Origin of the sequence: Desulfofundulus sp. TPOSR, from assembly GCF_011393055.1 — a bacterium.
Classification (GTDB): Bacteria; Bacillota; Desulfotomaculia; order Desulfotomaculales; family Desulfovirgulaceae; genus Desulfofundulus; species Desulfofundulus kuznetsovii.
The window spans coordinates 858184-915854 of the sequence record NZ_JAAOEF010000003.1 but is presented as its reverse complement, the minus strand read 5'-3'; the positions used below and the strand labels follow the sequence as shown (position 1 = coordinate 915854).

The window sequence follows — 57671 nt, the reverse complement described above, 5'->3', positions numbered from 1 at the left end:
TCATTGAACCGATGAGAATACCCATGTATTCATTGCCAATACCATAAAAACGAGCGCCGACAATGGGGTCATATCCCATGATGGCTGTTTTTTGCAGTGGTCCTCCCAGTACGGCATCCAGTAAAATCAACCCGCCATTGGCAAAGCAAAGGAAGATAAAGGGATCCAGCCGCCACCTGCGGTGCATAAAAACCGTTAACGTGGTAACCAGAACGGTCAGCGTTAATATTTCCAGAACAATCACCCCGGCCGTGGGCTGGGGCAGTAAAGGCAGGAGCAAATAGGCCAGGGGTACTACCATAACCGAGAGCAGAAAGGGCTCCAGCACCTGGCCCAACCTGGTGCGCCGCCAGAAAATACAGTAAAGGGATACCAAAAGCAGGATGAGCTGATAAAAGATATACCCCTTTTGTATGTTCGGGCGGATGTTGTACGTCAGACTGAGCTGGTTTAGCATACGCTCCAAAAGACCTATTTGACCCTTTTCCGGGGTCGTTACCCGCATGGGCTGGCCGGTCATTTCCCCGGGTACCCCTATTCTTAGAAAGTGCAAAACCGTCGGGGCGATGTCGGTGTTCATCACCACACCCGCCCTTTTGGTGGTGGGGGAAGATAGTATACCGGGAGTAACCCCCGCCCCAACGGCCATGATGGGAGTCAGGTAATTTGAACTGCCGGAAACACCTTTCCCGGGTGTGGGGGAAAGGATTAGCAGGAGGTCCCGGTGCGGATCTAGCCGGCAAGCCAGTTCACCAATAAATTGATCCACCCTTTCCAGGGTTAACCGGCGCTGTTTTTCCATTACTTTATCCAAAACATCGCCGTGCATTTCCTCCAGCCGCGAGAGATCCCCCAGTTCAAGAACGGCCAGGGATACCTCCGGTGGGAGCCGGTCAAAGGCATGCAACAGCTTTTCGTAATCGGTACGCAGCCCTCCAGGGAAGGAAGGATCACTGGCCAACATCGCCGTACCCACATTACCGTAATCAACCACACCTTTTTCGTCCATGGCGATGTTCAGTGCCTGCCGCCGCAATCCCTGGGGAACATCAGCATTTCCTAAAACAGCGGTTTTTAAGCCCGCTTTATGCAGGGCAGAGCCCAGAGCGCCCGGTATAGCTGGATAGGGCAGTTGCTGGTTTTGCCTGTGGATGCGTACAATACCCAGCTGGACCAAAGCGCCGGGCTTCACAGCCATGCCCGTGCGCCGGTAGAACTCCTCGGCGGCGGTACCCTTTTCAAATCTCTCCTGGGCGTTGAAGCCCAGAGATGCCGTGCCGTAAGCGGTAACATGTACCCCGGCTCCAATAGTAGCATAGGTATTCTCCGGAGTTAAGGCCCCTGCCGTATTGCCGTTCATCAGTCCCAGGGCACCCTGTTGCTCCAACTTTTGCAGGTGGGGCAAATGTTTTAAATCGGACAGGCCCAACCGATCCACAACAACCATGACTACCCTGCCCCCCCGGGGTGCAGGTATAAAAGGTTTACCTTGTTTATCTTTGGACGGCAGGGCGGCCTGCAGTGCCGGTTCAATGCCGGCCTGCAGGGGGGTCTGGAAAAAGGCCATGAAAAAGATGAGGGCGGTAATAATGATTGACCGCCTGGTTTTCATAGTTTCGTCACCTTTATTTGATTTATTTGTGTGTCTATGTTTCAGCATTGGTTTATTTCCGGAGGCATTTTATCATCCGTTGTCTTTAGGGAGCAGGCAGGTAAAAAACCCTCTCTTGAAAGCGCACTTTTATACTCCTCCTCAATTTTACGCACCATGGCCTCAACAGTAAAGTGTTCCATAACCCTCTGCCTTCCCTTTTGGCCCATTTCTTCCGCCTTTCTCCGTTCCGAAAGCAGTCGGACCAGGGCCCGGGCAAGGGCCTGGGGGTTCCGGGGCGGTACTAGAAACCCGGTTTCCCCGTCTATCACCGCTTCGGGCAAGCCACCCACCCGGGTAGCTACCACCGGTTTTCCCGCGGCCATGGCCTCAAGGATGGTCAGGGGTAAACCTTCAGTGATAGAAGGCAGGACAAAAATATCCATAGCGGCTAAAATCCGGGGAATATCCCTTCGCTCCCCGGTGAAAAAAAGCCGCCCGCTGAGCCCCAGGGCCCTCCCTTGCTGTTCCAGGGCCTCGCGTAAAGGGCCGTCCCCTACGACCACGAAATTCACCTGGTAGTCCCGGCAAAGGATGGCCGCGGCTTGCAGGAAGTAAGATACCCCTTTTTGTGGGGCCAGGCGGGCGATGGTACCTACCAGCTGGCCGAGGGGAGGCAGGCCCAGGGAACGCAGTACCGCCAGCCGGTCAACTTCGCAGCGGAAAGGAGCCGGATCTATGCCGTTATGTACGGTGACCACCCGGTCCGGGGGCAGTCCTTCTTTTATTAAAAGCTCCTGCCTCAGGGCTTCCGAGACGGTTAAAATGCGGTGGGTGAAGCGGGCCAGGAGTCGCTCCCCTAAGGCAAAGGCGGTTTTTTTCCAGGACGGCCAGAATTCATAGAAAATGGAGTTGTGGGCCGTCAGAAAGACAACCGGGGTACGGGCCACCCTTGCGGCCACCCGTGCTACCAGCCCTGCTTTGGAGCTATGGGCATGCAAAATGGTGATTTTCTCAGCCGTCAGAGTATCCACCAGGATGCGCATGACATGCCAGTCTGAACGGGGAGAAAGTTCACCCGCAAGAGGTATGGGAATTACCTTTACCCCCAGATCCGCAATTTCCTGAGCCATATTTCCAGGCGGACAGGCTACCACAGGCTCAAAAAAATTCTTATCTCCCAGGGATAAAAGGGAAAGCAGGTGATTTTTCATACCACCCCTGGCCGGACGGATAACATGCAGTACCTTGAATTTGGACACACTTGTTCTCTCCCGGACTTTTACCATGTATTTTACCAGCATTCACCATTGTTATTCGCCGTTATTTTGTATTCGCTACGGCAACGGAATTTACCTTCTGCAAATTAAAAGCACGGTTTTTGAACCGTGCTCGCAACAGGACCTTTAGGGTTTAATACCGAGGCAAGCCGTAGTGCGCCTCTTGCGTCAAGAAACGCTATGCCTGCCTAAAGCGGTTGACTGAACTTGACCTGCCGGTCAGCAAACAGGTTTGTAGAGGTACGGCCTAATATTCTGAAATGGCATTGGTGGGGCAGCTTTCTACGGCCTCGTGGGTCTGATCCTCCAACTCCGGGGGTACTTCGTCTACAATGGCATGGGCTTTATCTTCATCGTTCCAGTCAAATACTTCAGGACAGGTGTCCACGCAGGTGCCGCAGCTGATACAAAGATCCTGGTCCACTTCAACGCGCATGACCATCGCCTCCCTTATTGGTTTTTGCCGAAGCACTATTATTCTTTGTCCCGGTATAGCAAAATTATGCTTTTTCTGAAGGCTTAAGTGTTACGGCAAAGGAATTTGCAAAAGGTCCCCCGGATAAATGCAATCGGGGTTGGTCAGGCCGTTGAGCCGGATGATTTCCTCTACCGATGTATTATAACGGCGGGCCAGCTCCCAAAGGGTTTCCCCGGGGCGTACCCGGTGCAGGAAAAAAGAAGAACCGCCGCTCATCCAGATTACCAGAACCCGTCCCTCCCGGTTGCCCACCACCAGGCGGCCGTTAGCGGTTAAGGTAAGATCATTAACCGGAACTTCTACCGTTATAGTCTGCTCGGGTGACGGGGAGACCACCGGCACGGGGTAGATAAAGATATGCCCTTCGGGGGTTCCCGCTACCAGCACCTCCCGGTCGGCCAACCTCCCCACGGCCAGGGCTGATATGGCTCTTCCCAGGTCATCAGTGGTGAGTACGGTAGAAAGGGTTTCCCCCACTGCCACTATCCGGACCCGCCCGTCATCGCCGCCCCAGACCATATCCTCCCCGGGGGCACCTGTTAATCTCCCGGATACCATGGCCGTCAAGCCGGCGGGCAGTCGTTCCAGCAAGGGCCCGGCCACAAAGCCCCTCTCCGTATAGGAAAAAGTAACGATGCCCCAATTGCCTGCTTCCAGGAAAGCGACTGCAATTAAAGGTAACATCCCGGTTCGCTCGATTACGGTTACTTTCTGCGGTGCCCCGGGCACCAGCCGGATGGCCAGCAGCTGGAGATTCATTTCCACCTCTGGCCTTCCCGGCTGTTCATAAACATAAAAAGCGCCTGCGCCCTCGGCGGCGGCTACGATTTCCAATCGACCGTCCCCATTCACGTCTCCCAGGGCCAAACTGACGAAGCGGGCCTCGGGTTCCGGCGGAGTACTCCAGAAAGGAATAATAGTTTCCCCGCGGGCCGACCAGGTCAGGATCTGGTCCAGAGTGCCGGCAATAATCTGATCCGGCGTGAAGTTCCCCATTCCCACTGCCAGGCTTAATACTTCCGCCGGTACATTGATGGTACTCATCAGGCGGTAAGTATTATTTTCCGGTGCGAAAACGGCTATGCGGCGCCCGGTAGCCGCCACCACGTCCCCCTGATTGCTGATGATTCTCCCGCTCCCCACCAGCACCGGTCCCCGGTTAATCCGGGCTTCCCACTGTGGATCCTTTCCACTAGCCATTGTCCTTCGCCCCCTCAGTAAAATCCCTCACCCACAAAGTATGCGCCAGTTAACCACCAGGTGTTTTAACTAAAGGACGTGATGGCACTCAAGGCATAAAAATAAAAGCGGGCAAGGTTAATGACATACCCGCTTCCGGAGATTATGCCAATAAGCTGGTTAGCTTTTTGAGCAACCCCTGCCTGGCGTTCGCAGGCAAAGACCGGCATGCTTCCCAGGGCAGCCTTTTATAGAGACCGCCCCTGAAAAACCGGGATTCACCGGGACGTGCTGGGAGCCAGCGGCATCCTGGACAAAGCTCTGTACGGGAGTTTCACCAGGGGCCGCAGGCTGCCCGGGAAAGTGGAATACCTGCGGCCGCAGGTATTGGCGCCGAAAAGAGCGGCCTGACGTATCTACGATGAGTAGTAGACGCCTATGGACCGGGCCTGGTTTTGGTGACGCGACCATGTAGCTCACGAGGAAAGCGTAAGACCTGCGCTTTAGCAGGCAGCATTCCGATGACATGAGAAACCTCCGGGACGAAGCCCCCGGGCTTGTCCCGGGGGAGGTTCACACTTTAAACCGGGAGGACAAATGCTGTAGTTCACTGGCGATGCTGGATAAGGATTCGGCAGTAGTTGATAATTCTTCCATGGCGGAAGACTGTTCCTCGGCTGCGGCCGTGACGTTTTGCACCCCGGAGGAAATCTCCTGGGCGGCCGCAGCCATCTCCTGGACCCGGGAGGAAAGTTCCTGCACCGAGCGGATAATTTCCTGCAGGGAATGTCTTACTTCTGTTACCACCTGGTTTCCGGCCTTGACCTCCCGGGCACTGGTTTCTGTAGCGTCCACTGCTTCTTTCGTTTCCTGCTGGATTGATTCAATGGTCTGCTGTATTTCCTGTGCCGCCCGGGCCGATTGTTCCGCCAGATTACGTACTTCCTCAGCAACTACCGCAAAACCACGGCCGTGCTCACCGGCCCTGGCGGCCTCAATGGCTGCATTTAAAGCCAGCAGGTTGGTTTGATCGGCAATCTGGGTAATCAGTTCCACCATAGCGCTGATGTTTTGTGATTTGGACTTTAAGCTTTCCATGGCCCGGGAGGCTGCTTCCGAAACCCGGGCTATGTTTTCCATCTGGGCGGTGATCTGCATGATGGCCCGGGTACCTTCGTTAGCATGCTGGGATGCCATAGCTGCGGTCCGGGACATCTCCTGGGCGTTGTCGGATACCTGCCGGGTCGAGGTAGCTACCTGGCTGATGGTAGCCGCCGTTTCGTTGGCCATGGCGGCAGTTTCTTCAGCGGTGGCAGTCAGTTGCTGGGAAGCGGAGGACAGGGTTTGGGCCTTGTCCCTCAACTCCTGCACCATTTGTTTTAAACTGCCGGCCATTTGGTTAAATGCTTGGGCCATCCGGCCCACCTCATCCCGGGTTTTGACGCTTACTTCTTCGCCGGTCAGGTCGCCGGCTGCAATGCGGGCAGCCCTTTTTTCAATTCTGACCAGGGGGTTGGCGATTGAGCGGGACATATATAAACTAACCCCCAGGCCGACAAGTAAGGCTAAGACGATCATCGTCGGAACCAGGGCTATAGCATGCTTAACGCGCCTGGCATTTTCTTGTTTTCCCAAGTTCAAAAGCCGTTGTTCTTCATCCACTAGGGCCTGGCCGGCGTAGATAACTGCGTTGATTATATCCCCGCTGGTTTGGAGATACTGGGTTAATTCTTCCATTTGGTTATTTTGCCTGAACCGGATGACCGTTTGGGCATATTTTTCAGAATCGGCGTGGGCTGCTTGAAGGGCCATGTGCAACGAGCGTTCAGCGTTGCTTTGCAGGTGTTTAGCCAGTTCGGAAATGTCCCTTTGCAGGTGCTTGGTTTCCACCAAGTAGGCATTAAGATAACTGGGATTTCCGGTGAGCATGTAGCCCCGTAAATCCAGGGCCGTTTTCTCATACCGGATAAGGATACCCTGGACTTTGCTCATGTTTGCTGCTTTATGTTCCATTAAATCGGTATAGGATTCATTGATGGCATTTAGTTGGGCCAGGGACAAAAGGCCCAGGGCCAGGGTAAGCAGCAATACCAGTCCGAAACCCATTAGTAATTTGCCGCGGATTTGTATGCCCTGGCGGTTTGCTCGGCGGTAAAAATCACAGCGGCGGCAAAGGCTTATCTTTTCCGCCGCGGAACTTTGACCTTCTGTGTCACACAGGGTGTAATCCACCAGCCAACAGTCCCGGCCCCTCTTTTCAATATAAGCCGGGCAAGCTCTTTTCTTTTCCTCGGGGCATCTTTTGTAATCCCAGCAGTTCTGTAAAAATTCTTTGGTTGTTTCTTTTCTTTCCTTTTTCCCTTTCCTTGTTCTTTTTACTTTTTTCCCTTCTCCCATGGTAATATGAGCGGCTCTTAAGGCAAACTCACAATCACCTAAACGACCAGTTCATCGGCCAGTTTTTTCAGTTGCCCGGCTACTGCAGCCAGTTCGTTTACAGAAGCGTTAATTTCCTGAGACGAGGCAGCCTGCTGTTGGGCTGCAGCAGACATCTGTTCAATTGAGTTAGTCAGGTTTATAATGGATTGCTGTACGTCATGCAAGGTCTGCATGATTTCTTTAACTGAACGTTGGGTATCCTGGGATAGTTTGCGTATTTCCCCGGCTACCACATTGAAACCCCGTCCGGCGTCACCCACCCGGGCCGCCTCAATGGCCGCGTTCAAACCCAACAAGTGAGTCTGTTCGGCGATTTCCTCGATGAGGGCGACAATGCCGTCGGTTTTCTTAATTTCATTCCTGATCTTCTGGGCGTTGTTGTTCAGGTTTTCCGTGGTTGCCGCCAGTTCTTCAGAGGTGGCGGAAAGGTTGGAGGTGGCCATGGCAATGGTGTTGATCTGGTTATCCATTTCCTCCGACAATGCGATTAGATTTTCCTGGCGGGTAATGGGGGTGGTCATGCCCAGAGTACCGACTATTTTACCCGTCTTAGTGTCGGTAATGGGATAAGAAATACCGATATATGGTATGCCGTAGACCTCTTTTCCCACCCGTCTGGCTTGTCTTTGGCCGGTGCGCAGGGCCAGGGCCGTCACGCTGCCTTCTTTGACAATGTCCCCCGCTTTTAGGGAAAGACCTACACGTCCCGGGTCGCAATAAATGTACCGTTCCAGGTCCGAAAGGTATATACCCGCTTCTTCACCCAGCAGCCCCTTGATAAAAGGAGCCAGCTCTAGGGCACAGTTCAGGAGGTCACATTCTGCTTGTTCTGGCTGGTCAACAGCCTTTGTCTCTTGGGGGTCCGGAGGTGATTCTTCCGGTAGTACAGCAGGAGCTGATGCTATTTTTTTCTGGCATGCTATTTTACTTTTGAATCGAGGCAGGATCACAAATGGCACTCCCCTTCCTTTTCCCTGCATTTTTTTGTCAGCACAATTAGAAGACCTCAGGGGTTATTTCGGCAAGTTTTAGAGAAAAATTGAGGGTAAGGTGGCGAACACAGATAACTAACGCAGATAGCTTATGTAGAAAAAAGGCGTATGTTTATGGATATGTGGTATGCAGAAAAAAGCCGCAAGGGAGCAGTATCCAACTTCCCTGCGGCGATCAATCCATTCGGACCTCCGCCCGGCCCTACTGAAAATTAAAAGCCCACAAAGCCTCCCTTATGCGGCCTTGCGGGCTTTCCTCTGGTCGGAGCGACACGACTCGAACGTGCGACCTCTACCACCCCAAGGTAGCGCTCTAGCCAAACTGAGCTACGCCCCGACATTATCTTGCTAGCAATATTAATTTTACTGTACCCTCAAACCAATGTCAAGGGGTTAGATATTGCTGGGCCGGAGTGGATGCGTTCTCTTAAGAAAAACAAGAAGTCATTGAAACGGCAAAAAGCAATAGATAAAATATTTTCCGGAGTGCCGTGTTTGTAATGCCACCATGCTATTTTTGTTAATTTTAAGGAGGCTTTTTCATGGCTACCGGTCCCTGTGGGCTGGCTTGCGATGCCTGTGGTCTGTACAACCGGGGCAAATGTGCGTCCTGCGGTCCTGGCAGCAGCATTGAAGCCCGGGCAAAAATCAACTTTCAGGAACAGTTGGGTTTTCGCTGCCCCGTGCTGGCCTGCGCCGTTGCCCGGAACATCGATTACTGCTCCCGGGATTGTTCCGAGTTTCCCTGTTCCCGTTATGAGCGTGGTCCCTATCCGTTGAGCCTGAGTTTTTTGCAAATGTACAGGCGCCGATCCGGTCTCCAGCATTAAGGACCCCCTTGCCACGGGACATGGCAAGGGGGCTGACTTAGTCCAGGCGCACTTTTTCGTTCCTGCGTTCGTATTTGGTCGCATGGAAGTGGGTTGTCGGCGAATGATGCTTTCCTAAAAGATTTTGATTGAACCTTTTCCGCTCAGCTAACGCTTAAATTCCCAGGGCGGCACGTTTTTTGTTGATGTGTTCCTCAATGCCGTTGGCCGCCTGCACCGGATCGTCTCCCAGGGCAACCTTCCAAAGAAACAAAGTGCCCGTCCACATTGGTCAGGCAACTGGCAGTAGCGTCTTTAATTTCATGCATCACTCCGGCAGGGTAAATGGCCAGTTCCCGCCATAGTTTTTTCCGTGGTTCGGGAGCGAAAACTTCTACCATAGTACCTGGCTCGTCATAATCACGGTATAGTTCGCCGATCAAAAAATCGGCCAGGCGAATGGCTACCTGCTCGGGAGAACCGCTGGTGTCCACCTTTACCTGCCCGGCAAAGGTGTACAATTTATTCTTATCGGTGATGGTAAAAGGCGTTTTTCCCTGCGCCGTAGCCTTGAGGGTGCGAAAGGCTTCGTAAGCGTGGTGGGTGTAGGTGGCCGTACCCATCACGTTGCGCAAAAGCATGTCCCGCATGGCCATGGCGTTGCGGTCGATGCCGCATACACCCAGAATGGCTCCCACGTTATCCGAAATGCGGCAGGGACCATTGGTACAAAGCTGGCAGCTAACCCCCGCCAGGCAGAAGTTACACCGGATTTTCTCCTGGGGTTCAAAGCGATCCCATACATTGGTTAAACCGTCCCGGTGGATATGCTCGTACATTTCCTGGACCGAGTCGTGCACACTGACCCGGCCGCCCAGCTTCAACCTTTCCCTTTTGGCCATCTGTCTTCCTCCCGGAAACATTTTTTTTAGTAATGCCTGGAGAAGGAAGGTGTATACATGGTGGAGGTGCTTTTGATTAAGCAAAAACAGAATCTCGGGAAAAATAAAAGTAGCATATACCCGTAGTTCCTGTACTGAAGTTGAACCTTAAAGATAGAATTATGAAAACGGCTGCTCCGGGCAGCGTAATAGTCAAGCACCAGAACAGCCGTTTTTTGCTTAATTAAAACAGTTTTCAATTAATGTGCAATAGGACCTACCTTTGTACCCGGCCTGAGCCGTCACCTTTGACCAGGTTTTCTACCTCGTCTATCGAAACCATATTAAAGTCGCCGGGAATGGTGTGTTTTAGACAGGAAGCTGCCACCGCAAAGTTAATTGCTTCCTCGGGTCCCTTGCCGGCCAGCAAAGCATAGATAAGACCACCGCCAAAGGAGTCCCCGCCGCCTACCCGGTCCACTATACGGATATCGTATTTGCGGGATTTATAAAACTCTTTGCCGTCGTAAAGCAGTGCCGACCAGCCGTTGTCCGATGCCGAATAGCTTTCCCTTAAGGTAATGGCCACATACTTAAATCCAAAGCGCTCGACCAACTGCCGGGCCACATCCTGATAACCGGCATCACTTAAAGCGCCTTTAATGATATCGGAGCCGGCTGCTTTGATCCCAAAGACCTTTTCGGCATCCTCTTCGTTGGCGATGCACACGTCCACATATTCCATGAGACGGGACATAACCTGGTTGGCCTTCTCCGGTGTCCAAAGATTCTTGCGGTAATTGAGGTCACAGCTTACGGTAAGGCCCAATTCTTTGGCAGTCCTTGCGGCAACCAGGGTAATTTCGGCCACATTGTCGCTTAAAGCTGGGGTAATGCCGGTGAAGTGAAACCACCTGGCACCGGCCAGGATTTCCGGCCAGTTGAAATCTTCGGTCCGGGCTTCGGCAATGGCGGAATGGGCCCGGTCATAAACCACCTTGGAAGGACGCTGGGAAGCTCCGGTTTCCAGGAAATAGATGCCCAACCGGTTTCCGCCCCGGGCAATGTAGCTGGTGTTAACCCCAAACCGGCGTAAATGGTTTACCGCGCTCTGGCCGATGGGATTATTGGGTACCTTGGTTACAAAACAGGCGTCCAGGCCAAAATTGGCCAGGGAAACAGCTACGTTGGCTTCTCCCCCACCGTAAGTGACATCAAAGGATTGGGCCTGCACAAACCTTTGGTAACCGGGAGTGGAGAGGCGCAGCATAATTTCTCCAAAACAAACTACCTTGGCAGCCATATAAACCCTCCTTAATAAACGCAAGTGTAGCTGTGATGCCGTTTTCTCGCACTGGACATAAGAGTTTGGAGTTTTATTTCAGTACTCATACCTTTTTCCTATGACCGCAAAAAGTGCTCCGGATCGTCTCGTTTTACTGCTGGCGGGCGGCCCGGATCTTTTCTACAAAGGCCCGGGCGGTTTCGGTGATCAGGTCATAGTCGTTGTTCTGCAAGCCCTTTTTGGTAATCTCGCTGCCAACCCCTACCGCTACCGCTCCTGCCTTGATCCAGCGGTCCACGTTGTCCAGGCTGACTCCGCCGGTGGGCATCAAGGGAACCTGGGGCAGGGGCCCTCTGATGGCCTTGATAATTTCCGGTCCAAAGATGCTGCCCGGGAAAATCTTAACCACGTCCGCGCCCAGCTCCATAGCCTGCACCACTTCCGTTACGGACATGGCGCCGGGCATGCAGATTTTTTGATAACGATTGGAAATGCGCACCACTTCTGGATTTAAGTTGGGTCCGACGATAAATTCCGCCCCGGCCAGCATGGCGAGGCGCGCGGTTTCCGCATCCAGCACGGTACCTGCCCCTACCAGCATCTCCTCGGGGCGGAAATTGCTGACCAGTTCCCTGATCACGTCGATTGCTCCAGGCACCGTCATGGTGATTTCAATAGCTGTGATGCCGCCCTTGCGTACGGCTTCCGCTACCTTCAGAGCTTGTCCGGGCGTTTCAGCCCGCACTACGGCGACAATGCCGCAATCAAGTATTTGTTTTAAGTGAACATATTTTTTTAGCACGGGAGCCCCCCCTTTTTTTATCTGTGAAGCATTACGGCTGATAGAAGGCAAAAAAGCTATAAACCCAGCCTGACTAAATAGTTAATGGTAGCCCCGGCACAGGTTTCGGGATCGGGTTTGGGAAGAATCTCTGCGGAAACGGCTCCTTGATAATTGATCTCTTTTAAGGTACTGATGATGGATACAAAATCCAGATGCCCGTAACCCGGCGCCCACCGGTTACTGTCGGCAATGTGAAAATGGGTTAGATAGGGGCCGGCGGTTTTGATACTTTCCACGATTGAGGGTTCCTCAATGTTCATGTGGAAGGTATCGGCCAGTATTTTCAGATTGTCAGAACCGACCAGGCGGATTAATTCGATGGCTTCGGCAATGGTATTGATTAGATCCGTTTCATACCGGTTTATGGGTTCCAGAACCAGATTTACCCCCTGTTGTTCGGCCAGGGCGCAACATTCCTGCAGCGCCGCCACCAGCCAGGACTGGGCCAGTTCCCTGGGCGTACCGGCTGTTACTTTTCCCCGGATCAGACCGATGATCACCTGGGTTTGCCAGCGGGCGGCCAGGGTGATGTGATCTTTAACGCGTTGAATGGCCCTTTGCCGTACCCTTTCTTCGGGGTCGGTGAAGCTTAGACCTTCATCCCCGTAAGCCTGACCCGTGCCAATGGCCGCTACGGGTAAGTTCAAGCTGGCCAGGAGGTTTTCTATGTCTTCCACATTAATGGCGCGGGGATCCCGGATGGCCAGTTCCACCGCATCGTATCCCAGTTGGGCCACTTTGCGAATGCTCGCGGTAAAGTCGTCTTTAAAAGCCAGGGCGGCAAAACGGGTGGGTCCGGAAACTACAATGCATTTCTTCATGATAACCTACCCTCCTTTCCGCTAAAGCGGGGTAAGGACCGCCGGTTGCCGGCGGTCCCTTAAATGAGATTTAAGCGGGAGGGTAGCGCAGCTCGTAAATGCTCCGGCCGCCGTTAAGGGGCCCTTTGAGATAGGCTTCCACTTCTTCCCTGGGCCGCTGGGTGAACTCTTCAATGGGCGGCAGCACTCCGGGCGGGAAGCGCTTGAGAATGTCATCGTGCAGTTTAACCATGTAGTCCAGGAAAGCTTCGATGCCTGGAATGGCCTTTTGGGCGTCGGCTAGAGTGGCTTTGCCAACCACGCCTTCCGGATAAGCGGAGACTTCAATGGGCCCCAAGCCTACATGACCGTACCAGGCGATGGGGCGGTGCAGCAGGTTGCCCGCTTTGTCCACGTGTCCTTCAGGCATGTACCCTTTAACCTGGGTGTCTACGGCGTCTTCCATGCGGATCATTTCCGGGAAGAGGGCCAGCGACCAGGAGGTTTCCACTTCGTCAGCATGGATGAAGTTGGTTTCATAGGGTCCGCCTTCGGACTTCAGTTTAAACTGATCCTGGATAGCGTGGTACCAGTTAACGTTGACTACGATCATAGGTAGCTGGTAGGTCTTGGCAAACTGGTGAATGGCAGTGGGAATGACGTATTCCTGGCCATGGCCGTTAAGCAGGATCATTTTGCGGAAGCCCATGTTCCAGTACCCGGCCATGATGGATTTGAGCATGCCAATGAATATTTCTTCCGGTACCACCACGGTGCCCGGCATCCCCACGTGGTGATAGGGGTGGGAGCCCCACCACAGGGGTTGGGATACGGTGCAACCGGTCTTTTGGGCAACCAGTTCAGCCATGCGAGTGACCAGGAAGGTGTCTTCGCCAATGCATGCGTGAGGGCCGTGGGCCTCGGTGGCTCCCACGGGGATGATGATGATGTCGTTCTTTTTCAGCCTCTCTTCGATTTGCTTCCAGGTCATGTTCTGAAGATAAATGCCGTCGGCCTTGTCCATGTGTCCGCCGTTTTTTAAAGGCAAACCCCATTTGCTCATCTCAAACACTCCTTTGATTTATTTGAATTTAACACCTTACGGTGTAATTACCACTTCAATAGCTTCGCCTTTTCGCATGGCGGCAAAACCCTTTTCGATTTCCTGCAGGCTTAAGCGATGGGTAATTAATTTGTCCAGCGGTAAAATGCCGCTTTTCAGGATCTTGATGGTAGCCGGAAAAGTGTAGTGTGCAGGTGGCCTAGTTCACGGCCACCTGCCTGTTTCACTTGTTACTCTTTATCCAGGCGTACGGTAATCTTGCATTCCTTGCGGTCGGTACGCAAAGTGACCAGGTTTTCCGGCACCTCGTCCAGGGTGATTTGTTTGGTAATCAGGGGGAGCATGTTCATCCCCGTGGCCATGCTCTGAATAACCCGCGGGAAGGTGCCTTCACCGGAATGACCCTGGGCACCCACGATTTGTGCCCGCCGTACCTGAAGCACTTCACCGGTAACAGGCATTTTGGCGTCCGCCCTGGCCACCACAACCACGGTGGCATTTAAGCCCCTTGCTTCCCAGATAACCTGTTCAATTTGGGGGTAAACCACGGTGGGCAAACCTGTAGCTTCCAGGTATAGCTTGGCGCCATAACCGTCGGTGATTTCCAGCACCCGGTGGACAAAATCTTCCTTCAGCGGATTAATTACATAGTCGGCACCCATCTTGAGGCCCAGTTCCGCCCGGGCCGGTTCCGGTTCGGAAAGGATCACCCGTGCCGCGCCCTGGCGCTTGAGGATGGCGCAGGCCGCCAGGCCTACCGGACCGCCGCCGCAAATAACCACGTTATCACCGGGTTTAATTCCGCCGCCCCGCTGGATTACAGCGTTGTAGGCCACGCTGGTGGGTTCTACCAGGCTGCCGGCCAGGAATAAATCCATGCCCTGATACCTTTCCTTCAAAGGTTCCAGGCTCCATACAACCCGGTCGGGAACCACAATATACTTGGCAAAAGCACCGTCAACGTTGAAACCGATTTCGTCCAGGCGCTCGCAGTGGTTCGGGTAACCGTCGGCGCAGGGCTGGCAACGGCCGCACCAGAGCATTTCCTCGGCGCACACTTCTTCGCCGCCTTTAAAAGGCCGGTTGGTGGCCTTGTTAATGGCCCCGGGGCCTGCTTCCACAACTACTCCGGAAAATTCATGGCCCAGGACGGCGGGAAAACCGGTGAGCCCCGGGTACCAGATATAGCCCTGTTCGTCGGGTTGAGCCATGTGCACGTCACTGCCGCAAATGCCGCAGGCTTTGACCTCAATCAACACTTCTCCCGGGCCCGGTTTGGGGATATCCCTTTCCTCAATGACTACCCGGGGATTGCGCCAGACTTTACTGCCAAGGTAAGTTTGCCTTCCTTCGATATCCTTGGCTCCTAACTTGAAATCCGGTTTGGGGTCCCAGTCTGCATACAATACTGCTGCCCGCATTTTCTGCGACATCTGTTTCTCCTCCTTGGTTTAATTTATTTTTATGAAAACCTGAAAACGTTTGAAGAAAGCTGAAAACGTTTACGGATAAGGGCAAAAATAAAGCAAAAATAAATTAAATTACAAAGGAGGGACACTTTCTGAGATATTTTTGGGTTAGCTTATTTATAAACCAAGCAATTGTCCTCTTTTGGGAAAGTTGCAGTTTTTTAATGTTTTGAGTTTTTGGGGCCTTCCCGCCTTCCCCCGCTGCTGGCCCGGATAACCAGCGTGGGCGGCAAAACAATATGTTTTTTCTCCGGCGAGGGGCCCTTGCGGATTTCATCAATTAAAATTTTGGCCGCCATTTCCCCCATGGTGTATTTGGGCTGGGCAACGGTGGTCAGATTTACTTCGGCGTAAGCAGCAAAGGGAATGTCGTCAAAACCCACTACGGCCACATTTTCCGGTACCTTCAGTCCCCTTTCTTTAATGGCCTGGATCACACCCAGGGCTAAAATGTCGTTGGCGGCAAAGATGGCCGTTGGTGGTTCCGGCAGGGAAAGCAGGGAGAGGGCGTTCTCATAACCGCTTTCCTTTTTAAAACTGCCATAGCGCACCAGCTCTTCCTCAAAGGGGATATTGTTAATGGCCAGGGCCAGGCGATATCCATGCAGGCGCTCCGTGGTGGACTCCACATGCTCCAAACCACCCACATAGGCAATGCGACGGTGCCCCAGGGATATCAGGTGTTCAACTGCCTGCTGCGCCCCTTTAACGTTGTCAATGGCCACATAATTGGTATCCACCTGATCCAGAATCCGGTTGATAAGCACCACGGGCGTTTTGCGGGAGAGCAACTCTGCCAGGTACCCCTCGTCCTCGGTTACGGAAGCCAGGATCAGGCCGTCTACCCGTTTTTCCTCAAGCAGTTCAATGTAGGTTCGTTCTTTGTCGACATCCCAGTTGGTATTGCACAAGAATACACTGTAGCCGGCTTCACTGGCTGCCTCTTCAACACCCCGGGCTACTTCGGGAAAGAAAGGATTGGTAATGTCGGGAATAACCAGTCCCAGGGTGAGCGTCTCCCTTGTTACCAGGCCCCGGGCGATGGCATTGGGTTTGTAACCCATTTCAGCAGCAAGGCGCTGAATTTCCCGGCGGGTTTTTTCGCTTACCTCCGGCCGGTTGTTTAACGCTCGCGATACCGTGGCGTAGGAAACTCCGGCTTTTCTGGCAATATCTTTAATGGTTACCGTCATGGCATATCACGCCTTGTAAACGTTTTCGGTTTCTACTAAGAATATTATATAAACGTTTGCATTTAAAGTCAAATTAATTTTTATGATTTGTGTAGTTAGAGATGAAATTAGCTGTTAGGACAGACATTATTTCCCAACCAGGTTGGCTGGTCAAGGTACTCCCGCAAAAACACGGCTTTAAGGTATGACTGTTTACAATAAAAAAGAAAGGCTGGACATGTTGAACCAGCCTGTCTATACCCATCGGTAATAATTCGAACACAAACTCCCGGCTTCACTAAATTGAATGCCATTACTACTCCACGTATCTATCTACTGCAGCAATTCCTTAACTTTGTCCACAGCTTCGCCAGCATTGGCTGCGTAACCGTCTGCGCCAATTTCATCGGCAAATTTCTGGCTTACTGGGGCACCACCTATAAGCACCTTTACATTTGACCGCAGACCGGCCCGTTCCAGTGCTTCAATGGTGGACCGCATGGCGGGCATGGTGGTGGTCAGCAGAGCGGACATGGCTAAAATATGGGGTTGGTAGGTTTTAACCGCTTCCACGAACTTTTCCTCCGGCACGTCAATACCCAGGTCGATTACCTCTATACCGGCACCCTCCATCATCATCCCCACCAGGTTCTTGCCAATGTCATGCAGGTCGCCTTTCACAGTACCCAGCACCACCCTCGCCAGGTTCTTGATCTCCCCGCCTACAACCAGTGGTTTGATAACTTTCAGGCCCGCCTGCATGGCCCGGGCGGCTCTCAGCATCTCAGGTACAAATATTTCCTGGTTCTTAAATTTCTCCCCCACTACCGTCATGGCAGCGATGAAACCGTCCTGGATGATCTCGCCTGGAGCAATCCCCTCATTTACGGCCTGCCTGGCCAGTTCCTCCGCTTTAACAGCATCACCCGCGATGGTAACCTCTTTAATCTGTTCCAAAATGGACATTTTAGATTCCTCCCCTTTACTTTTTTAGTATTATCGAAGCTACTGGAGTTTACCTTCCCGGTGAGCCTGAATGTACTGCATGCAGAACTCATCTTTGTTCAGCAGGGCCTGGGATGCGTAAAGACAGGCCATCATCTCCCGGTCCAATGGATCCAAAATTACAGCGTCCAGACCGGCCTCCATGCACATGACAAAGAAAGTACGGTTGAGAAGCTTGCGCTGCGGTAACCCATACGATATGTTGCTAAGCCCGCAAATTGTGTGTACACCGGGATAGCGCCGCATAATCTCGCGGATCGTCTCCAGCACGGCGGCCCCCAGTTCGGGACTGGTGCTAACAGGCTGCACCAGCGGGTCGATATAGATGTCTTCCAACGGAACGCCGTCGGCGGTCAATTGCTCAATGAGAGCCGAGGCCACCCGGATGCGACCTTCAGCATCGCGGGGCATCCCGCTGTCGTCCATGGCCAGGGCCACCACCCCGGCACCATATTCTTTCACCAACGGAAGAATATCCCTGTACCTTTCTTTTTCCCCGGTGATGGAATTAATAATCGCTTTCCCCCTGTGAAGCTTTAACCCTGCCTCCAGCGCTGCTGGGTTGGGGCTGTCAATACACAACGGAGCATCAACCGCTGCCTGTACGGTCTCCACCAACCAGGCTAGGGCCAGCGGTTCATCGTTTACCAGGGTACCCGCATTTACATCGATGTGGGTGGCGCCGGCGGCAAACTGCTGGCGGGCCTCGTTTTGAATAAACTCAGCATTTCTTGCAACAACCGCCGGCTCAATGAACTTGCGGCTTGTGTTAATCCTTTCGCCGATTATAAGCAAATTTTTTCCTCCTTCCCGAAGCAGTTTTAATATTGGATAACAAAATCTGCGTAAACGTTTACACTTATGTTTAAAAAACAAGACTTCCCACAACTGAACCATAATTTACCTTTCAATGCGAACCGGTCTACCCTCCGCCAGCGATTGCCTGGCAGCCAGTCCGACCAGAACGGATTCCAATCCGTCAATACCTGTGACCGGAGGCTCTTTATCGTACAGAACGCAATCTATAAATTCCCTTATTTCTTCAATATATGAATCCTTATACCTTTCAAGGAAGAAATATTTCGGTTTATCGGCAATAACTCCTTCTTCATTACTGAGGGTAGCGGTTGTAGGCAAATCGTTGTCTACAGTTATACAACCCTTTGAGCCAAAAACCTCAACTCTCTGGTCATAACCATATACCGCCTTGCGGCTATTATCTATCACACCCATAACACCATTGGCAAATTTCAAAGTAGTTATTGCCGTATCCACGTCTCCAACTTCACCTATTGCCGGATCTATTAATACTTCACCAATGGCGTAGACCTCGACAATTTCACTCCCGGTCAGGTATCTCGCCATATCAAAATCATGTATCGTCATATCCAGGAACAAACCGCCGGAAACCTTGACGTATTCTAACGGAGGCGGTGCCGGGTCCCTGGAAGTAATTTTTAACAAATGCATATCTCCTATTTTGCCGCTTACCACCATTTCACGGACCTTTTTGAAATTATGATCGAACCGTCGGTTAAAACCAATTTGAAACTTTACACCAGCCTTTTCAACAGTATCAAGGGCTGCCTTAATGCGATCTAGATCAAAATCAATGGGCTTCTCACAGAATATATGTTTACCGGCACCGGCAGATTCAATGATCATTTGACAATGAGTATCGGTGGAGGAACAAATTAAAACCGCCTCTATTTCGGGATCCTCAAGGATTTTTTTATAATCAGAATACACATTTTTTATGCCTATTTCTTCAGCCCAGCCGGCAATTTTATCCGAATAAATGTCCGCGATGGCTTTAATCCTGGCCGACTTTACGTGTGCCGTAATGTTTTCAGCATGTAATTTGCCAATTCTACCAGCACCAATAATGCCAATGGTGAGGTTTCTGTTCAAACGGTGCACCCCCGTAACAAGTTTTTTTGTTCAAGTATCTCATCCAATGCTAAAATAATTTTTGATTACGTTTTCAGTTTTTTCTTTGGCTACTTTTATCAGTGTTTCCGGATCCCACTCCCAGTATTCGGGCCTGAACAGTTCCACAGACACCATTTCATTATAGCCTATCTGCTTGAGGACCTTCAAGATATTTTCAAGATCGATAACACCATCACCGGGCAACAGCCTATGTTCATCCCTTAGTGCTCCCACAGGAAGATCTTCCGCATCATCAATGTGGAAAACAAATAGCTTATGAGGATCAAGATTTATTAAATCGCTGAATTTCGAATTCATAGCGTGAAAGTGAAAGCAGTCCAGCACCATACCGACATTTTCCCTGGCAACTTCTTTCACTATATGCCATGCTTGGCCGAGAGTATTAACTGAGCAATTGGGATAACCAACAAATTCAAAGGCCAGTTTAACGTTATATTTTTCCGCTGTGCCGGCCAAATCGTGCAGTACTCGTACAGTTTCCCTTTTAATCTGGTCTTTAGTGCGGTAACCAACATCAAAGGTAGGCACTACAATGACAATATTGCAACCAATTATCTGCCCGATTTCACATAAAAACATAAGGTCATCTTTAATCTTACCGTATTCCTCTTCAGACCTGAAGGTAATAAATTCCAGTGCATTAAATGCGTAGGGCTTGATATGATTCTGGTCGAAGAAATGTTTAAGATCGTTCACAGTATGTTCGCTTAAATAATCCCTCAGCTTGTCGAGCCTAATTTCTATCAAATCGTAGCCATATTTTTCACAGAGTAGCAAATCCATTTCCAGACGCGAGTTTTTCATTGTTGTCGCCTGGTTGAAACAAATTTTCATACCAGCACCCCACTTACCGGCTGTGTTTTTTCTTGTCAAGCAGCACTGCGCCTACTATAATCAATCCCTTGACTACCTGCTGCCAGTAAGGCGAAACGTTTAACAAATCAAGACCGTTGTTAATAACGCCTATAATAAGGGCACCTGTAATGGTGCCTGCCACCGAACCTATTCCACCCGACAGGCTGGTACCACCAATCACGGCGGCGGCAATGGCATCCAGCTCATACATTACACCCAGGCCCGGCTGGCCGGAACTGATTCTTGCAGTTAGAATTACACCGGCCAGACCGGCCAGGAACCCGGCGTACGTATAGACGAGGACCTTTACTTTGTTGACATTGACTCCTGATATGATGGCCGCTTGCTCATTACCACCGATGGCGTAGATATGCCGGCCAAATTTTGTGTTGTTTAACATTATATGTGTTATTACGGCCATCAACAGCAGCACTAGAATCGGAACTGGTACGCCTAGGATCCTGCCACCACCGAGAAATATAAACTCCGAACTGAGGTTGCCAATTGGTTTGCCGTTGCTGTACAGCAGCGCGAGTCCACGGGCCGCCGTCATCATGCCAAGGGTTACAATAAACGGCGGTATTTTGCCTTTTGCAATTATAGTACCGTTAATACTGCCACACAGTGCGCCCACGGCAAGACCGGCCAGAATTGGCACTATAACCGGGTAAGTATCGGGATGTGCCAGGCTGGCCGAGATAACAGACGCCAGCGCAATTACGGACCCGGACGACAGGTCGATACCTGTTGTAATAATGACCATAGTTACTCCCAGGCCCACCAGGGCAATAAAACTTATCTGCCTGATGATATTTGTAATATTCACTACGGTCAAAAAGTTTGGATGTAAAATGGAGAGCAGGACTACCAGTCCGAGTAAGATTAAAAAAATGCCATACCTGGAATAAATATTGCCGATTAATGTTTTTATGTCTCTCTGGTCGCCGCTTAGAGATTTTTCCGCTGTGGTAGCAAGGTCTTTCGATGTTTCCATTCCTTTCATCCCCTTTACGGTATTAAGCTGACTCAAGCCGTTATTTTATGGCCAGCTACGCCCGTAGCAATTTGCATAATTTTTTCTTGAGTTGCTTCGGATCTTTTTAGTTCCCCCTTTAACTTTCCTTCGTGCATTATGAGTATTCTATCGCTCATACCTAATATCTCCGGTAGTTCCGACGAGATCATAATAATCGCTTTACCCTCTCGGGCTAGCCTGGACATTAATTTGTGTATTTCCGCCTTTGCGCCTACATCAATGCCGCGGGTAGGCTCGTCCAAAATCAAAATGTCCGGCTCGGTTAGTAACCACCTAGCTACTAGAACTTTTTGCTGGTTACCACCGCTTAAGTTTTTAATTAACTGGTTCAGGTTTGGCGTCTTGATGCCGAGCTTCTCCTTCTGATCATTGCATACATCATTAATTTTTGCCTTATCCAGGGCCCACCTGCGGATAAACCTGTCTATACTTGCCACAATCATATTGTCCCTAACGGATAGCGGCAGAAAACACCCTGTTAGTTTTCTGTCCTCCGTCAAAAATGCCATATTACACTTGATGGCATCCTGCGGGCTTTTAATTTGCACCTTTTTACCCTTGATAAAAATTTCTCCGGAATCCGGCTGGTCAACACCGAACAGGCACTCAACCAGTTCTGTCCTGCCTGACCCCATCAGACCGGCAATGCCGAGTATTTCTCCCTTTCGTAGTTGAAAACTTACATTTTCAAATTTACCCTTTCTGGTTAAATTTTTTACCTCTAAAACAACATCACCTATTTCTGCCTGCTCTTTTATGAAAATTTGTTTGATATCACGTCCAACCATCATTTCGATCAGTTTATCTTTTGACAAACTATGTGCAGGGTGTGTTCCGATGTATTTTCCGTCTCTGAGTACGGTAATCTCGTCGGCTATTTTAAAAATCTCATCTAGTTTATGGCTAATGTAAATAATCGATACACCTTTTTCTTTCAGGTTTTTTATAATTTTAAATAGATGTTCCACTTCCCGCTCGGTTATGGCAGACGTGGGTTCGTCCATTATAATCAGGTCTGCATCGTATGAAATAGCTTTGGCTATCTCCACCATCTGGGTTTTGGAAATGCTAAGCTCATACATCTTCTGTCCGGGAGTTATTTGCTGGTGCATCTCCAAGCTTTTCAGAAGCTCTTCCGTATTCTTCTCCATCTTTTTCTTATCAATTAGGAAAGACCTGCCTTTTAAGGGCTCCCTGCCTAGAAATATGTTCTCTGCTACTGTCATATAAGGTATAGGACTAAGTTCCTGGTGAATCATGGAAATACCTTTGCCCAGGGCATAATTGGTATCTTTTATGGTGATTTTTTCCCCTTTAAATATGATCTCCCCTTCGTCCGGCTGGTATATTCCTATCAGAATTTTCATCAAGGTCGACTTGCCGGCACCATTTTCTCCCATCAAGGCATGGATTGTTCCACGGCGCACTCTGAAGTTTACCCTGTCCAGGGCCTGCACGCCCGAGAACGCCTTGGAGATGTTCCGCATCTCAAGGATGTAATCTTTATCCATGCTCTTTTTTCCCATAATTCTCAAACCCCATTTTCACAGCTTTTATGGTTTTTCGACTTCCGGCATCCTCAAGTACCCGTTGTCCGGCGGGCCAAAAGTTGCCCTAACATCCTTTCGGCCCACCGGTAATCGGGTAAACATATATCTTTGGTGCCGGGGAATGCATGCAGCATTCCCCGGTATTTCAAAACTTATGATGCTTGTAATGACCGGATCCCTCCGTTATAACAGCGAAACCTGATTTATTCCAGAAGACAGGATGGCACAAACTTACTTTTTCCACTTAGCCATGTACTCATCGTACTTCTCGGGCGGTACCAGTTCGTAGGGAATATAAATATACGGTTCGATCTTTTCACCTTTAGCAACTTTATAGGCTGCTTCTATAGCACCCTTTCCCTGTCCCTCGGCGTTCTGGAATACGGTTACGGCCAGTTTACCTGCTTTCAAAAATTCAAGGGCATCAGGCGTTGCATCGATTCCGCCCACCAGGACCTTGTCGAGTTTACCTGCTTCTTCCAGTGCAAGGATGGCACCAATGGCCTTTTCGTCGTTATTGGATGCCACGCAGTCGATTTTCAGACCGGACTGCAACCAGTTTTCCATTATTTCCATGCCTTTGCTTCTTTGCCAGTAACCTGCTTGTTCGGCCACTACTTTCATATTTGGATATTTCTTAATTACTTGTTTAATACCTTCAGTCCTCATTCTCGCCGCTTCATGAGCCGGGTCACCAATTAAAATGGCCACATTGCCCTTATAATTCATCTTTTTGGCCAGGTATTCCATTTCCATAATCCCGGACTTGATGGACTCGGAACCGACATACGCAGTAGCCTCATCCTGGTTTTTCATCAACCTGTTCACACTGATAAGGGGGATGCCGGCTTCCTTGGCCATTCTGGTATATGGCTCAGTGGCGTCGGTATCGACAGGGTTGACTACAATGGCGTCCACCTTTTGGGCCACAAAGTTTTCCAGCTGACCCAACTGCGTTGCTACATCAGACTTGGAGTCCACAAAGATAACTTCGGCATCCGTAAGTGTTGCAGCGTATTCCCTCATGGCATCCAGCATGTAGGACAGCCATTTGTCGTCAAAGTCCGAAATAGCTACACCGATTTTTACTTTGTCCTTTTTCTCACCGGTTGATTCGCTGGAAGACGATCCCGAAGGCGCCTGGCCACCTTGTTTTTGGCCACAACCAGCCAGAATCAAGCAGGCAGCCAATGTCAGAGCAAATACCACCCACAGAATCCTTTTCATTTTCTTGCCTCCCTTGAATTCAAATTCTCAATCACCCAGGACTTCCGAATACATATTAGACTCCTATCCTTCTTACAAATACCTCCTTTCATTTTAATTTGAAAAAGAAAACCATCCCTAACCCTGCAAAACGATATTAAATTTCCGTCAGTGTAATGCATGTAAGCGCTTTCTTTCGGAATCAAAATTAAATTGCTTCAGCTTCTTCCCTGGCAATACGGCACCAGCGTATAACATTTTCGGGATTATTACCGAGTGTGTGGTTATCTTTCATGATAATTTCAACGCGGCAATTACGCGCTATTTGCAGGGCTTCCCTCAATGTTTTCCTGATATAATCTTCGTCGATTGTGGGTGTTGCCAGAACCGCCGGGCTCGGCTTTAAGGAATAAATATACTTGTCTTGCAAATATTCAGCCATGGCTTGCAGGTTGGCCCACGGGGAAACCGAAACTCTCCTTAACCTGGGAACATTTTTAACCACTTTCCAGCGCACATCCAGCGGTTCACAGCACCCGTAACAGTTTAATCCAAAACGCTCCAAAATGGGCAACTGGTACTGAAAAACAAATTCTTCAAACATTTGGGGTGATAAACCAACCGTCACCTGGCTTTCGCCCATGCCCCACATGTCAACCAGCCGGACTTTTCCATCAAAATCCTTCTGCGGCAACTCATCCGACCAGCCGTATCCCCCTGAACCCACAAAGGTCCCGTCATTGTTTAAACTGAGCAGCCCGTTTTTTTCTAGATAGTCCAGCTTGGCCATAGTGCCATCGCGCAATATGGTCATAAGCTTGTGCAGCTCTTCGGGATGGTCGTAAACATCATAAAGAATGTTTTCCATCCCTCTCAGGTAAACCAAATCATCAGTCAGTCCCACGGACCACCACCATATGGTCCTCAAACGAACTTTTAAAATGTCGCCAAATGTTTCCTGGGCCAGCTGAAATACTTTTTCAGTTGTCTCAAAATCGATGGTTATTTCGGGAAAATGGATTTTATCAAGGTCTTTGTAATCTTTGAGAGGGGCTTCCCAGCGGTATGATCCACCGTCTAAACGGTATACACTCATCTCGCCCCCCATTCTCGTTTCGCGCATACCCCAGCCGCTTTCCGTATATACGTGGGGGACATTAAAGTACGGCTCTATGACCCTGTCGTCACCCATAGATTCTCCCCAGAAAATTTCCTTGCGCAGTGTTATTTCCCAGAGCCGTGCCACTTCATTTTCACATTGCATCTGGTCTTCAGTGATTATCTCGTTCCAGCCGTTTTCAGGGTCGCAAAAAATCGGCGGGCGGGTTGGCTGCAAGGCATTGTGAAGGCGCCAGAGCTTTTTTTTCTCTTCCTGTTCGGGTCTCGCCGCCAGCTCAGCAACCCTGGATGCCAGTTCTCTTAAAACCTGGCGCTCTTTGGGACTGACACTGGCATTTTTGTAATTAATGTTCCTGTCGTTCACCCTTATATTCAGATGTTCGAACATACCACAGTCCTCCCTCCGAATTTATTTATTCATTAATAACTGCATCGACAATAACTGTATTGACGGTGTTATATCAGTGCCGCTCTTCAGGAGATCACCACCTTTTCATCTTACAAATACTTAGTTGTTTAGTGAAATTTGATTGTTTTCGGTTTTAACTCCGGGAATCACCCAGCAATCGGGAAATTTTTTTGCAACTACTCAGCAGGAGATCAATCAGCTGCGGTTCTCTTTCCGGCGGGAACCTTATTACAGGAACCGAAATGCTTATGGCGGCCTTTACTGTATGATGGGCGTCATATACTGGTGCTGCCACGCATTTGACCAGATCTTCATATTCAGATCTATCAAAGGCAAAACCGTTCCGGCGTACCTGATCGATTTCTTCCCGCAGTTCTTTCAGTGAGGTGATTGTATTTGCCGTAAAGCGTTTGAGCTCCAACCTGGAAAGGACTTTTTCCAGAGTATGGTCATCCATGCCGGCCAGCAGAACCTTGCCCACAGCGGTGCAGTACAAAGGCACCCTCTTACCCACCCCGGAATTCATCCGGATTGTCTGGCTGTTATCTTCGACCTTGTCTATGTACACAGCTTCCAGGCCATCACGGACGACCAGATGGCATACTTCCTTGGTCTGAACACTCAGGTCTTTCAATACCGGGTGGGCAACCGCTCTAACGTCCAGCGTTGCAAGGAGTTTTTCAGTCAGCAAAAGGGGTTTAAACCCGGGCCGGTATACATCGTCGTCACCTTTGCGCACATAACCCAGGTTTTCCAGTACAGCAAGCATCCTGAAGGCTGTGCTGGGATTCAAACCGCTTTTCCTGCAAAGTTCTGCCAGCGTGCCCCCTTCTGGTAAATCAAAAACACAATCAAGTAACTGGAAAGCCCGGTATATTGATTGTGCTCCTTGAACAGGTTTTGCGCTTCCCTGCATCCCCATGTCTCTCTTTTATCCTTTTTTACAATATGAAATATCCTTTCATATTATGGTTGATTTTTATTTCGAGGCAAAATCTAATAATCCTTCTTAAGTCTTAAAAAAATCTGTCTGGTTCCATGCTATTTTGTGTAGGTGAAGATGAAATTTTTGGTTTTCTTTTAAAAAAGCCCGACTTTTTTCGCTGCGCTTCTAGCTTGAGCAATGCTTATGGACAATTGTTACACTTCGGGGGCTGCGTTGATTTTCTGACAACCAGCTCAGCCTGCAGTATCGTGCGCTCAACCCGGGAGCTGGTCTTACTTTGCAGGCGGTTGATTAGCTTTCTGGTAGCCAGAATCCCCATTTCATAAATGGGCTGTGCCACCGTGGTCAGTGGCGGGTCGCTCACTTCCGCCAGGATGGTGTTATCAAAGCCCACCACCGAAACATCTTCGGGTACCTTCCCCCCTTTTTCCCGGATACCTTTGATTACCCCTATAGCCAGCACGTCATTGCCGGCAAAGACTGCCGTGGGCGGGGGGGATAATTCCATCAACCGGTGGCCTGCTTCTATTCCCCAGGCCAGGGTGGATGGCGCCTGAAAAAGGAGTTTCTCCTGTACAGCCAGGCCGGCTTCTTCCAGTGCCTGCTGGTAACCTTCCAGCCGTTCTATACTGGAAGTAATGGTAAGAGGTTCGCTTACCATAGCAATGTACCGGTGTCCCAGGTCCAGAAGGTGTCTGGTGGCCAGATAGGCTCCTTTCCGGTTGTCTACTAATACGGCGTCCAGTACCAGGTCCCTCATTTCCCGGGCAATGAGCACCAGAGGAAGATTTTTGGCGTGTACCTCGCGTATGACCTGGTGGTCTGTTTCGGCAGTGGCAAAGATTAAACCGTCTACCTGTTTTTGTAACAGTAAACTCACGTAGTTTTTTTCTTTTTCTAACTGATTATCCGTGTTGCAAATGATAACATTAAAACCGTGCCGGTTTCCCTCATCCTCCGCTCCCCGCGCAATTTCAGCGAAAAATGGGTTGGTAATATCGGGAAGCAACAGGCCAATGCTATAAGTGCGTTTACTTGATAAAGCTGCAGCCACAATGTTAGGGGAGTAATTTAGCTCTTTCATAACTGCTTCTACGCGGCGGCGGGTTTTTTCGGAAACCATGTTGGGGTTATTGAGTACCCGGGAAACGGTGGCAATGGAAACCCCCGCTGCTTTGGCTATATCGTAGATGGTGGTCAGGAGTAATCACCTCCCGGTGTCCCACATTTGTAAGCGCTTACATAACTGACCGTTAATAAACGCTTTCGGATGAAAGCGCTTACAGGAATCTGATAATTGTTAATTCGACCTTTTTTCCCCCTTTCCTGCTTGTTGCGACAAAAAAATTTTTAAATTAAAATGAAGCAAACCTGGAGATTAAAACAGGCAGGGGGTTGGAGATTTGAAATTAAACAGGAAGCTCCTGGAATCAGATTTTGCTTTTCCGACGGACGTACAGGTTACACGGTTACCAATTCTTCCCGAGCGGATCATCCAGTTTGGGGAAGGGAACTTTTTACGGGCTTTTGTGGACTGGATGGTGCATCAAGCAAACAAGCAGGGTCTTTTTAACGGCCGGGTGGTGGTGGTGCAGCCCCTACCTTCCGGTTTGGTACCCCAGTTGAACCAGCAGGACGGCCTTTATACCCTGTTTCTGCGGGGAATCCAAGATGGCCAGGTGGTAGAAAAAAAGGAGGTAATCTCTTCCATCAGCCGGGGTATTAACCCTTACGAAGATTGGGAGAGCTTTCTGGCCTGTGCGGAAAAGCCGGAAATCCGCTATGTAATTTCCAATACCACCGAGGCGGGTATAGCCTATGTGCCGGAAGAATACCGGGAGGGTGTTCCCCTTTCCTCCTATCCCGGCAAGCTGACGGCCTATCTTTACCGCCGTTTCCGGAAGTTTGGTCCGGACCCCGCCATGGGCATGGTGGTTATTCCCTGCGAGCTTATTGACCGGAACGGGGATAACCTGAAGAGTATTGTCCTGCAATTAGCCCGGGAATGGAATTTGCCCGCCGGGTTCATCGAGTGGGTGGAAAAACATAATTACTTCCTTAATTCTCTGGTCGACCGCATTGTCACCGGCTATCCCCGGGACCAGATAGATGAAATCACTGCCTACCTGGGCTACGAGGACGCCCTTCTTGATACTGGTGAAATCTTCCACCTGTGGGTAATTGAAGGTGATGTCCGGTTCAGCGAAGAGCTGCCTTTCCATAAAGTTGGTTTGAACGTCAAGTGGGTGCCGGACATGACCCCCTACCGCACCCGTAAGGTGCGTGTTTTAAACGGTGCCCACACCATGACCGTTCCCGTGGCCTATTTACACGGTTTCGATACGGTCAGGGAAGCAGTGGAAGATGAACTCGTCGGCACCTATGTGCGCCGGGGTATTTTTGAAGAAATTCTCCCTACATTGAATATGGACGCCCGGGAAATCAACGATTTTGCCCAAAGTGTGCTGGAGCGTTTCCAGAACCCCTTCATCAAACATTACTGGATCGACATTGCTTTGAATTCCACATCTAAATTTAAAACCCGGGTGCTTCCTTCCATTGTCGAATATACCCGTATCCGCGGGACTGCCCCGCCATTGCTGTCCTTTTCTTTGGCGGCTTTGATTGCCTTCTACCGGGGTGAAAAAATTGAGGATGGCATGCTGGTGGGTCGCCGGGACAAGGGGATCTACCGGCTGCGGGACGACCGGGAATCCCTCCTGTTCTTCCAGGAACAATGGGCAGATTTTGACGGCGTAACCGGCAGCATAGATAGGCTGGTGCGCAATGTCCTGGCCAACCGGTCCCTGTGGAGTATGGATTTAAATGAAATACCAGGCCTGCATGAACGTGTCGCGCGTTCTCTGGAGAACATTGTAGAGCAGGGCATGGCGGCAAGTGTAAAGCAGTTGCTGGCGAAATGAGGCAGGGCGTTATGGGCGTTATGACTGTAATAAGAATAAAACCCGACGATAATGTGGCCGTGGCCCTGCGGGACCTGGCCGCAGGTGAAATCATAACCCTGGAGGACGGGAGTGTAACCGTCCGGCAGGATATTCCCGCAGGGCACAAGCTGGCTCTGGCAGAGCTGAACCCCGGGGAAAAGGTAGTCAAATACGGCTACCCCATTGGTGTGGCTACCGCAAAAATCCTTCCCGGTGATCATGTGCATGCCCACAACCTGAAAACGAGCCTGGAAGGGACCTTAAGCTATAGCTATCAGCCTGTAGAAATAAAACCTCTACCTGTACCGGAGGAAAAGGATCACTTCCAGGGATTTGTGCGCTCCGACGGTAGTGTCGGGATACGGAACGAAATCTGGATTATTAATACCGTAGGTTGTGTAAACAAAGTGGCCGAGCTCCTGGCCAGAAAAGCCCGGGAATGGATCCGCATGCCCGGGGTGGAAGGGATTTACCATTTCCCCCACCCCTATGGCTGTTCCCAGCTGGGGGAAGATCATATGAACACCCAAAAAATCCTGGCCGGGCTGGCCCGCCACCCCAATGCCGCCGGAGTATTAGTCCTGGGGCTGGGATGTGAAAATAACCAGATCGACCAGTTCCGGGGTGTGCTGGGCGAATATGATCCCCGGCGAATACTTTTTCTTACTGCCCAGGAAGTGGAGGATGAAATTACCACCGGCTTGGAACTCCTGGAGCGCCTGGCCAGGTATGCGGCAAGTTTTCGCCGGCAGCCGGTTTCCGCCTCCCGGTTGAAAATCGGTCTCAAATGCGGCGGTTCTGATGCCTTTTCCGGCATAACCGCCAACCCGCTGGTGGGAGCGCTCTCTGACATTCTGCTGGCCCAGGGAGGTACTTCCATCCTTACCGAGGTCCCGGAGATGTTTGGCGCCGAGACGATTTTGATGAACCGGGCCATCAATCGGGATGTCTTTCAACGTTTGGTTGAACTGATTAATGGTTTCAAAGTATATTTTTTGAATCACGGTCAGGTGGTTTACGAAAACCCCTCTCCCGGTAACAAGGCGGGGGGAATTACCACCCTGGAAGAAAAATCCCTCGGCTGCACCCAAAAAGGCGGTCAGGGTGCGGTGGTGGATGTCTTGCGCTACGGGGAGCAGGCAACCAGAGTCGGGCTTAATATCCTGGAGGGCCCGGGCAACGACCTGGTGGCCACTACTGCCCTGGCTGCGGCGGGCGCCCACCTGGTGCTTTTTACCACAGGCCGGGGCACTCCCCTCGGTTGCCCGGTGCCCACGGTTAAGATCTCTTCCAATTCAAGCCTTTACACCCGCAAAAAGAACTGGATTGACTTTGACGCCGGCCGCCTGTTAGCCGGCTCTACCCTGCCGGACCTGGCCCGGGAATTGTGGCAGTATATCCTGGAAGTGGCCTCCGGACGCAAGACTCAGAACGAAATTAACGATTTCCGGGAGATTGCCATTTTCAAGCAGGGAGTTACTCTGTAGACACAGTTCACCTTATTCCCCGGTGGACTTGATAGTTGGACGAGCGGGTTTACCCGCTCTTTTTTTACCTGGGGGATTGCCCTTAAGACCAGGCACCTTTTCTTTATTGGTTCCATAAAATATACTGCCTACTCTTTTGGGGGAGGGATACCATGGGGCCTGGTCTGTTGGCGCTGGCAGTATTGTCGATGCTTAACGGTCTGGTGATCCTGATCTGCCATGTAGCCGGGAACAGCTTTCCCAAACCTTTGAGCGAGGAGGAGGAAGCCCTATACCTGGAAAAAATGCTGGCCGGGGATGAGTCGGCCCGGCGGGTACTTATTGAGCGCAACCTGCGCCTGGTTGCCCACATCATCAAGAAGTTCGATCACAGCGGTGAGGATTTTGACGACCTGATTTCCATCGGCACCATTGGTTTAATCAAGGCCGTGGATACCTACAATCCCGAAAAGGCTACCCGCCTGGCCACCTATGCTTCTCGTTGCATTGAAAATGAAATCCTCATGCATTTGCGGGCACGCAAAAAAATCCGGGCAGAGCTTTCCCTCTATGATCCCATTGGCGTGGATAAAGAAGGCAATGAGATTAGTTTTATCGATGTCCTGGGGACCGATCCGGAAATTGTCAGTGATATCGTAGCCGGACAGATGGAGCAGGACCGCCTGTGGAAGCAGCTGGAGCAACTGTCACCCCAGGAACGCAAGGTGCTGGTATTGCGTTTCGGTTTGAAGGACGGTGCCCGCCGCACCCAGAGGGAAATCGCCCGGCGCCTGGGCATCTCCCGTTCTTACGTTTCCCGCATTGAGAAGCGGGCGCTCAGCCGGTTAAGCCAGCATTTCGCTTGTGAGGCCGGGAGATGAATAATTGCACGATTGAACGGACAAATGGCCAAAAAATCCCGGCTATATAAATAAATTATAAAACCGTTGACTTTTTCCTGGCCAGTTGTTAGAATATCTATCGAATTAAAAACGAATACCGAGGTGCTCTTATCCAGAGTGGTGGAGGGACTGGCCCGATGAAACCCGGCAACCGCCCTGGGGTGAAGGTAAACCCGCAAACCGCCGGCGGCTCTTACCTTTGCCCGGGGAATGGTGCTAATTCCTGCAGAAGTTTATCTTCTGACAGATAAGAGGGTTCGTATTATGGAGGCCTCTTCTGTTTAGAAGAGGCCTCCTGACGTCTGGAGTAGAGCACACGACGAAAGGGATGAGGTGAATGAGTGAAAAAACCTATCAAGAGATCAATGCCCGGATAAGAAGCGGCAAAGCAGTAGTGGTAACGGCGGAAGAATTTATCGACATCGTCCGGGAGAAGGGGCTTACCCGTGCATCCCGGGAAGTGGATGTGGTGACCACCGGCACCTTTGCCCCCATGTGCTCCTCCGGCGCCTTTCTCAATTTCGGCCACCCGGCCCCGCGCATCAAAATGCACCGGGTCTGGCTCAATAACGTACCGGCCTATACGGGCATCGCGGCGGTGGATGCCTATATTGGAGCTACCGAACTTCCTGAAGATGATCCTTTAAACAGCAATCATCCAGGAGAATTCCGTTACGGCGGCGGCCATGTCATCGAAGACCTGGTAGCCGGAAGGCCTGTCCGTTTAAAAGCAGTGGGTTACGGCACCGATTGCTACCCGCGGCGGGAAATTGAAACCACCATCACCATTCATGATCTTAACGAGGCCATTTTGTTTAACCCGCGGAACGCTTACCAGAATTACAACTGTGCCGTCAACCTTTCCAACCGGACCATATATACCTACATGGGGATCTTGAAGCCCAATCTGGGTAACGCCCATTATTCTACTTCCGGTCAATTAAGTCCTTTGCTCAAAGATCCCCACTTTAAAACTATTGGTATCGGTACCCGCATTTTCCTGGGCGGCGGTATCGGGTATGTGGCCTGGCACGGCACCCAGCACTTCCCGGCCATACAAACCGATGCCAGCGGCAAGGAACTGGGGCCTGCCGGCGGCACCCTGGCGGTTATTGGAGATTTAAAGCAAATGAGTCCCCGCTGGCTCATGGGCACCAGTTACCTGGGCTACGGGGCCACCTTGAGCGTCGGTATTGGCGTACCCATTCCCATTTTAAATGAAGAAATTGCCCGTTATGCCGCAGCCACCGATGCGGATCTTTACGCTCCCATTGTGGATTATGGTGAGGCCTATCCCAACCGGAAACCGGGGAACCTGGGTTATGTCAGTTACGCCCAGCTGAAGTCGGGGAAGATCGTGGTCCAGGGTAAGGAAGTGCCCACGGCACCGTTGTCCAGCTACCCCCGGGCCCGGGAAATTGCCGGCATCTTGAAGGAATGGATTCAAAAGGGTGAGTTTTTCCTTTCCGAACCAGTGCAGCTCCTACCCTCTCCGGCCGATGGTTTGACCGGAAAAGTTTTAAAAGGTTAAGTTAAGGAGGGCAAACGACCATGTCGCCCAGGAAAATAGTCCTTCGCTTTGGACCCGAGATTTCTGATAAACCTATTATTTACCGCCTGGTCAAGGATTACGACCTGGTGATGAACATAGTAAAGGCCAATGTTAACCCCCAAAAAGAAGGCATTATGGTCCTGGAGTTAACGGGGGATAACTACGAGCAGGGTCTGAAGTACCTGCGGGAACAGGGGGTAACGGTCCAGGCCCTCACCCACGAGGTGGTGCGCAATGAACAACGCTGCACCATGTGCGGTGCCTGTACTGCCATCTGTCCCACCGGTGCCCTGTACCTGGACCGGCCAGGCATGGAAGTGCGTTTTGACGGGGATAGCTGCGTGGTCTGCCAGCTATGCGTGAAGGCCTGCCCGGTGCGGGCGATGGAGGTTAAGCTGTAGGAAACTTGCCGGGGGCACTCTTTATTGCCGCCGGGAGAAGGACAATGGAGGTTAAACTGTAGTTGGAACGAACCTATCGTTACCGCCACCGGCAGGAGGATCTGGTACACTTTCAGGTGGTGGTGGGGGAAACGGACCTGGATATTGGTGTGCGCAGGGAGCGTTTTTCCCCGGAACTGGTGGAGCGGGTAACGCAAATGGTGCGGGAATGCCGGGCCCCCCTGGAAGAATATATTAAAAGGGACCCGGCATTCCTTAAAGCCCATACACCTTACGATATACCGCCCGACGCCCCCCCCATTGTGCGGGAGATGGCCGAAGCGGCCAGGTTGGCCGGCGTTGGCCCCATGGCTGCCGTGGCCGGGGCCATTGCCGAAAGGGTGGGACGGGCTCTAGCCCGCTTCAGCCGCGATGTTATTGTGGAAAATGGCGGGGACATTTACCTGCGCAGTGCCCGGATCCGTCGGATTGGTGTTTATGCCGGGAATTCGCCCTTTTCCCATCGCCTGGCCCTGGAGGTCCGCCCCCAGGATACCCCTTTAGGCATTTGTACTTCCTCAGGCACGGTAGGGCACTCTTTGAGTTTCGGCATGGCCGATGCAGTGGTTATCCTTTCCCCCAATACGGCCCTGGCCGATGCAGTGGCCACGGCGGCGGGAAATCTGGTAAAGGATCCCGATCAGGTAGGGCAGGCGGTGGATTTTGCCGCCCGCATCCCCGGGGTCACCGGGGCGCTGATCATTTGCCGGGACAAAATGGCCGCCTGGGGTCGCCTCAAACTGGTACCCGCATAAATTACACGTAAAAAAATGACGGGCTTTTTTGCCCGCCTTTTCATTTATCCCGCGATTATTGCTTCGTCACCCATCTGGTGCTTCAACCGCTTTTGTTTACCATCACCCTGCCTGAGTTTAGTTGACCCGTTTATCATAACCCTGCCATTCTTTTTCCCTCAACCGGTACTTCATAATTTTACCCGTGGAGGTCCTAGGTAGCTCGCCAAATTCCACAGCCTTGGGCACTTTAAAGCGGGCGATGCGTTCCCGGCAGAAGTTAATGATCTCTTCCGCTGTAGGGTTGGTGCCCGGTTTGGGGACCACAAAAGCTTTGGGCACTTCCCCCCACTTGGGATCGGGAATGCCAATGACAGCTACTTCCAGTACATCGGGGTGTTCGTAAATGCAGTTCTCCACTTCCACCGTGGAAATGTTTTCCCCACCGCTGATGATAATATCCTTCAAGCGATCCTTGATTTCAATGTAACCGTTGGGATGCATCACGGCCAGGTCGCCGCTGTGGAACCAGCCACCCCGGAAGGCCTTTTCAGTTTCTTCCAGTTGCTTGTAGTAACCCAGCATGACGTTGTTGCCGCGCATGACGATTTCACCTATAGTCTGACCATCCGCGGGGACATCGGTCATTTCTGCCGGATCCACCACCCGCACAAACTCTGCGTGAATGTAAGCCACTCCCTGGCGGGCCTTAATTTTCGCCTTTTCACTTGTATCCAGTTCATTCCACGGGGCCTGCCATTCACAAATGGTGTGGGGCCCGTATACTTCCGTCAGGCCGTAAACGTGGGTTACTTCTGCTCCGATCTCTTCCATGTTCTTGATCACGGTTGGAGATGGAGGAGCACCGGCCGTGATTACATTTAGTTTTGTTTTCATCTGGTATTCTTTCGCCCTGGGGTAGTTGGCCATGGACACCAGTACCGTTGGGGCGGCGCAAAGGTGGGTAACCCCTTCCCTTTCGATCAGGAGGTAAATGTCTTCCGGTACCACTTTGCGCAGGCAGACATGGGTTCCGCCTACCGCCGTGACGCCCCACGTAAAACACCACCCATTGCAGTGGAACATGGGCAACGTCCACAGGTAGACCGAACTCGAACTCATTTTATGTTCCAGGGCTTCCCCAAGGGCATTCAGGTACGCCCCCCGGTGGTGATACATGACACCCTTGGGCAGGCCGGTGGTTCCGCTGGTGTAATTGATGGCAATGACCTCCATCTCATCTTCAATCACATTGGGCAGGGGATCCGGGGAACCGCCGGCCAGGAATTCTTCATACTCGGGTCCGTCCAGCGGACGGCTGTCGTTAACATCACAGATATTGACAAAGGTTTTGATATTGGGCAGGTCCTCCTGGATGGCGGTAATGAGATGGGCGAATTCGCTGTCCACGAAGAGGGCTTTACTGTCGGAATGATTGATAATGTAAGCTATTTCCCGGGGAGATAGGCGTATGTTAATGGTTACCAGGGCTGCTCCCAGCATGGGTACTCCATAATGGGCCTCCAGCATGGGTGGAATGTTGGGACACAAAAAAGCCACCTTGTCCCCTTTCCCGATACCAGCCCTTTTTAAGGCGCTGGCCAGCCGGTTAACCCGCTGATAAAATTCGCTGTAGGTATATCGTTTGTCATTGTATACCACTGCCGTTTTATCGCGGAATACAAAAGCGCTGCGCCGCAAAAAACTCAAAGGACTTAGCGGTTCATAGAAAACCGTGCGCCGGGTCATGGCTTTTACTCCTCCCCCTTCTCGTCTGGTAATTTATCAGGATTACGGCAACCGGCGTTTTTTACCATCAATGTGGGGAAGCTCTAATTTTGTATTACATTAATGAATATTCTCAATTATTCAGCGCCAACCCTCCTTTTTCCTCCCGGCTAACCGGGTGGTAAAAAAATTTTCTGGGGGGAAACGTTGCTATTCCCCCCCCCGGCAATCAGAGGTATGACCATAAATACCGTTTTAAATCATGTTACATTTTTTATGGTTTCGAACGCTTCCCAGTAATCTTTAATCACTTCAGTTACCGTAAGGTGGCGGTGTTCCGCCAGCTTTATTTCATAGGGCTTGGCCAGGGGCTGCCTTTGGGCGGAAAATAAAATGCGCACCCGGGGATAAAGGGAAAAGCCCCGCGTGGTTTCAATCACCACGCCAATCTCGCCATTGGAAAGGCGCACAAGGCTGCCTGCGGGGTAAGCGGCCACGTTACTTAAAAAGGCCTGTACAATATCAAAGTCAAATAAATAGTCACCCGAGCCGGCAATCATTTCATAAGCTTCGTGTACGGGATAGGCCGGACGGTAAACCCGGTCGGCGGTCAGGGCGTCAAACATGTCCACCAGGCCGGTGATCTGGGCGAATTCATGAATTTCCGCCCCCTTGAGCCCCAGGGGGTAACCCTGACCGTTATGGCGTTCATGGTGCTGCATGGCTACGATCCGGCACAGGAGGTTGGCTCCGGGGTCCTGCTGCAGGATTTCGGCACCGTAAATACAGTGTTTTTTGATGAGCTGGAATTCTTCACTGGTCAGTGGCCCGGGTTTGTTTAAAATTTCAAGGGGAATGCGCGTTTTGCCAATGTCGTGCAGCAAAGCCGCCATGCCAAGGTGAAACAGCTTGGTGCGGCTGTAGCCGAGGGTTATGCCCGTAATTACGGCCAGGACACAGACGTTAACCGAATGACCGAATGTATACTCATCAAGGCTCCGGATATCCACCAGGTTGACCATCAATGAGCGCCGGCTGAGCAATTCGTCAATGATCTCGTTTACGGTGCTGATCATATCCTTTACACCAATTAACGCCCGGCTCGGACCGGTGCTCTGTTGAGACTTGGAAAGGAGCAGGGCCTTGACTTTGGCTATGGCCTGGGCCCGCGTTTCCTCGGAAATGACATCCTCTACTTCTACACCTGGAAAGTCGTCTATGTATACAGCCGGAATGCCCAGCATTTTCAACCTGGTAATGAACCTTTCGGTAAGAATGGTTCCGGCCTGGAGCAATACCTGCCCGGAGGCATTGTAAACCGCCCGGCCGACCCTTAAACCGGGCCGTAAAAGAGCTGTGGGAACCTTGCGCATACTTTACTCCTTTATTGCTTATGTACACACTCACCTACCCTAATTCGACGAAAACTAATATATCCCTACAACAGAGAACAAAATTTATTTTATGTCCGGTGCAACGCCTTTTGCTTGACGATAAGATAAAGCAAGTAAACAACCAAAACTCCTAAGGCCAGCAAGGGTAACCGTGACTGGATCAGGGAAAAGATTGATTCCCAGTGATGTCCAAAGAAGATGCCGATGCCTAGATTAAACGAAACCCAGCTTAAGGCAAAAAGAGAATTATAAATCAAAAACTGGGCAAAGGGTAAGCGGCTAATGCCGGCCAGATAGGGGGTAAGATTGCTCACCATGGGCACAAAGCGGCCGAATATGATAAAGACCGGTGCCGACCGGTACATCCAGCTGCGGGCTTGATCAAATTTGGCCGGTGTAACCATTAAATATTTTCCGTAACGGAGCAAAAACGGTTCGCCCACACAGCGGCCAATCAAATATGCCGCTGTGGCACCCACGTTAAAACCAAGCACGGCAGCGGCAAGTATATGATAAAAATCAAGCCTCCCCTGGTTTACTAGAATACCGGCCAGGAGGGTCATCAAACCCCCGGGAAAGGGAACGCCCAGGGCTTCGATAATTAACCCCAGGAACAACCCCCCTGCACCCAGGGTACCCAGGTAGTGTAAGACCCAGTCCTTCATAAAAAAACTCACCTTCCCGGGCTTTAACATGCCCGGAAAAGGTGCGTTATATATAGGCACGCTTGCTCCAAATTTGCCCGTTGAAATATCTCCCGGGCCTGTCCCCGGGGAGGTCATAACACCCTGGCGGTACCCCGGTACACCAGGCCGCGTTGTCCGTCGACCGTCACCGTATCCCCATCGGTAAGGATGGAGGTGGCGGCATCTACCCCCACAATTACCGGAATGCCAAATTCCAGGCCAACAATGGCACCATGGGAAGTCAGGCCTCCCACCTCAGTAATCAGGGCGGCCGCTTTTTCAATGGCCGGTATAAAATCCTTGTCGGTGAAGGGTGTGACCAGGATGTCCCCGGGTTCCACCTTTTCCAAAGCATCCTTCAAGGTGTGGCAGATGCGCACACGTCCGGTTACTGCCCGCGTGCCAATACCCTGGCCGCGGACCAGGATATCCCCAACAGTATGGACTTTTAACAGGTTGGTGGTGCCATGGACACCCACGGGAACGCCGGCGGTAATGACCACCAGATCTCCTGGTTTAATCAGGTCTGCCGCCAGGGATGCTTCAATGGCTGAAGCAATCATACTATCAGTGTCCCGGGTGCGTCCTACCAGGAGGGGCTGCACGCCCCAGACCAGGGCCAGCTTGCGCAATACCCGGGCTACCGGCGTCACGGCTATGATCGGCGCCCGGGGACGGTATTTGCTCACCATCTTGGCCGTATAGCCTGTCTCCGTGGAGGTAATGATGGCGGCGGCTCCCAGGTCCTGGGCGGTAGTACAGGTGGCGTGGCTGATGGCATCGGTGACCGTGCGGGCCAGCGCCCGGCCCCGCCGTTGTAGAATCTCTTCGTAGGGCAAAGCCCGCTCCACCCGGCTGGCAATGCGGGCCATGGTTTTTACAGCCTCCACCGGATAGTGCCCCGCGGCTGTTTCTCCCGAGAGCATAATGGCATCGGTGCCGTCCAGGATGGCGTTGGCCACGTCGCTGGCCTCGGCCCGGGTAGGACGGGGGTTGTGAATCATGGATTCCAGCATCTGGGTGGCGGTAATGACCGGTTTTCCGGCCAGATTGCATTTTTCAATGATGGCTTTTTGGATCAGAGGTACTTCCTCCACCGGAAGGCCAACCCCTAAATCACCCCGGGCCACCATGATGCCGTCGGCTACCTTGATAATTTCATCCAGGTTTTCCACGCCTTCTTTGCTTTCAATCTTGGCGATAATGTCCATGTCCGCCCCATGTTCTTCCAGGATGCGGCGGATGGCCAGCACATCTGAAGCACTGCGAATAAAAGAGGCGGCGATAAAATCCAGTTCCTGCTCAATGCCAAACTTGATGTCCCGGATGTCCTGCTCGGTAATGGCGGGCAGGTTCACCGGCACCCCGGGAAGATTGACCCCCTTTTGGCTGGTCAATTCCCCCCCGTGAACCACCTCACATTCCACTTCATGCCCGTTGCTGCCTATTACCCGCAGCTCTATGAGCCCATCGGCAATCAGGACGGTATTTCCCGGGGCCACGTCCCGGGGCAATCCGGCATAGGTAATGGGCAGGCGTTCCGGAGTGCCCTTGATGTTCTCGGTGGTAAGGACCACCCGCTGACCGGCTTTAAGCACTACGGGTTCCTTTTCAAGGTAACCAAGGCGAATTTCCGGCCCTTTTGTGTCCAGCAAAATGGCAATATTTTTACCCACCCGGCCAGCAGCCTCCCGTATATTGGCAATACGCCGGGCGTGTTCTTCGTGGGTGCCATGGGAGAAATTAAGCCTGGCTATATTCATGCCTGCCCGCATCATTTCCATGAGGGTTTCTACCTGTTCGCAGGCTGGACCGATGGTGCAGATTATTTTGGTTCGTCTCAAGGCCTGTTCCTCCTTATATGGCTAAAATGCTCGCCAGCCGGTAAACATCAAGATCAACGGTTTTCTTCTGCCCCAGGACCAGGTCCAGGTCGGTTTCCACTATTTTCCCCGCGGCCATACCGACCATTTTACAGGTTGCCCCTTGCATGAGCAATTCCACGGCCCGGGCTCCCAGCTGGCTGGCCAGAATGCGGTCAAAAGCTGTGGGGGTGCCACCCCGTTGCAGGTGGCCCAGAATGGTAACTTTGGTATCAAAGCCGGTGCGTTCCTTAATTTGTTTGCCTATTTCCAGTCCGCTGCCTGCCCCCTCGGCCACCACGATGATGCTGTGCAGTTTCCCGCGCCGGTAGCCCTTGCAAAGTTTGTGGCAAACTTCTTCAATGCTGAAAGGATGTTCGGGAATGAGAATGGATTCCGCTCCTCCGGCCAGGCCGGCGGCTACGGCGATAAAACCCGTGTCGCGCCCCATTACTTCCACTATAAAAGTGCGCTCGTGGGAGGTGGCGGTGTCGCGGATCTTGTTGATGGCGTCAACCGCAGTGTTTACGGCGGTATCAAAACCAATGGAATAATCCGTGCCGCTGATATCATTGTCGATGGTTCCCGGGATGGCCACCACCGGGAGCCCGTATTCCCGGTGGAAGATGCTGGCTCCAGTAAAGGAGCCGTCACCGCCAATAACCACCAGCCCCTCCAGGCCAAACCGCTCCACATTTTCCCATGCTTTGGCCCGCCCCGCGGGCGTTTTGAACTGCTCGGAGCGGGCCGTATGTAAAACGGTTCCTCCCCGGTGAATGATATCTGCTACCGAACCCAGCCTCATGGGTTCCATGTCACCATCAATAAAACCGTTAAAGCCTCTTTTGATACCAATCACTTCCAGGCCGTGATAAATAGCCTTGCGCACCACCGCCCGGATGGCCGCATTCATTCCCGGAGAATCGCCGCCGCTGGTCAAAATACCTATCCTTTGCAAAAGAATACCTCCCTGGCTTTTGGGGTAAATGCATTATTAAGTTATGTTATTGCCAGGCAAATATTCAGGACCGATGCGCCTGAAACGGGCGAGGCGCCGTTTTAAGAGTTCGTCGGTGGAATATTCCATTAGTTCTTCCAGGTGGCGGGCTAGGGCTTCCCCCACCAGCCGGGCGGCTTCATTTTTGTCCCGGTGGGCGCCGCCCAGTGGTTCTGGAATAACCCCGTCTACCAGTTGGTGTGCGTAGAGGTCCTGGGCGGTGATTTTCATTACCTCGGCGGCATCCCGGCAGCGGGTCACGTCTTTCCAGAGAATGGTGGCGTAGGCTTCCGGGGAAATCACCGAGAAAATAGCATGCTCCTGCATCAGGATGCGGTCGCCCGAAGCCAGGGCCAGGGCTCCTCCGCTGCCCCCTTCTCCAAGAATCACCGAGATTACCGGTACGCGCAGGACAAGCATGCCGGCAATACAGCGGGCAATGGCATGGGCCTGTCCCCTTTCTTCTGCTCCCATTCCAGGGTACGCGCCGGGGGTATCGATAAAGGCCAGCACCGGCCGGTTAAATTTTTCCGCCTGTTGCATGAGCCGCAGGGCCTTGCGGTATCCTTCGGGATGGGCCATGCCAAAATTGCGGGCCAGGTTCTCCTTGGTATCATGGCCTTTCAAGTGGCCGATTACGGTTACTGCCCGTCCACGGAACCTGGCGATACCTCCGACTATTGCCGGGTCATCCCCGAAGCACCTGTCCCCGTGGAATTCAATGAAGTCCGTGCACAGCATCTTGATATAATCCAGCGTATTGGGGCGCTCGGGATGGCGGGCGATCAGTACCTTTTGCCAGGGGGAGAGTTGCCCGTAAATGGTTTGTTTCAGTTCCCGGGCCCTTTTTTCCAGGTTTTCGATTTCCTTGCTTAGATCAATACCCTTTTCGCTGGCAAAACGTTGTAGTTCGGCAATTTTTTCTTCCAGTTCAATGATGGGCCGTTCGAAATCGTAAACCATCTCACTCGCTCCGGTGTAAATCTAATATTTGGGCCAGGGTGGATTTCAACTGCGGCCGGGGAACCACAGCGTCTAAAAAGCCATGCTGCCGCAAAAACTCGGCCCTTTGAAATCCTTCGGGCAGCTTCTGGCGAATGGTTTGCTCAATCACCCTGGGACCGGCAAATCCAATTAGTGCCCCCGGCTCAGCCAGGATAATATCCCCTAAAAAGGCAAAGCTGGCGCTGACTCCCCCCGTTGTCGGGTCGGTTAGCACGGATATGTACAGCAGTCCCGCTTCGGAAAAGGCGGATAGGGCCGCGCATGTCTTGGCCATTTGCATTAATGAAAGTACCCCTTCCTGCATGCGGGCACCCCCGGAAGCGGCAAAAATGACGAGAGGCAACTGTTTTTCCCGGGCGCGCTCAATGGCCCGGGTAATCTTTTCTCCCACCACCGTGCCCATGCTGGCCATCATAAAGCGGGCGTCCATTACGGCCACCGCTACCCGGTGTCCGCCAATTTTCCCTTCTCCGGTGACTACCGCTTCGTTCAGCCCGGTTTCCTGGCGGGCCCTGGCCAGCTTTTCGTCGTACTCGGTGTATCCGAAAGGGTTTACAGGCATCATGTCCCCATTCCATTCGGTAAAGGTACCCTCATCAATGGTTATTTTAATGCGTTCCCCGGCAGTGAGGCGAAAATGGTAGCCGCACCTGGCACAAACCTTTAATTGTTTTCCCAGCTCCCCTGTGAACCTGATTTCGTGGCAACGGGGACATTTTACCCATAAGCCATCGGGTATTTCCCGACTGGCGGGATTGACCGTAGCATAACGCTGTCGCTGTCTTTTAAAAATATCCAGCATTTTGCTCGCTCCAAAGGAATTTAAATGGTGTTTATTATTTCCAGGGCTTCGTCCACTTCTGCTTCCGGTACCAGGATTTCCACCGAACAGTTATGCCCGCAATGAGACGGCGAGAGTTCCCGCAATTTTACCAGTATTCCTTCTTTGGTAAGAATGTTTTGAATCCGGGTCGCTTCTTTTTTATTTGGGGCAATATAAACCACAGTCCACAAGATTCCCACCCCCGGAGCCGGGATTTTTAAGTCCTTTATAAATTTAAAGATAACAATAAGTATATCCAGAGTATAAACCCTGGATACTTTTAAGCTAAATCATCATTGCGCATGATGCCGTACCGGGTCAGCAGTTCTACCTTACCCCGGATTTTAATCGCCGAAGTATGCTCTGTAAACTGGGCGATCATAATTTCGCCCTTATCAAGCTTTTCCGAATGATGAAAGCGGGTATCCTTTCCACGGGTAAGGCCGATGATGGTTACCCCGTTTTCCAGGGCTTTAACCGCCACATAGTCGGCGTTAACTTCCCAGCTTTCAGGCATGCAGGTACCCCCTTTTCAGGTAGATTGCCGGCTTTTAGCAGTTCCATCATAGCATACCGCAAGGTCTTTGACAAGCTACCTGCCAGGCGATTCCTTTATTCTCACGTTTTCCGGCCCTAAAAGGGAGGCCAGTTCTGTGACTACTGGTGAAGACAGGTTAATCCAGTAGTCCCGGGAAGTCCGGGCCAGTTTCTTTTCCAGGGGGAAGTACAGGTAGACCGGTGAGGGGCCGGGATAACTGCGCAGGACCAGCTGTACCCGCCTGATTAACTGGGGGGTAGCTTCCCTGAACTGCAGATAAAGGCTGGCACTGGTTTTCTTCTGCAAAGGAGAGACCTCTTCAGCGACAATCTTTAATGTTTCACCGGTGGAGTTTAATTGTCCCCGGATTAATACCGCCCTTTCGGGGATGATGAGTTTGGCGTACTGCTGGTAGACGCGGGGGAAGAACACCACTTCTATGCTGCCGGTAAGATCCTCCAGAGTGCCAAAGGCCATGGGCTCCCCCCGCCGGGTGTTGATGCGCTTTAGAGTCGTGAGCATGCCACCGACCGTGACCACGGCCTGCTGCTCCCCCTCCCCAAGTTCCGCTACTGTGGCCGTGGTTTCTTGGGCCAGGGCCTGGCGGTATTCTTCCAGGGGATGACCGCTGATATAAAGTCCCAGGGCCTCCTTTTCCAGGGCCAGCATTTCGGCACGGGAATACTTCTGCACCTGGGGTAGCACAATATCTTCCCCTGTTTCCTGCCAGAACTGCTCAAAAGTGAGCTGGCCGTTTTGCCGTTGCTGCTGCGACTGCTGGGCCAGGGATAACCCCAGCTCAATGCCTGCCATTAGCTGTGCCCGGTGGTGGCCCAGGGAATCCAGGGCTCCGCTTTTAATAAGGTTTTCCAGCACCCGCCGGTTAATGACCCGCGTGTCCAGGCGCCGGCAGAAGTCGGCAAAGTTTTTAAAGGGCCCCTTTTCCTCCCGGGATTTGATAATGGCCTGCACGGCACCCTCACCTACGTTTTTAATGGCCGCCAGCCCGAAACGGATTTTACCGTCAACGACGGTGAAGCTTTCCCGGCTTTCGTTGACATCGGGAGGCAGCACCTCCAGGCCCATACGGCGGCACTCCTCCACGTATGCCGCTACCTTGTCCGTGTTGTCCCGCACCGAGGTTAGCAGTGCCGCCATATATTGGGCCGGGTAATTGGCCTTCAGGTAGGCTGTCTGGTAGGCCACCAGGGCATAGGCGGCGCTGTGGCTTTTATTAAAACCGTAACCGGCAAAGTACTCCATCAGATCGAAAATCTGCCCCGCGATCTGGGGCTCCACCCCGTTCTTTACCGCCCCCTCGATGAACTGGTTCCGCAGCCCGGCAATAATTTCGGGCTTCTTTTTACCCATGGCCCGCCGCAAAAGGTCGGCCTCCCCCAGGGTGAAGCCCGCCAGGTCACTGGCTATGCGCATAACCTGCTCCTGGTAGAGAATGACGCCGTAGGTGTCCCTTAATATGGGTTCCAGCCTGGGGTCCAGGTAGGTAACTTTCTTTTCTCCGTGCTTGCTCTTGATGAAATCCTCCACCATGCCGCTGCCCAGGGGACCGGGCCGGTAGAGGGCCACCAGGGCCACGATATCTTCAAAAACCTCCGGGCGCAACTCTTTTAACAGGGCCCGCATGCCGCTGGATTCCAGCTGGAACACACCGCTCCCTTCGCCCCGGCATAAAAGAGCAAAAGTTTTCGGATCGTCCAGGGGAATTTCATCAATGTTTATTTCCGGTCCGCCACTTTCCCGGATGAGCTTTAAAGTGTCGGCAATGACCGTCAGGGTGCGCAGGCCCAGAAGGTCCATTTTTAACAGGCCCAATTCCTCGACCTGGTCTTTGGCAAACTGGGTGGTTAACGGGCCGTCGGCCGCCTTGTAAAGGGGCAAGTAGTGGGTTAGTGGTTCCCTGGTTATTACCACCCCGGCGGCATGGGTGGAGGCGTGCCTGGGCATGCCTTCCAGGAGGGCGGCCGTATCAATTAGTTTTTTTACCTGCGGGTCCCGTTCATAGAGTTCCCTTAATTCGCTGGATTCACTGAGGGCCCTTTCAATGGTCATGTGCAATTCCGCAGGCACCAGTTTGGCTATTTTATCCACTTCCCCGTAGGGCAAGTTCAGCGCCCGCCCCACGTCCCGGATGGCCGCCCGGGCGGCCATGGTGCCAAAGGTGGCAATTTGGGCTACTTTATCGGCTCCATATTTGCTGGTAATGTAGTTGATTACCTCTCCCCGGCGCTCAAAGCACAAGTCCACATCCACGTCGGGCATGGAGACCCGTTCCGGGTTGAGGAAACGTTCAAATAACAGGCCGTATTTTAACGGGTCGAGGTTGGTAATCCCCAGCACGTAGGCTACCAGACTGCCGGCGGCGGAACCCCGGCCGGGACCTACCGGGATACCCTGTTGCCGGGCATAATGGATGAAATCCCACACAATCAGGAAGTAGGCGGAGTAGCCCATTTGCCGGATAACTTTCAGTTCATATTCCAGCCGCTGCCGTACGGGCTCGGTGATCTCCCCGTAACGGCGGCGCACCCCTTCCAGGCACAGCTGCTCCAGGTAGCTATCCACCGTATGACCCGGGGGTACCTCGTAATGGGGAAGGTGGATCTGGCCGAAACTTAGTTCTACATTACAGCGTTCGGCAATGAGACGGGTATTTTCCATGGCCTCTTTCAGTTCTCCAAAGAGACGGGCCATTTCTTCCTCGCTTTTCAGGTATAGTTCCTGGGAATCGAACTTCATCCGGGAAGGATCGTCCACACTTTTGCCCGTCTGAATACAGAGCAGGATGTCCTGCATTTCAGCATGTTCTTTCATTACGTAATGGACGTCGTTGGTTACCACCAGGGGTATATTCATTTCCCGGTGCAGGCGCAAAAGCTCCCGGTTGACTTTGCGCTGTTCCGGAAGGCCGTGGTCCTGTAATTCTAAAAAGAAATTCCCCCGTCCGAAAATATCCTGGTAGAGGGCGGCGGCTTCCACGGCTTTTTCCTTCTCCCCGGCCAGGAGGCGGTCGGCCACCTCACCGGCAATGCAGCCGCTTAAGGCAATTAACCCTTCGCTGTAGCGGGCCAGGGTGTCTTTGTCCACCCGGGGTTTGTAGTAAAAACCTTCGGTGAAGGCCAAAGACACCAGCTGCAGGAGGTTGCGGTACCCGGTCTGGTTTTCGGCCAGCAATACCAGGTGGTAGAGATGGTCATCCACCTTGGGTGTGCGGTCTTTCATGGTGCGGGGAGCCACGTAAACCTCGCAACCAAGGATGGGCTTGACTCCGTGTTTCTGGCAGGCCTTGTAAAAGTCCACCACTCCAAACATAACGCCATGGTCGGTGATGGCCAGGGAGTCCATGCCCAGTTCACTGGCGCGGGCCACCACTTCTTTGATCCGGGCGGCGCCGTCCAGCAGGCTGTATTCGGTATGTACATGCAGGTGTATGAACATGGTCTTCCAAACACTCCTGGAAACCTGGTTTTTTTCCCATGATCCTCATTCGTTTAACTGAGGCAAAATCCTGCTTCCGGGCGCACAATAAAAAGGGGTGGCTCTAAGCCCCCCTTTTTAAACCTCTATGGAAGTTTACTGCTCTGCTTCGCCCGGTTGCTTTTGCCGGCAATCAGGGCAGTAGCCGTAAAATTCCAGCCGGTGCCGGGTTACCTGCATGCCCGTACGGCTTTCTACTTCTCTTTCCAGATTGTTCAGCAGGGGTAAATCCAGATCAAATACCCGGCCACAGCCATCGCAAACAAAATGATAGTGATTATGGGGATTACCATCATAGCGGCTGAACGTGCTGCCGTAGTTGAGTTCCATGATTTCCCGGGCCTGTTTAAGGTTGTTTAAATTGCGGTACACCGTGCCCAGGCTGATGTCCGGAATTTGTTTGCGGGCCTGCTCGTAAATCCAGTCCGCCGTGGGGTGAGTGTCGGTGCTGCGCAGGATTTCCAGGATTAATTTTTTTTGTCTGGTCATCCGTTTAGGCTTCACCACTAACAACCTCACCCTTATCTGATAACAGCTACTTTTATAGTTTAAATATACGGCTTTTTTCCCTTAATGTCAAGTTTTATTCTTCCCCAAGAATAAGCCGGGCTGCCCGCCGGCCTGACAGGAGCATCCCGCCGAAAACCGGTCCCATGCGGTGGCCGCCGCAAACCGCGTTTGCTGCCATACCGGCCACGAGGAGCCCGGGATAAATTTCACGGGTATTGGCCACGGTGGCCGTTTCACCCCGCGCGGCCCACATGGGCTTTTCTCCTTCCAGGTTGCCGGTTCTGGTTCTTAAGACCGCCCCCATTTTTTTGACCACCATACCGGCCACCTGGGCATCATGTCCGGTGCAGTCGATGACGTATGAGGACTGTACCGTCAGGGGGTCCACGTGCAGGCGGCCCAAATCAACAGGGGTCCAGTTGATGACCAGCCCGGTAATCCGGTTCTCCCTCACCATGACGTCTTCCACGGAGATTAAGTTGAAGATTCTCGCCCCGGCCCGTACCGCACCAAGGGTTAGGGCGGCAACGGCTTCCACGGAGCTGGCCGTGTAATATCCATCTTCAAATGACCTGTAGGAGATACCAAACTCTTTGAGAAGGGGTAATGCTTCGTCCTGGACCACAATCTGGTTGAACATCATACCGCCGCCCCACATGCCGCCACCGATGCTGAGCTTGCGTTCAAAGAGAACTACTTTTTTGTTTGCCCGGGCCAGGTAATAGGCGGCCACCAGTCCTGCCGGACCTCCACCCACAACGGCTACGTCTGATTCCAGCGCTTCCAGCAGTTCCTCCTGATACCTTGTGATAATGGCCTTGGAAATAGTCACGTCTTCCAGGTGCATTTCGTAATACCACTCCTTTTTATTTATTTGTAGCGGTTGACCGGTGGGCATCCCGGTGGCAAATAAAAACAGCGCACCCACAAAAGGATGCGCCACAGTCAACAGCACACACGGCTTTTCCCTTCGCGGGCATTACCCCGAGCAGGTTTAGCGGGTCAGGTGCTCACTAGCCCTTTCTCAGCCCCTAACAGGAGCTCCCCGTTGTACTTTGCCGGTTTGTCAGGCGTGAAAGGTCGGGTGGTCCCGGTTGAAAGTAACCCTTCCCTTCTTAAGACATTTTAAAAACAGCTGCTTGAAATTACTACTTCGATATTTCCGGCCGGTTATCCTCCTTTTCATGGGGTAAAAATTTTTATCCCCTGATGTCGTACTGTTTCATTTTCTTATACAACCAGGCTCTGGAAATACCCAGGGTTTTAGCCGCCTGCATTTTATTGCCACCGGCAGCAGCCAGGGCTTCCAGAAGGGCTTCCTTTTCCACCTCCTGCAGTAATGTGGCCAGCGTGCGATTGTGCAGGTTTCTTTTCCTGCCCTGGCTCGCTTTCTGAAGGTAGGGGGGCATATGTTTAACTTCAATGATATCTCCTTCCACCAGGTTAAAAGCTCTTTCCATTACGTTTTCCAGTTCCCGTACGTTGCCAGGCCAATCGTAGGTGTAAAGTATCTCCGAGACTTCCGGTGAAACGCCCCGCACAAGAAGACCAAATTCCCGGTTGAATTTCTTGATAAAATGGTTGACCAGCAGGGGGATGTCATCGGGTCTTTCCCGCAGGGGTGGAATATAAAGGGAAACTACATTTAATCGGTAATAAAGATCTTCCCGGAAATGTCCCTGCCGGATTAATTCCTCCAGGTCCCGGTTGGTAGCTGCCACCACCCGTACGTCCACGGCGCGGGGACGGGTGTCTCCCAGGCGCTCAATTTCTTTTTCCTGCAGGACTCGCAATATCTTGGCCTGCATGGGCAGGGGCATATCCCCAATTTCATCGAGAAAAATAGTTCCCCCATCGGCCTGTTCGAATTTGCCGATTTGCCCGCCTTTTCTCGCCCCGGTAAAGGCGCCTTCCTGGTAGCCGAAAAGCTCCGATTCTAAAAGGTTTTCCGGCACGGCAGCGCAATTAACCTTGATGAAGGGTCCCCGGTGGCGGGGGGAGGCCGTGTGCAGGGCATGGGCCACCAGTTCTTTGCCTGTGCCGCTTTCTCCCCGGATCAGCACTGTGGAGGGTCCCTGGGCCACCCGCCGGATGGTTTCCTTGAGCCGTAGCATATCCCTGCTGGCGCCAATCAGGTTATCCACGGTGTAACGCGCGGTGGGGTTATCATTGTGTGTTACTGAAGGGCAGAAGGAACTTCGCCTTTGGATGCTGATCTTTTCCGCCAGGGCCAGCAGCTGTTCCACGTCCTGGAACATTACTTTACTCACTGCTCCCACCAACTTGCCCTGGTTATAAAGGGGCACCCGCATGACCACCGTTTCCCTGCCCCGGATGCGTACTACTTCCCCATACTGCAATTTACCGCTCCAGAGGATTTGGTGCAATCGCTTATCGGGAGCAACCTCACGGATGTGCCGGCCCACAGCCGTTTCGATGGTAACGCCCAGCAGTTCCGCCATAGGCCCGTTTATCATCAGAATCCGGCCGTCATTACCGGTGGCAATGTAGCCTTCATGTGTGCTGTGAAAGATATTTTCCAGGAGGACGTTAACTTCCTTGATTTCTTTCAGTTCCTGGGCCAGATGTTGCAGTTCGGTGATTTCTTGAGCCACGCCAATGGCGCCTATAATGGTGTTATTGCGGATTATGGGTGTGCGGTTGACCACATACAGGGCATTACCAACGACAAATTTGCGTCCGATGTGGGGTTTTCCCGTCTGCAACACCTTGGGGAGACCCGTAAAAGGAACGACCTCCCTGATGGGGCGACCCAGGGCCTTTTCTGCCGGGTAATTAAAAATCCGTTCGCTGGTGGGGTTAAAAATGATCACGCGGCCCTGATAGTCTACAGCAACGACCATATTGTGTACGGAATTAAAAATAGACAGTTCGTCCCTTAAAAAGGCGGTGTTTTCCAGTTTGTTGATTGCCAAGCTTTTCACCTCCCCCACCTGTAACCAGAACCTGTTTTACTTAACTTAATTTTATTGCGTAACCCGGTGAATTTTTTACCGTCCTTTTACTTCAACATTTGCCGGCGCAGGATTGCTTCCAGGTGATGCAGGGAATAGCATTCAAACATGCGTACATAAGGCAGGAAGGCATTAACACCTGGTAAATAAGGCCATTGCTTGCGGGGAACGGGGTTGAGCCACAGGACCTCCCGCACCCGCTCCCGTAAAGAGGCCAGCTCCCGGGCAGCCTCCTGGGGAGTAATGGTCTTCGTGTCACTGACTATTATTACCATGGTATCGCCGGTAAGCAGGTGGCGCCAGTGGCGGTGAAAAGTTTTCAGGGCTACGTTAAAGTCGGTGGTTTTTCCCCACTGCCGGCTGGCATTAACAAGATCGGTCATGACGGGTACAAAACCATCATTCCGCCGGAAGTAAGGGGTAACCCGTTCCAGATCCTCGGAAAAGACGAAGCTTTCGATATCTCGTACCGCACTGCTTAAACCATAGATAAACTGGAGGACAAACCGGGCATAGCGGGCCATGGAGGCGGATACGTCACAGATGAGGAGCAGGCGGGGACGGTACCGGCGGCGGGATCGATAGCATAATTTAAGGGGTGACCCACCGAAGGCGATGTTCCGGCGAATCGTCCTGCGCATGTCCAGTTTTTGCCGGCGGTTGCTTTTCCGGTAGCGGCGGGAAAGCCGCCTGGCCAGGTGTGTGGACAGGTGCTCAAGGGCTAAGGTAAACTTTTTCAGATCGGCATCGGCAACCTGCTGCATGTCCTGATGGAGCAACTGATCATCCGGGTCCCGGTAAAAATCTGCAGCCACACCGGCAATTACGTCATCCATTTCCGTTTCCCCGGTCAGCTCTGCCTCCAGTTGCCGCCTGGCTTCTTCCCCCTGGGTTTTCAGCAAGTAGTAGCGCCAGTAGTTGAGAGCTGATTGCATTACCCGGGCGATCAGGTGTCCCGGGTTGTTCACCGGATTACCGTGCATCCGGCTGATAAGTTCCGTTAAACGCTTTTGTTCCCGGGCGGGCATGCGGGCAAAGGTTTGGATTTCCTCCGGGCTGAAATTCACTTCCGTGGACCAGGGGGAAAGGGCCTGGTTCAATTTTTCCCGGGCTTCTGCCAGGCGCCGCCGTTCCTCTTCCTCCAGCTGTTTTCTTAACGTGCGCCGCCGCGTTTTTTCCTCCGGGGGGACAAAGAAGCGATCAAAGGCCAGGCTAAAAATTTGCCTGTCGGAAGCGTTTTTTACCAGCACCGCCCCCAGGGCAGCCTTTACCTGTTCCCTGGACGTAAGGTCAACCAGCGTCAGGGCCCGGTAAGCATCCAGCGTTTCGGCCATGCTCACCCGGACCCCCATGTGGCGCAGGATATGGGTGAAGCGTACCAGGTTGTGGTGCAGGGTGTTCTCGCCCTGCCCTTCTACCCGGGCCACCGCCCGGGTGACCGGATCAACTTCCATGTGTACTCCCCCCGCTAACGGTGATGATGACCGCAATGACAGGCGGCTCCGGCAGGAGTTGACGAATCGCCTTTCATCCCCTGGATTTGCTCTACCAGTCCGTTTAATCCCACCTCCCTTTTTAATGTTTCCTGGTCATCACGGTTTTTCAGGAAAAGGCTCAAGGTTTGCCCGATGATTTCCGGCGTCAGGGCATCAGCATGCAGGGCTACCAGGGCCCGGGTCCAGTCCAGGGTTTCGGCAATGGAGGGTTTCTTTTTCAAATCCAGGTGGGACCGGATGAAGTTTACCGCCCGGGCCACCTGGCGCACCAGTTCCTCCCGGGCCTGGGGTACTTTGACCTGTAAGATGCGCACTTCCTTTTCCACCGTGGGATAGTCAATATACAAATAGATGCACCGGCGCTTTAACCCGTCGGATAATTCCCTTTCACCATTGCTGGTTAACACCACTGCCGGTATCTGCTTCGCTTTGAGCGTTCCCAGTTCGGGAATAGATACCTGAAAATCGGACAGGAGTTCAAATAAAAAGGCTTCAAATTCCGGGTCGGTTTTATCAATTTCATCAATTAACAAAACAACCCGTTTTTCGGCCCGGATGGCTTTTAAAAGCGGTCTTTCCAGCAAATATTCCACATCGAAAAGATCCTTTTCCAGGGCGGCAGGTTCGCAGGTGCCCCGGGCAATTTCAATCTTCAGCAACTGTCGCTGGTAGTTCCACTCGTAAAGGGCACGGTTTTCGTCCAGCCCTTCGTAACACTGCAGCCGAATCAACTCCGTATTTAAAGCCCCGGCCAGGGCTTTGGCCACCTCAGTTTTGCCTACACCGGGGGCCCCCTCCACCAGCAGGGGCTTGGCCAGTTTTAAAGACAGATAAAGGGTAATCACCAGGTCCTGATCACAAATATAGCCCTGGGTTTCCAGTCTTTGTTGGAGCTGTTTTATGGTTAAATCCATGGGCTTCCCCTTCCCCGGCATTGCTCTTGTAACAGGTGCAAACAGCCAAGTGTAAACAATAGTATTCGTTCTATCAGCATCAAAATCCTTCAACAATTTTTAGAAATTACATAAATTTGCGTTAACGCAACCCTGGAAAGCCCTGCTGCCGCAAGGCCTCGTACAGAACCAGAGCCACGGAGTTGGCCAGGTTTAGAGAGCGGGTAGTGCCTTCCCGCATGGGGATGCGCAGGGTATAGTCCCGGTTGGCGGACAGTAGATCCGCCGGCAATCCCTGTGTTTCCTTGCCGAAGACCAGAAAGTCATCCGGTCCATATCTGACTTCACTATATAGGTGTATGCCCCGGGTACTGAGGAAATAAAAGCGGTGCTGGCGATACAGGCGACGCACTTCCTCGAAGGAATCGTGGTAGTGTATTTCCACCAGATGCCAGTAATCCAGGCCCGCCCGTTTAAGATATTTGTCGTCGGTGGAAAAGCCCAGGGGGCGAACCAGGTGGAGAATGCTGCCGGTGGCCGCGCAGGTGCGGGCAATATTGCCGGTGTTGGCTGGTATCTCCGGTTCAACCAGAACAATATGCACTGGGATCGACTCCTTTGAGTAGAAGTTCTATGCAACAAAAATTATAAGGCTTTTCCTATTGAACGGGTAGCATTTTATAATTTTTGCCTGGCCGGGTGTTTGGAAAACTCTAGACATGTTTATGAAACTTGACATGTAGCCGGCTCCAGCCATCTCTTTTGGGAAACTTTCAATTGTTCTTAAGTGCTGTTCGCCTTCTTAAGCAAACCATTCCCGGCTGTCAAACAACCTTTCATCTGAAAAGGCAGAATAATGCCCCATTTTTTGCAATTATATCTTTTCTGGGATGGTTTAGATTTTTTAAAGGAGGTGTTTACTGAGAACCGGAAAAGGAAGTCATGGCACAAAGGGGCTTTAAACGGGGCAGGGGTGTATTAATGGACCCCTCACTAGAGTGTACCCAAAATGATTACCAGAGGAGGAAGGTAGATGTCGGCAAAAGGACACGACTGGGCCAATCCCGGTCCCGCCGGGCTGGTTGCCCTGGCCATGGCCTGTTTCACCTTTTATGCGGTTTTTACCGGTAAAGTTGAGCACAGCGCCATTCCCCTGCTGGGGATCTGGCTTTTAGGAGGATTTGTCATCCAGATTTGTGTGGGATTAATTGAACTAAAGGAAGGCAATACTACCGGGGGTAACGTGTTTACCTTTTTCTCGGCCTTCTTCATGCTGGTTACCGGTCTGGAATTGATTTTTAAGTTTTTTGCCGCCATCAATGGCTGGAAGATTGACGCTCGCATTGACGGTTGGGCCTGGCTTGCCCTGGGCATAGCCCTGCTCACCTGGACGCCGGCTTACTTTAAATCACCTCTTACCTTGCTGGCGGTCGTATTGGCCCTCGATCCGGCCATATTCATTGTTGCCTTTGCTGATATGGGAGTCATCCCCAGGACAATGCTGTCCCTGGCCGGAAATCTCTTGCTCCTTGCCGGTATTTTCGGCCTCTATACGGCCATGGCCGTGATTCTAAATACCGCCTATGGCCGAACGGTAGTCCCCTTCCCCGGACCAATTATCAAACCGGTACCGGTATCAACGACAAGCCAGCAACATTAGAACGCGGCCTTTTGGCTCCCGCCCGAACGGGCGGGAGTTTTTTTTAACCACTGGTTACCGGTTCTTGCACGTCGCGGCTTGGACAAAGATGGGCCACGGGGCAGATGTTGCACCGGGGCCGGCGGGCGGTGCAAATGGTGCGGCCGTGGGCGATTAGCTGGTGGTGGGCGGCCCGGCGGGCGTATTCCGGAATGATGGCCAGTAATTCCTCCTCAGTTTTTTCGGGAGTTTTACCCCGGGCCAGGCCCAGGCGGTGACTGACCCGGAAGACGTGAGTGTCTACCGGGAGGGTGGGTTGACCGAAGGCAACATTCAGCACTACATTGGCGGTCTTGCGGCCTACTCCGGGAAGAAGCTCCAGTTCCCCCAGGGTCCGGGGAACCTGCGAGTTGTATTTCTCCACCAGGATGCGGCTGGTGGCAATGATATTTCTGCTTTTATTCTTGTACAATCCACAACCCTTGATTTCCCGGGCCAGTTCCTCTGGATTCAGCCGGGCAAAGTCCTGGGGTTCCCGGTAGCGTTTAAATAACCGTTCAGTAATCTTATTGACCTGCCGGTCGGTGGTCTGGGCTGAAAGCATGGCCGCCACCAGCAGCTGGAAGGGGGTCTCGAAGCGCAGGGCTGTTCCGGCGTCGGGGTAAGTTTGGGATAATATGGCCAGGATTTCCCTGGCCCGGGCGGCCCGGTCCGGTTCTTGCTGTGGTTGAATTTTCCCGTGGAAGTCCAGCACTAGCAGCTGTCCCCCAGCAACCGCCGGTGCTCCACCATCAAACAACGGTCCATAACCACTGTCAGGCCCCGGGCCCGTGCCTTTTCAGCCGCTTCCTGATGCACTACTCCCAGTTGCAACCAGATTACCGGCTGGAAGTTAAGTTGTAGTACGGCTTCGATAATCTCCGGGACTTCCTCTGCACGCCGGAAGACGTTAACTACGTCCACGGGGTGGGGTATGGCACGGAGTTCCGGGTAGGCCCTTTCACCCAGGGTTTCATGGATCATGGGATTGACCGGTATAATTTCATATCCCCGCTCCTTCATGTAACGGGCCACCCGGTAACTATCCCGTTCCGGTTTGTTGGATAAACCTACCACGGCAATGCGCCGGCTTTTACTTAATATTTCCTTTAAAACGGCATCGTCGGGGTTTTGAAACAAACTGATCACCTCTTTTTAATGCTCTTATATATCTTAACCCCTGTATCCTTTCAAAACAACCCGTACCAAAAAAAACAAAAGACCTGGTTTTCCTCCTCATATGCTTCCACACTACACGGTGCTTTCCTGCAACAGTGGTAAATTAACATCTTCCGGAAGCTAAAAAAATCGGTCGATTTTTTCTAAATAAGTAAATTTATACAGGTTGGCACTTATTTTAGTTCATAAATCCCGGCACCGAGGCAATAATAAAAAAAGCTTTCAAACACTTCTTACATTAACTCACCCCTAAACTGGTGTTATCTATATTTTCTAAAGGAGGTACTCCCATGACCGCGTTAGTTCCGCTCCTTTTCGGGATCGCCCTGGTGGTCCTGTTTCTGGTTATTTTTTTATGGACTTCCCGGCGCCGGGCAGCCCGGCCGGTGCCCCCGGAAAAAGTTATCCCCCCCCTTTTTACCGAGGAAGTAGCTGAAGAACTGGCTTTACCTGCTCCACCGGTTGAATCGCCGCCGCTGGCAGTTCCAGAGTTGCCCCGCCGCTACGGGGTGGATCGTCTGGTGCTTCTGGTGCGGGATCCTTACTGGCTCTATGCATACTGGGAAATAACCGCCACCCGGCAGGAAGAGTTTAATGCCACTTACGGGCCCCGGGCGTGGAATAATACCCGTCCGGTTTTAAGGGTTTACGATGTTACAGGAGTCACTTTTAACGGGTACAATGCCAACAGTTACATGGATATTAACGTCCAGGAAGAGGTGGATAACTGGCATATCCCCGTGGGCCAGCCCAACCGTTCCTTTTGTGTCGACCTGGGCCGCATGTTTCCCGATGGCCGTTTTATAACCCTTTTGCGGTCCAATGTGGTAACTACCCCCAGGTCGAGCCTTTCAGAATGCCTGGATGAAGAATGGATGTGGATTGAGGGAGTGTATCGTTCCTATCAATTCCAGTTTGGTGTCAGTTCACCCATGCTAATCCAGGAAGTGGCCGGCCGGGCGGCCGTGGTTCCCCTGGGGATCAGTTCTCCCGGATTTGGACCGCCGGTGGCAGGACCCAAAATAGAGGTTAAAGAGTAAGGGAGGAGCTGGCTAAAATGGCCAAAGGATACCTGGCCCTGGTGTTGCACGCCCATCTACCCTTTGTGCGTCATCCGGAGCATGAACATTTTTTAGAAGAAAGGTGGCTGTACGAGGCCATCACCGAAACCTACATCCCCCTTTTGCATGTCTTTGAACGTTTGGTGGCCGACGGCATACCTTTTCGCCTCACCGTTTCCCTTTCGCCACCGCTGGTTTCCATGCTAACCGATCCCCTGTTACAGGAGCGCTATTCCCGCCATTTAGGACAATTAATGGAACTTGCGGATAAAGAAGTAGAGCGTACACGAAACAGCCCTTTCCATGAAACGGCCCTGATGTACCAGAGCATGTTCCGGGAGATTGCCCATAGCTATCATCACACTTACGGACGCAACCTGATCCAGGGGTTCAGGCGCTTTCAGGATTTAGGTCGCCTGGAAATTATCACCTGTGCGGCCACCCACGGGTACCTGCCCCTGCTTATGGTCAATCCCGAGGCGGTGCGGGCACAAATTGCCGTGGCCGTGGATCTGCACCGCCGGCATTTTGGCGTGCCCCCCCGGGGACTGTGGTTGCCTGAATGTGCCTATGGGCCGGGCATCGATCAGATTCTCAAAGAGTTCGGTATTCGCTTTTTCTTTACCGATACCCACGGGGTTTTATTTGCCTCCCACCGGCCCCGCTACGGGGTGTTTGCCCCTATTTACTGTCCTTCGGGGGTGGCCGTCTTCGGCCGGGATGTGGAGTCTTCCAAGCAGGTGTGGAGTGCCCAGGAAGGTTATCCCGGGGATTTTGATTACCGGGAGTTTTACCGGGATATTGGTTTCGACCTGGACTATGATTACATCAAGCCGTATATCCACCCCGACGGCATCCGCGTGCACACCGGAATTAAATATTACCGCATCACCGGGCGGACAAACCATAAAGAACCTTATGTGCCGGCCTGGGCCCGGGAAAAGGCCGCCA

Annotated in this window: 52 protein-coding genes, 1 tRNA gene and 2 riboswitches (2 of these 55 only partly in view); of the genes, 10 read left to right on the top strand and 43 right to left on the bottom strand. The window is 52.1% G+C overall.

Translation table 11 applies throughout. The features are described from left to right. From G7K71_RS15500 to G7K71_RS15485, 4 genes are all read right to left on the bottom strand, one after another. Positions 1-1612, bottom strand: partial view of a hypothetical protein gene (locus tag G7K71_RS15500; protein WP_166348179.1) — the 5' portion only. Its footprint begins 650 nt before the window's first position; the window shows 1612 of its 2262 coding nt (coding positions 1-1612); it begins with the start codon at positions 1610-1612; its stop codon lies off the left edge, out of view. 41 nt (positions 1613-1653) lie between these two features. Next, complete coding sequence (locus tag G7K71_RS15495) at positions 1654-2853, bottom strand: glycosyltransferase family 4 protein (protein ID WP_166348176.1); 1200 nt, start codon at positions 2851-2853, stop codon at positions 1654-1656. Between the two features lie 265 nt (positions 2854-3118). After that, positions 3119-3307 (bottom strand): ferredoxin, encoded by a 189-nt coding sequence (locus G7K71_RS15490; protein ID WP_013822654.1) that lies wholly within the window; start codon positions 3305-3307, stop codon positions 3119-3121. 90 nt (positions 3308-3397) lie between these two features. Further along, positions 3398-4549 carry a LysM peptidoglycan-binding domain-containing protein gene (locus G7K71_RS15485; protein WP_166348173.1) on the bottom strand — a complete coding sequence of 384 codons (1152 nt, stop codon included), beginning with the start codon at positions 4547-4549 and terminating at the stop codon, positions 3398-3400. Positions 4550-4816: 267 nt separating this feature from the next. On the opposite strand from G7K71_RS15485, the gene G7K71_RS19940 reads away from it, so the two are divergent. Then, positions 4817-4939 (top strand): hypothetical protein, encoded by a 123-nt coding sequence (locus tag G7K71_RS19940; RefSeq protein ID WP_279286353.1) that lies wholly within the window; start codon positions 4817-4819, stop codon positions 4937-4939. Positions 4940-5101: 162 nt separating this feature from the next. On the opposite strand, the gene G7K71_RS15475 is transcribed toward G7K71_RS19940, so the two are convergent. The 21 genes from G7K71_RS15475 to G7K71_RS15375 all read right to left on the bottom strand — a co-directional run bounded on the left by G7K71_RS15475 (position 5102) and on the right by G7K71_RS15375 (position 27544). Next, the gene (locus tag G7K71_RS15475) at positions 5102-6925 is read right to left on the bottom strand and encodes a methyl-accepting chemotaxis protein (RefSeq protein ID WP_166348170.1); all 1824 of its coding nucleotides are present in this window, start codon (positions 6923-6925) and stop codon (positions 5102-5104) included. 38 nt (positions 6926-6963) lie between these two features. After that, complete coding sequence (locus G7K71_RS19935; RefSeq protein WP_013822657.1) at positions 6964-7917, bottom strand: methyl-accepting chemotaxis protein; 954 nt, start codon at positions 7915-7917, stop codon at positions 6964-6966. A 301-nt stretch (positions 7918-8218) separates the two neighbouring features. Beyond that, positions 8219-8296: transfer RNA gene (locus tag G7K71_RS15465), tRNA-Pro, on the bottom strand. A 37-nt stretch (positions 8297-8333) separates the two neighbouring features. After that, a complete protein-coding gene (locus G7K71_RS15460) occupies positions 8334-8786 on the bottom strand; it encodes a hypothetical protein (protein ID WP_166348164.1) in 453 nt (150 codons plus the stop codon). A 197-nt stretch (positions 8787-8983) separates the two neighbouring features. Continuing rightward, positions 8984-9670: a hypothetical protein gene (locus tag G7K71_RS15455; RefSeq protein WP_166348161.1), complete on the bottom strand. Its 687-nt coding sequence runs from the start codon at positions 9668-9670 to the stop codon at positions 8984-8986. 256 nt (positions 9671-9926) lie between these two features. After that, a complete protein-coding gene (locus tag G7K71_RS15450) occupies positions 9927-10952 on the bottom strand; it encodes a sugar kinase (RefSeq protein ID WP_013822723.1) in 1026 nt (341 codons plus the stop codon). A gap of 133 nt (positions 10953-11085) precedes the next feature. Beyond that, positions 11086-11736 carry a bifunctional 2-keto-4-hydroxyglutarate aldolase/2-keto-3-deoxy-6-phosphogluconate aldolase gene (locus tag G7K71_RS15445; RefSeq protein ID WP_013822724.1) on the bottom strand — a complete coding sequence of 217 codons (651 nt, stop codon included), beginning with the start codon at positions 11734-11736 and terminating at the stop codon, positions 11086-11088. A 56-nt stretch (positions 11737-11792) separates the two neighbouring features. Next, the gene (iolO, locus tag G7K71_RS15440) at positions 11793-12599 is read right to left on the bottom strand and encodes a 5-keto-L-gluconate epimerase (protein ID WP_166348158.1); all 807 of its coding nucleotides are present in this window, start codon (positions 12597-12599) and stop codon (positions 11793-11795) included. A gap of 70 nt (positions 12600-12669) precedes the next feature. Continuing rightward, positions 12670-13641, bottom strand: a complete 972-nt coding sequence (iolN, locus tag G7K71_RS15435; RefSeq protein WP_013822726.1) for a 3-dehydro-scyllo-inosose hydrolase — start codon at positions 13639-13641, stop codon at positions 12670-12672. Between the two features lie 230 nt (positions 13642-13871). Then, positions 13872-15074 carry a scyllo-inosose 3-dehydrogenase gene (gene iolM / locus G7K71_RS15430; RefSeq protein WP_207712929.1) on the bottom strand — a complete coding sequence of 401 codons (1203 nt, stop codon included), beginning with the start codon at positions 15072-15074 and terminating at the stop codon, positions 13872-13874. Between the two features lie 197 nt (positions 15075-15271). Next, the gene (locus G7K71_RS15425) at positions 15272-16303 is read right to left on the bottom strand and encodes a LacI family DNA-binding transcriptional regulator (protein ID WP_013822729.1); all 1032 of its coding nucleotides are present in this window, start codon (positions 16301-16303) and stop codon (positions 15272-15274) included. A gap of 312 nt (positions 16304-16615) precedes the next feature. Beyond that, positions 16616-17248 (bottom strand): B12-binding domain-containing protein, encoded by a 633-nt coding sequence (locus G7K71_RS15420; RefSeq protein ID WP_166348143.1) that lies wholly within the window; start codon positions 17246-17248, stop codon positions 16616-16618. Between the two features lie 39 nt (positions 17249-17287). Beyond that, a complete protein-coding gene (locus tag G7K71_RS15415) occupies positions 17288-18082 on the bottom strand; it encodes a methyltetrahydrofolate cobalamin methyltransferase (protein ID WP_166348140.1) in 795 nt (264 codons plus the stop codon). 105 nt (positions 18083-18187) lie between these two features. Then, positions 18188-19198 carry an inositol 2-dehydrogenase gene (iolG, locus tag G7K71_RS15410; RefSeq protein ID WP_166348137.1) on the bottom strand — a complete coding sequence of 337 codons (1011 nt, stop codon included), beginning with the start codon at positions 19196-19198 and terminating at the stop codon, positions 18188-18190. Positions 19199-19237: 39 nt separating this feature from the next. Further along, a complete protein-coding gene (locus G7K71_RS15405) occupies positions 19238-20113 on the bottom strand; it encodes a sugar phosphate isomerase/epimerase (RefSeq protein WP_279286352.1) in 876 nt (291 codons plus the stop codon). Beyond that, positions 20088-21098, bottom strand: coding sequence for an ABC transporter permease (locus G7K71_RS15400; protein WP_243174930.1), 1011 nt, complete (start codon positions 21096-21098; stop codon positions 20088-20090). The genes G7K71_RS15405 and G7K71_RS15400 overlap by 26 nt, the downstream gene beginning before the upstream one ends. Positions 21099-21121: 23 nt before the next feature. Next, complete coding sequence (locus G7K71_RS15395) at positions 21122-22657, bottom strand: sugar ABC transporter ATP-binding protein (protein ID WP_243174928.1); 1536 nt, start codon at positions 22655-22657, stop codon at positions 21122-21124. A gap of 255 nt (positions 22658-22912) precedes the next feature. Then, positions 22913-23908, bottom strand: a complete 996-nt coding sequence (locus tag G7K71_RS15390; RefSeq protein ID WP_166348134.1) for a sugar ABC transporter substrate-binding protein — start codon at positions 23906-23908, stop codon at positions 22913-22915. A 187-nt stretch (positions 23909-24095) separates the two neighbouring features. Continuing rightward, positions 24096-25394, bottom strand: a complete 1299-nt coding sequence (locus G7K71_RS15385; protein WP_166348131.1) for a hypothetical protein — start codon at positions 25392-25394, stop codon at positions 24096-24098. A gap of 154 nt (positions 25395-25548) precedes the next feature. Then, positions 25549-26331 (bottom strand): IclR family transcriptional regulator, encoded by a 783-nt coding sequence (locus G7K71_RS15380; RefSeq protein ID WP_166348128.1) that lies wholly within the window; start codon positions 26329-26331, stop codon positions 25549-25551. A 211-nt stretch (positions 26332-26542) separates the two neighbouring features. Then, on the bottom strand, positions 26543-27544 hold the full coding sequence (locus G7K71_RS15375; protein ID WP_313885015.1) for a LacI family DNA-binding transcriptional regulator: 1002 nt from the start codon (positions 27542-27544) through the stop codon (positions 26543-26545). A 220-nt stretch (positions 27545-27764) separates the two neighbouring features. Between G7K71_RS15375 and G7K71_RS15370 the strand changes: the two genes are divergently transcribed. From G7K71_RS15370 to G7K71_RS15345, 6 genes are all read left to right on the top strand, one after another. Continuing rightward, positions 27765-29285: a tagaturonate reductase gene (locus G7K71_RS15370; protein ID WP_166348125.1), complete on the top strand. Its 1521-nt coding sequence runs from the start codon at positions 27765-27767 to the stop codon at positions 29283-29285. A 20-nt stretch (positions 29286-29305) separates the two neighbouring features. After that, positions 29306-30793, top strand: a complete 1488-nt coding sequence (locus tag G7K71_RS15365) for a UxaA family hydrolase (protein ID WP_166348517.1) — start codon at positions 29306-29308, stop codon at positions 30791-30793. 152 nt (positions 30794-30945) lie between these two features. Further along, a complete protein-coding gene (sigK, locus tag G7K71_RS15360; protein ID WP_166348122.1) occupies positions 30946-31653 on the top strand; it encodes an RNA polymerase sporulation sigma factor SigK in 708 nt (235 codons plus the stop codon). Positions 31654-31779: 126 nt separating this feature from the next. Next, positions 31780-31928, top strand: a riboswitch (SAM riboswitch). Positions 31929-32011: 83 nt separating this feature from the next. Then, the gene (locus G7K71_RS15355) at positions 32012-33205 is read left to right on the top strand and encodes a homocysteine biosynthesis protein (protein ID WP_013822738.1); all 1194 of its coding nucleotides are present in this window, start codon (positions 32012-32014) and stop codon (positions 33203-33205) included. Positions 33206-33225: 20 nt separating this feature from the next. Beyond that, complete coding sequence (locus G7K71_RS15350) at positions 33226-33627, top strand: NIL domain-containing protein (protein WP_013822739.1); 402 nt, start codon at positions 33226-33228, stop codon at positions 33625-33627. A gap of 62 nt (positions 33628-33689) precedes the next feature. Then, positions 33690-34421: a UPF0280 family protein gene (locus tag G7K71_RS15345; RefSeq protein WP_013822740.1), complete on the top strand. Its 732-nt coding sequence runs from the start codon at positions 33690-33692 to the stop codon at positions 34419-34421. A 117-nt stretch (positions 34422-34538) separates the two neighbouring features. Here G7K71_RS15345 and G7K71_RS15340 read toward each other — a convergent pair whose 3' ends face one another. The 16 genes from G7K71_RS15340 to trmL all read right to left on the bottom strand — a co-directional run bounded on the left by G7K71_RS15340 (position 34539) and on the right by trmL (position 53406). Continuing rightward, positions 34539-36149, bottom strand: a complete 1611-nt coding sequence (locus G7K71_RS15340; RefSeq protein WP_166348119.1) for an acyl--CoA ligase family protein — start codon at positions 36147-36149, stop codon at positions 34539-34541. Positions 36150-36388: 239 nt separating this feature from the next. After that, complete coding sequence (locus tag G7K71_RS15335; protein WP_166348116.1) at positions 36389-37501, bottom strand: HD-GYP domain-containing protein; 1113 nt, start codon at positions 37499-37501, stop codon at positions 36389-36391. 89 nt (positions 37502-37590) lie between these two features. Beyond that, positions 37591-38187 (bottom strand): DedA family protein, encoded by a 597-nt coding sequence (locus G7K71_RS15330; protein ID WP_166348113.1) that lies wholly within the window; start codon positions 38185-38187, stop codon positions 37591-37593. A gap of 113 nt (positions 38188-38300) precedes the next feature. Next, complete coding sequence (gene pyk, locus G7K71_RS15325) at positions 38301-40052, bottom strand: pyruvate kinase (RefSeq protein ID WP_166348110.1); 1752 nt, start codon at positions 40050-40052, stop codon at positions 38301-38303. 13 nt (positions 40053-40065) lie between these two features. After that, on the bottom strand, positions 40066-41028 hold the full coding sequence (pfkA, locus tag G7K71_RS15320; RefSeq protein ID WP_013822745.1) for a 6-phosphofructokinase: 963 nt from the start codon (positions 41026-41028) through the stop codon (positions 40066-40068). A 36-nt stretch (positions 41029-41064) separates the two neighbouring features. Then, a complete protein-coding gene (locus tag G7K71_RS15315; RefSeq protein WP_166348107.1) occupies positions 41065-42030 on the bottom strand; it encodes an acetyl-CoA carboxylase carboxyltransferase subunit alpha in 966 nt (321 codons plus the stop codon). A gap of 1 nt (position 42031) precedes the next feature. Then, positions 42032-42874: an acetyl-CoA carboxylase, carboxyltransferase subunit beta gene (gene accD / locus G7K71_RS15310; protein ID WP_166348104.1), complete on the bottom strand. Its 843-nt coding sequence runs from the start codon at positions 42872-42874 to the stop codon at positions 42032-42034. 20 nt (positions 42875-42894) lie between these two features. Further along, a complete protein-coding gene (locus tag G7K71_RS15305; protein ID WP_013822748.1) occupies positions 42895-43086 on the bottom strand; it encodes a putative signal transducing protein in 192 nt (63 codons plus the stop codon). A gap of 89 nt (positions 43087-43175) precedes the next feature. Continuing rightward, positions 43176-43412, bottom strand: a complete 237-nt coding sequence (gene mtrB, locus G7K71_RS15300; protein ID WP_013822749.1) for a trp RNA-binding attenuation protein MtrB — start codon at positions 43410-43412, stop codon at positions 43176-43178. Between the two features lie 75 nt (positions 43413-43487). Beyond that, entirely contained in the window at positions 43488-46889 is a 3402-nt protein-coding gene (locus G7K71_RS15295) for a DNA polymerase III subunit alpha (RefSeq protein WP_166348101.1), read from the bottom strand. 135 nt (positions 46890-47024) lie between these two features. Continuing rightward, on the bottom strand, positions 47025-47432 hold the full coding sequence (locus tag G7K71_RS15290; protein ID WP_313885002.1) for a transcriptional repressor: 408 nt from the start codon (positions 47430-47432) through the stop codon (positions 47025-47027). Positions 47433-47511: 79 nt separating this feature from the next. Then, complete coding sequence (locus G7K71_RS15285) at positions 47512-48393, bottom strand: sulfide-dependent adenosine diphosphate thiazole synthase (RefSeq protein WP_313885001.1); 882 nt, start codon at positions 48391-48393, stop codon at positions 47512-47514. Next, positions 48386-48496: riboswitch (TPP riboswitch) on the bottom strand. Its footprint overlaps the gene before it by 8 nt. Positions 48497-48637: 141 nt before the next feature. After that, on the bottom strand, positions 48638-50383 hold the full coding sequence (locus tag G7K71_RS15280) for a sigma-54-dependent Fis family transcriptional regulator (RefSeq protein WP_313885000.1): 1746 nt from the start codon (positions 50381-50383) through the stop codon (positions 48638-48640). A 77-nt stretch (positions 50384-50460) separates the two neighbouring features. Then, positions 50461-51867, bottom strand: coding sequence for a VWA domain-containing protein (locus G7K71_RS15275; protein ID WP_166348095.1), 1407 nt, complete (start codon positions 51865-51867; stop codon positions 50461-50463). A 14-nt stretch (positions 51868-51881) separates the two neighbouring features. Then, on the bottom strand, positions 51882-52823 hold the full coding sequence (locus G7K71_RS15270) for a MoxR family ATPase (protein ID WP_166348092.1): 942 nt from the start codon (positions 52821-52823) through the stop codon (positions 51882-51884). 121 nt (positions 52824-52944) lie between these two features. Continuing rightward, positions 52945-53406 carry a tRNA (uridine(34)/cytosine(34)/5-carboxymethylaminomethyluridine(34)-2'-O)-methyltransferase TrmL gene (gene trmL / locus G7K71_RS15265; protein ID WP_013822756.1) on the bottom strand — a complete coding sequence of 154 codons (462 nt, stop codon included), beginning with the start codon at positions 53404-53406 and terminating at the stop codon, positions 52945-52947. Between the two features lie 429 nt (positions 53407-53835). Here trmL and G7K71_RS15260 point away from each other — a divergent pair, with 429 nt between their 5' ends. Further along, on the top strand, positions 53836-54462 hold the full coding sequence (locus G7K71_RS15260; RefSeq protein ID WP_166348089.1) for an acetate uptake transporter family protein: 627 nt from the start codon (positions 53836-53838) through the stop codon (positions 54460-54462). 43 nt (positions 54463-54505) lie between these two features. On the opposite strand, the gene nth is transcribed toward G7K71_RS15260, so the two are convergent. Both nth and G7K71_RS15250 read right to left on the bottom strand, forming a co-directional pair. Then, a complete protein-coding gene (gene nth, locus G7K71_RS15255) occupies positions 54506-55195 on the bottom strand; it encodes an endonuclease III (protein ID WP_166348086.1) in 690 nt (229 codons plus the stop codon). Beyond that, positions 55195-55620: a CoA-binding protein gene (locus G7K71_RS15250; protein ID WP_166348083.1), complete on the bottom strand. Its 426-nt coding sequence runs from the start codon at positions 55618-55620 to the stop codon at positions 55195-55197. Before G7K71_RS15250 ends, nth begins: the two co-directional genes overlap by 1 nt. 329 nt (positions 55621-55949) lie before the next feature. Here G7K71_RS15250 and G7K71_RS15245 point away from each other — a divergent pair, with 329 nt between their 5' ends. Both G7K71_RS15245 and G7K71_RS15240 read left to right on the top strand, forming a co-directional pair. Beyond that, positions 55950-56699 carry a DUF4912 domain-containing protein gene (locus G7K71_RS15245; RefSeq protein ID WP_013822760.1) on the top strand — a complete coding sequence of 250 codons (750 nt, stop codon included), beginning with the start codon at positions 55950-55952 and terminating at the stop codon, positions 56697-56699. 17 nt (positions 56700-56716) lie between these two features. After that, positions 56717-57671, top strand: partial view of a glycoside hydrolase family 57 protein gene (locus G7K71_RS15240; RefSeq protein WP_166348080.1) — the 5' portion only. Its footprint extends 653 nt past the window's final position; only the first 955 of its 1608 coding nucleotides appear in the window; its start codon is at positions 56717-56719; its stop codon lies beyond the right edge, outside the window.

Bases quoted from the DNA above. Each gene is read 5' to 3' on its own strand.
- G7K71_RS15490 (WP_013822654.1), bottom strand. From the start codon at position 3,307: ATGCGCGTTGAAGTGGACCAGGATCTTTGTATCAGCTGCGGCACCTGC.
- G7K71_RS15485 (WP_166348173.1), bottom strand. From the start codon at position 4,549: ATGGCTAGTGGAAAGGATCCACAGTGGGAAGCCCGGATTAACCGGGGA.
- G7K71_RS15475 (WP_166348170.1), bottom strand. From the start codon at position 6,925: ATGGGAGAAGGGAAAAAAGTAAAAAGAACAAGGAAAGGGAAAAAGGAA.
- G7K71_RS15460 (WP_166348164.1), bottom strand. From the start codon at position 8,786: ATGCTGGAGACCGGATCGGCGCCTGTACATTTGCAAAAAACTCAGGCT.
- G7K71_RS15455 (WP_166348161.1), bottom strand. From the start codon at position 9,670: ATGGCCAAAAGGGAAAGGTTGAAGCTGGGCGGCCGGGTCAGTGTGCAC.
- G7K71_RS15450 (WP_013822723.1), bottom strand. From the start codon at position 10,952: ATGGCTGCCAAGGTAGTTTGTTTTGGAGAAATTATGCTGCGCCTCTCC.
- iolO (WP_166348158.1), bottom strand. From the start codon at position 12,599: ATGAAGAAATGCATTGTAGTTTCCGGACCCACCCGTTTTGCCGCCCTG.
- iolN (WP_013822726.1), bottom strand. From the start codon at position 13,641: ATGAGCAAATGGGGTTTGCCTTTAAAAAACGGCGGACACATGGACAAG.
- iolM (WP_207712929.1), bottom strand. From the start codon at position 15,074: ATGTCGCAGAAAATGCGGGCAGCAGTATTGTATGCAGACTGGGACCCC.
- G7K71_RS15425 (WP_013822729.1), bottom strand. From the start codon at position 16,303: ATGACGGTAACCATTAAAGATATTGCCAGAAAAGCCGGAGTTTCCTAC.
- G7K71_RS15420 (WP_166348143.1), bottom strand. From the start codon at position 17,248: ATGTCCATTTTGGAACAGATTAAAGAGGTTACCATCGCGGGTGATGCT.
- G7K71_RS15400 (WP_243174930.1), bottom strand. From the start codon at position 21,098: ATGAAAGGAATGGAAACATCGAAAGACCTTGCTACCACAGCGGAAAAA.
- G7K71_RS15395 (WP_243174928.1), bottom strand. From the start codon at position 22,657: ATGGGAAAAAAGAGCATGGATAAAGATTACATCCTTGAGATGCGGAAC.
- G7K71_RS15390 (WP_166348134.1), bottom strand. From the start codon at position 23,908: ATGAAAAGGATTCTGTGGGTGGTATTTGCTCTGACATTGGCTGCCTGC.
- G7K71_RS15385 (WP_166348131.1), bottom strand. From the start codon at position 25,394: ATGTTCGAACATCTGAATATAAGGGTGAACGACAGGAACATTAATTAC.
- G7K71_RS15380 (WP_166348128.1), bottom strand. From the start codon at position 26,331: ATGCAGGGAAGCGCAAAACCTGTTCAAGGAGCACAATCAATATACCGG.
- G7K71_RS15365 (WP_166348517.1), top strand. From the start codon at position 29,306: ATGACTGTAATAAGAATAAAACCCGACGATAATGTGGCCGTGGCCCTG.
- sigK (WP_166348122.1), top strand. From the start codon at position 30,946: ATGGGGCCTGGTCTGTTGGCGCTGGCAGTATTGTCGATGCTTAACGGT.
- G7K71_RS15355 (WP_013822738.1), top strand. From the start codon at position 32,012: ATGAGTGAAAAAACCTATCAAGAGATCAATGCCCGGATAAGAAGCGGC.
- G7K71_RS15350 (WP_013822739.1), top strand. From the start codon at position 33,226: ATGTCGCCCAGGAAAATAGTCCTTCGCTTTGGACCCGAGATTTCTGAT.
- G7K71_RS15340 (WP_166348119.1), bottom strand. From the start codon at position 36,149: ATGACCCGGCGCACGGTTTTCTATGAACCGCTAAGTCCTTTGAGTTTT.
- G7K71_RS15335 (WP_166348116.1), bottom strand. From the start codon at position 37,501: ATGCGCAAGGTTCCCACAGCTCTTTTACGGCCCGGTTTAAGGGTCGGC.
- G7K71_RS15330 (WP_166348113.1), bottom strand. From the start codon at position 38,187: ATGAAGGACTGGGTCTTACACTACCTGGGTACCCTGGGTGCAGGGGGG.
- G7K71_RS15315 (WP_166348107.1), bottom strand. From the start codon at position 42,030: ATGGTTTACGATTTCGAACGGCCCATCATTGAACTGGAAGAAAAAATT.
- accD (WP_166348104.1), bottom strand. From the start codon at position 42,874: ATGCTGGATATTTTTAAAAGACAGCGACAGCGTTATGCTACGGTCAAT.
- mtrB (WP_013822749.1), bottom strand. From the start codon at position 43,412: ATGCCTGAAAGCTGGGAAGTTAACGCCGACTATGTGGCGGTTAAAGCC.
- G7K71_RS15295 (WP_166348101.1), bottom strand. From the start codon at position 46,889: ATGTTCATACACCTGCATGTACATACCGAATACAGCCTGCTGGACGGC.
- G7K71_RS15275 (WP_166348095.1), bottom strand. From the start codon at position 51,867: ATGGAAGTTGATCCGGTCACCCGGGCGGTGGCCCGGGTAGAAGGGCAG.
- G7K71_RS15270 (WP_166348092.1), bottom strand. From the start codon at position 52,823: ATGGATTTAACCATAAAACAGCTCCAACAAAGACTGGAAACCCAGGGC.
- G7K71_RS15260 (WP_166348089.1), top strand. From the start codon at position 53,836: ATGTCGGCAAAAGGACACGACTGGGCCAATCCCGGTCCCGCCGGGCTG.
- G7K71_RS15245 (WP_013822760.1), top strand. From the start codon at position 55,950: ATGACCGCGTTAGTTCCGCTCCTTTTCGGGATCGCCCTGGTGGTCCTG.